The organism is Lacrimispora algidixylanolytica, assembly GCF_003609635.1.
Lineage (GTDB): Bacteria > Bacillota > Clostridia > Lachnospirales > Lachnospiraceae > Lacrimispora > Lacrimispora algidixylanolytica.
Genome location: NZ_MCIA01000001.1, coordinates 634,386 through 692,056, shown reverse-complemented (window position 1 = coordinate 692,056; position 57,671 = coordinate 634,386). Strand labels below are relative to the sequence as shown.

At 40.2% G+C, this 57,671-nt stretch carries 44 protein-coding genes and 1 tRNA gene (2 of these 45 cut by a window edge); 26 read left to right on the top strand and 19 right to left on the bottom strand.

What is annotated here, in order from left to right; translation table 11 throughout:
- The 5 genes from gyrB to dnaA all read right to left on the bottom strand — a co-directional run.
- Nucleotides 1–95, bottom strand: partial view of a DNA topoisomerase (ATP-hydrolyzing) subunit B gene (gyrB, locus tag BET01_RS03220; RefSeq protein ID WP_120195294.1) — the 5' portion only. The gene continues 1,819 nt to the left of window position 1, outside the view; 95 of the gene's 1,914 nt are visible here — the first part of the coding sequence; the start codon lies at nucleotides 93–95; its stop codon lies beyond the left edge, outside the window.
- A 24-nt stretch (nucleotides 96–119) separates the two neighbouring features.
- Nucleotides 120–1,205 (bottom strand): DNA replication/repair protein RecF, encoded by a 1,086-nt coding sequence (recF, locus tag BET01_RS03215; RefSeq protein WP_120195293.1) that lies wholly within the window; start codon nucleotides 1,203–1,205, stop codon nucleotides 120–122.
- Nucleotides 1,206–1,268: 63 nt separating this feature from the next.
- Nucleotides 1,269–1,475 carry an RNA-binding S4 domain-containing protein gene (locus tag BET01_RS03210; protein WP_120195292.1) on the bottom strand — a complete coding sequence of 69 codons (207 nt, stop codon included), beginning with the start codon at nucleotides 1,473–1,475 and terminating at the stop codon, nucleotides 1,269–1,271.
- Between the two features lie 43 nt (nucleotides 1,476–1,518).
- Nucleotides 1,519–2,640, bottom strand: coding sequence for a DNA polymerase III subunit beta (gene dnaN / locus BET01_RS03205; RefSeq protein WP_120195291.1), 1,122 nt, complete (start codon nucleotides 2,638–2,640; stop codon nucleotides 1,519–1,521).
- 258 nt (nucleotides 2,641–2,898) lie between these two features.
- Nucleotides 2,899–4,266 carry a chromosomal replication initiator protein DnaA gene (gene dnaA, locus BET01_RS03200; RefSeq protein ID WP_120195290.1) on the bottom strand — a complete coding sequence of 456 codons (1,368 nt, stop codon included), beginning with the start codon at nucleotides 4,264–4,266 and terminating at the stop codon, nucleotides 2,899–2,901.
- Between the two features lie 460 nt (nucleotides 4,267–4,726).
- On the opposite strand from dnaA, the gene BET01_RS03195 reads away from it, so the two are divergent.
- Nucleotides 4,727–5,356: an ECF transporter S component gene (locus BET01_RS03195; RefSeq protein WP_120195289.1), complete on the top strand. Its 630-nt coding sequence runs from the start codon at nucleotides 4,727–4,729 to the stop codon at nucleotides 5,354–5,356.
- A 52-nt stretch (nucleotides 5,357–5,408) separates the two neighbouring features.
- On the opposite strand, the gene BET01_RS03190 is transcribed toward BET01_RS03195, so the two are convergent.
- Nucleotides 5,409–6,332 (bottom strand): DUF2628 domain-containing protein, encoded by a 924-nt coding sequence (locus BET01_RS03190; RefSeq protein WP_120195288.1) that lies wholly within the window; start codon nucleotides 6,330–6,332, stop codon nucleotides 5,409–5,411.
- Between the two features lie 912 nt (nucleotides 6,333–7,244).
- On the opposite strand from BET01_RS03190, the gene BET01_RS21505 reads away from it, so the two are divergent.
- A complete protein-coding gene (locus BET01_RS21505) occupies nucleotides 7,245–7,382 on the top strand; it encodes a hypothetical protein (RefSeq protein ID WP_158584974.1) in 138 nt (45 codons plus the stop codon).
- A gap of 140 nt (nucleotides 7,383–7,522) precedes the next feature.
- On the opposite strand, the gene pta is transcribed toward BET01_RS21505, so the two are convergent.
- On the bottom strand, nucleotides 7,523–8,494 hold the full coding sequence (gene pta / locus BET01_RS03185) for a phosphate acetyltransferase (protein ID WP_120195287.1): 972 nt from the start codon (nucleotides 8,492–8,494) through the stop codon (nucleotides 7,523–7,525).
- Between the two features lie 539 nt (nucleotides 8,495–9,033).
- On the bottom strand, nucleotides 9,034–9,327 hold the full coding sequence (locus BET01_RS03180) for a PAAR-like protein (RefSeq protein WP_120195286.1): 294 nt from the start codon (nucleotides 9,325–9,327) through the stop codon (nucleotides 9,034–9,036).
- 324 nt (nucleotides 9,328–9,651) lie between these two features.
- Between BET01_RS03180 and rpmH the strand changes: the two genes are divergently transcribed.
- From rpmH to rsmG, 8 genes are all read left to right on the top strand, one after another.
- Complete coding sequence (gene rpmH, locus BET01_RS03175; RefSeq protein WP_013274848.1) at nucleotides 9,652–9,786, top strand: 50S ribosomal protein L34; 135 nt, start codon at nucleotides 9,652–9,654, stop codon at nucleotides 9,784–9,786.
- A gap of 72 nt (nucleotides 9,787–9,858) precedes the next feature.
- Nucleotides 9,859–10,206 (top strand): ribonuclease P protein component, encoded by a 348-nt coding sequence (gene rnpA, locus BET01_RS03170; protein WP_120195285.1) that lies wholly within the window; start codon nucleotides 9,859–9,861, stop codon nucleotides 10,204–10,206.
- 4 nt (nucleotides 10,207–10,210) lie between these two features.
- Entirely contained in the window at nucleotides 10,211–10,426 is a 216-nt protein-coding gene (gene yidD / locus BET01_RS03165) for a membrane protein insertion efficiency factor YidD (RefSeq protein WP_120195284.1), read from the top strand.
- A gap of 19 nt (nucleotides 10,427–10,445) precedes the next feature.
- Nucleotides 10,446–11,729 carry a YidC/Oxa1 family membrane protein insertase gene (locus BET01_RS03160; RefSeq protein WP_120195283.1) on the top strand — a complete coding sequence of 428 codons (1,284 nt, stop codon included), beginning with the start codon at nucleotides 10,446–10,448 and terminating at the stop codon, nucleotides 11,727–11,729.
- A 14-nt stretch (nucleotides 11,730–11,743) separates the two neighbouring features.
- A complete protein-coding gene (gene jag / locus BET01_RS03155) occupies nucleotides 11,744–12,409 on the top strand; it encodes an RNA-binding cell elongation regulator Jag/EloR (RefSeq protein ID WP_120195282.1) in 666 nt (221 codons plus the stop codon).
- A gap of 72 nt (nucleotides 12,410–12,481) precedes the next feature.
- Nucleotides 12,482–13,861: a tRNA uridine-5-carboxymethylaminomethyl(34) synthesis GTPase MnmE gene (gene mnmE / locus BET01_RS03150; RefSeq protein ID WP_120195281.1), complete on the top strand. Its 1,380-nt coding sequence runs from the start codon at nucleotides 12,482–12,484 to the stop codon at nucleotides 13,859–13,861.
- A 52-nt stretch (nucleotides 13,862–13,913) separates the two neighbouring features.
- A complete protein-coding gene (gene mnmG, locus BET01_RS03145) occupies nucleotides 13,914–15,842 on the top strand; it encodes a tRNA uridine-5-carboxymethylaminomethyl(34) synthesis enzyme MnmG (RefSeq protein ID WP_120195280.1) in 1,929 nt (642 codons plus the stop codon).
- Nucleotides 15,826–16,557, top strand: coding sequence for a 16S rRNA (guanine(527)-N(7))-methyltransferase RsmG (gene rsmG, locus BET01_RS03140; RefSeq protein ID WP_120195279.1), 732 nt, complete (start codon nucleotides 15,826–15,828; stop codon nucleotides 16,555–16,557). The genes mnmG and rsmG overlap by 17 nt, the downstream gene beginning before the upstream one ends.
- A gap of 99 nt (nucleotides 16,558–16,656) precedes the next feature.
- Here rsmG and BET01_RS03135 read toward each other — a convergent pair whose 3' ends face one another.
- Nucleotides 16,657–17,607 carry an alpha/beta fold hydrolase gene (locus BET01_RS03135; RefSeq protein WP_120195278.1) on the bottom strand — a complete coding sequence of 317 codons (951 nt, stop codon included), beginning with the start codon at nucleotides 17,605–17,607 and terminating at the stop codon, nucleotides 16,657–16,659.
- Nucleotides 17,608–17,835: 228 nt separating this feature from the next.
- Here BET01_RS03135 and BET01_RS03130 point away from each other — a divergent pair, with 228 nt between their 5' ends.
- The 4 genes from BET01_RS03130 to BET01_RS03115 all read left to right on the top strand — a co-directional run bounded on the left by BET01_RS03130 (nucleotide 17,836) and on the right by BET01_RS03115 (nucleotide 20,630).
- Nucleotides 17,836–18,606: a ParA family protein gene (locus tag BET01_RS03130; protein ID WP_120195277.1), complete on the top strand. Its 771-nt coding sequence runs from the start codon at nucleotides 17,836–17,838 to the stop codon at nucleotides 18,604–18,606.
- A gap of 2 nt (nucleotides 18,607–18,608) precedes the next feature.
- Nucleotides 18,609–19,553, top strand: coding sequence for a ParB/RepB/Spo0J family partition protein (locus BET01_RS03125; protein ID WP_120195276.1), 945 nt, complete (start codon nucleotides 18,609–18,611; stop codon nucleotides 19,551–19,553).
- A gap of 24 nt (nucleotides 19,554–19,577) precedes the next feature.
- Nucleotides 19,578–20,084 carry a DUF4446 family protein gene (locus BET01_RS03120; RefSeq protein ID WP_120195275.1) on the top strand — a complete coding sequence of 169 codons (507 nt, stop codon included), beginning with the start codon at nucleotides 19,578–19,580 and terminating at the stop codon, nucleotides 20,082–20,084.
- Nucleotides 20,085–20,234: 150 nt separating this feature from the next.
- On the top strand, nucleotides 20,235–20,630 hold the full coding sequence (locus BET01_RS03115; RefSeq protein ID WP_120195274.1) for a pyridoxamine 5'-phosphate oxidase family protein: 396 nt from the start codon (nucleotides 20,235–20,237) through the stop codon (nucleotides 20,628–20,630).
- Between the two features lie 7 nt (nucleotides 20,631–20,637).
- Here the strand turns inward: BET01_RS03115 and coaW are convergent, their stop codons facing one another.
- Complete coding sequence (gene coaW, locus BET01_RS03110; protein WP_120195273.1) at nucleotides 20,638–21,480, bottom strand: type II pantothenate kinase; 843 nt, start codon at nucleotides 21,478–21,480, stop codon at nucleotides 20,638–20,640.
- Nucleotides 21,481–21,955: 475 nt separating this feature from the next.
- On the opposite strand from coaW, the gene adhE reads away from it, so the two are divergent.
- Together adhE and BET01_RS03100 are read left to right on the top strand one after the other, a co-directional pair.
- Nucleotides 21,956–24,571 carry a bifunctional acetaldehyde-CoA/alcohol dehydrogenase gene (adhE, locus tag BET01_RS03105; RefSeq protein ID WP_120195272.1) on the top strand — a complete coding sequence of 872 codons (2,616 nt, stop codon included), beginning with the start codon at nucleotides 21,956–21,958 and terminating at the stop codon, nucleotides 24,569–24,571.
- 155 nt (nucleotides 24,572–24,726) lie between these two features.
- A complete protein-coding gene (locus tag BET01_RS03100) occupies nucleotides 24,727–25,350 on the top strand; it encodes a DUF3267 domain-containing protein (RefSeq protein ID WP_120195271.1) in 624 nt (207 codons plus the stop codon).
- 72 nt (nucleotides 25,351–25,422) lie between these two features.
- On the opposite strand, the gene nudC is transcribed toward BET01_RS03100, so the two are convergent.
- Both nudC and BET01_RS03090 read right to left on the bottom strand, forming a co-directional pair.
- Nucleotides 25,423–26,265: an NAD(+) diphosphatase gene (nudC, locus tag BET01_RS03095; RefSeq protein ID WP_120195270.1), complete on the bottom strand. Its 843-nt coding sequence runs from the start codon at nucleotides 26,263–26,265 to the stop codon at nucleotides 25,423–25,425.
- A 252-nt stretch (nucleotides 26,266–26,517) separates the two neighbouring features.
- Nucleotides 26,518–27,108 (bottom strand): biotin transporter BioY, encoded by a 591-nt coding sequence (locus BET01_RS03090; RefSeq protein ID WP_243117102.1) that lies wholly within the window; start codon nucleotides 27,106–27,108, stop codon nucleotides 26,518–26,520.
- Nucleotides 27,109–27,379: 271 nt separating this feature from the next.
- On the opposite strand from BET01_RS03090, the gene BET01_RS03085 reads away from it, so the two are divergent.
- The 4 genes from BET01_RS03085 to BET01_RS03070 all read left to right on the top strand — a co-directional run bounded on the left by BET01_RS03085 (nucleotide 27,380) and on the right by BET01_RS03070 (nucleotide 45,640).
- The gene (locus tag BET01_RS03085) at nucleotides 27,380–42,949 is read left to right on the top strand and encodes a doubled motif LPXTG anchor domain-containing protein (RefSeq protein ID WP_120195269.1); all 15,570 of its coding nucleotides are present in this window, start codon (nucleotides 27,380–27,382) and stop codon (nucleotides 42,947–42,949) included.
- Nucleotides 42,950–43,119: 170 nt separating this feature from the next.
- On the top strand, nucleotides 43,120–44,454 hold the full coding sequence (gene gdhA, locus BET01_RS03080) for an NADP-specific glutamate dehydrogenase (protein WP_120195344.1): 1,335 nt from the start codon (nucleotides 43,120–43,122) through the stop codon (nucleotides 44,452–44,454).
- A 141-nt stretch (nucleotides 44,455–44,595) separates the two neighbouring features.
- Nucleotides 44,596–45,480, top strand: coding sequence for a DUF3881 family protein (locus tag BET01_RS03075; RefSeq protein WP_120195268.1), 885 nt, complete (start codon nucleotides 44,596–44,598; stop codon nucleotides 45,478–45,480).
- An 86-nt stretch (nucleotides 45,481–45,566) separates the two neighbouring features.
- Nucleotides 45,567–45,640 (top strand) — tRNA-Arg (locus BET01_RS03070).
- Between the two features lie 106 nt (nucleotides 45,641–45,746).
- Here BET01_RS03070 and BET01_RS03065 read toward each other — a convergent pair.
- Entirely contained in the window at nucleotides 45,747–46,298 is a 552-nt protein-coding gene (locus tag BET01_RS03065) for a hypothetical protein (protein ID WP_120195267.1), read from the bottom strand.
- A 435-nt stretch (nucleotides 46,299–46,733) separates the two neighbouring features.
- Between BET01_RS03065 and BET01_RS03060 the strand changes: the two genes are divergently transcribed.
- Together BET01_RS03060 and BET01_RS03055 are read left to right on the top strand one after the other, a co-directional pair.
- Nucleotides 46,734–47,306 (top strand): hypothetical protein, encoded by a 573-nt coding sequence (locus BET01_RS03060; RefSeq protein ID WP_120195266.1) that lies wholly within the window; start codon nucleotides 46,734–46,736, stop codon nucleotides 47,304–47,306.
- Nucleotides 47,307–47,542: 236 nt separating this feature from the next.
- Complete coding sequence (locus tag BET01_RS03055; RefSeq protein ID WP_120195265.1) at nucleotides 47,543–48,361, top strand: alpha/beta fold hydrolase; 819 nt, start codon at nucleotides 47,543–47,545, stop codon at nucleotides 48,359–48,361.
- Between the two features lie 59 nt (nucleotides 48,362–48,420).
- On the opposite strand, the gene BET01_RS03050 is transcribed toward BET01_RS03055, so the two are convergent.
- Nucleotides 48,421–49,653 (bottom strand): hypothetical protein, encoded by a 1,233-nt coding sequence (locus BET01_RS03050; RefSeq protein ID WP_120195264.1) that lies wholly within the window; start codon nucleotides 49,651–49,653, stop codon nucleotides 48,421–48,423.
- Between the two features lie 417 nt (nucleotides 49,654–50,070).
- Here BET01_RS03050 and BET01_RS03045 point away from each other — a divergent pair, with 417 nt between their 5' ends.
- From BET01_RS03045 to BET01_RS03030, 4 genes are all read left to right on the top strand, one after another.
- Nucleotides 50,071–51,024 (top strand): cell wall-binding protein, encoded by a 954-nt coding sequence (locus BET01_RS03045; protein WP_120195263.1) that lies wholly within the window; start codon nucleotides 50,071–50,073, stop codon nucleotides 51,022–51,024.
- A gap of 145 nt (nucleotides 51,025–51,169) precedes the next feature.
- On the top strand, nucleotides 51,170–52,264 hold the full coding sequence (locus BET01_RS03040; protein WP_120195343.1) for a ComEC/Rec2 family competence protein: 1,095 nt from the start codon (nucleotides 51,170–51,172) through the stop codon (nucleotides 52,262–52,264).
- Nucleotides 52,265–52,292: 28 nt separating this feature from the next.
- The gene (locus BET01_RS03035) at nucleotides 52,293–52,505 is read left to right on the top strand and encodes a DUF3006 domain-containing protein (RefSeq protein ID WP_158584973.1); all 213 of its coding nucleotides are present in this window, start codon (nucleotides 52,293–52,295) and stop codon (nucleotides 52,503–52,505) included.
- A gap of 11 nt (nucleotides 52,506–52,516) precedes the next feature.
- Nucleotides 52,517–53,509, top strand: a complete 993-nt coding sequence (locus BET01_RS03030; RefSeq protein WP_120195261.1) for a 3'-5' exonuclease — start codon at nucleotides 52,517–52,519, stop codon at nucleotides 53,507–53,509.
- On the opposite strand, the gene BET01_RS03025 is transcribed toward BET01_RS03030, so the two are convergent.
- The 5 genes from BET01_RS03025 to BET01_RS03005 all read right to left on the bottom strand — a co-directional run.
- Nucleotides 53,506–54,216: a response regulator gene (locus BET01_RS03025; RefSeq protein WP_120195260.1), complete on the bottom strand. Its 711-nt coding sequence runs from the start codon at nucleotides 54,214–54,216 to the stop codon at nucleotides 53,506–53,508. The two genes, BET01_RS03030 and BET01_RS03025, sit on opposite strands and share 4 nt — an antisense overlap.
- On the bottom strand, nucleotides 54,209–55,300 hold the full coding sequence (locus BET01_RS03020; RefSeq protein ID WP_120195259.1) for a sensor histidine kinase: 1,092 nt from the start codon (nucleotides 55,298–55,300) through the stop codon (nucleotides 54,209–54,211). The genes BET01_RS03025 and BET01_RS03020 overlap by 8 nt, the downstream gene beginning before the upstream one ends.
- A gap of 17 nt (nucleotides 55,301–55,317) precedes the next feature.
- A complete protein-coding gene (locus BET01_RS03015) occupies nucleotides 55,318–56,850 on the bottom strand; it encodes a D-alanyl-D-alanine carboxypeptidase family protein (RefSeq protein ID WP_120195258.1) in 1,533 nt (510 codons plus the stop codon).
- 86 nt (nucleotides 56,851–56,936) lie between these two features.
- Complete coding sequence (locus BET01_RS03010; protein WP_120195257.1) at nucleotides 56,937–57,632, bottom strand: TIGR01906 family membrane protein; 696 nt, start codon at nucleotides 57,630–57,632, stop codon at nucleotides 56,937–56,939.
- A gap of 17 nt (nucleotides 57,633–57,649) precedes the next feature.
- Nucleotides 57,650–57,671 carry the 3' end of a trimeric intracellular cation channel family protein gene (locus BET01_RS03005; protein ID WP_120195256.1) on the bottom strand. Its footprint extends 629 nt past the window's final position, so 22 of the gene's 651 nt are visible here — the last part of the coding sequence; its start codon lies off the right edge, out of view; it ends in the stop codon at nucleotides 57,650–57,652.

Sequence of the window (57,671 nt, the reverse complement as noted above, 5' to 3'; positions counted from 1 at the left end):
ACGGACGTACTGCCTATATACATACCGGGCCTTTTTCTTACTGCTTCAAGCCCTTCTAATATCTGGATTTGATCTGCACCATATTCTTGACTCATTTTACCACACTACCTCCTGAATGGTTAATTTTCATTACCTACGGTACCGTTAATTACCCGGAATATCTTATCGATATGAAACCGGTTTTTTATAAAGTCTTCCAGTCCCGTACAGGTAATGATGGTTTGTATGTGATTAATCCCTGCAAGTAATTGATTCTGTCTGCTGCTATCAAGCTCAGACAGAACATCATCAAGCAAAAGAATGGGATAATCATGTACAATGTTTTCTACCAGTTCTATTTCTGCAAGCTTTAGGGATAACGCAGCGGTCCTCTGCTGTCCCTGAGAACCGAACCGACGAATGTCAATTCCGTTCACGATAAAACTAAGATCATCCCTGTGTGGACCTGATAAGGTTGTCTTCTGCCTTAGATCCTGCTGCCTGCTCCGCCTTAATGTATCTTCAAACGCATCCGCCTCTACATTTGGTTCGTAGAGAATGCGTAGAGATTCCTTGTTTCCGGAAAGGTTCTGGTGGATGGGTCCTATGATTCCATCCATACGCTCGATAAACTCTTTCCTGTAATAAATTATTTCTTTGCCATATTGGATTAGCTGCATATCCCATATATCCAGAGTTTCTTCATAATCAGGCCGAAAGGCCAGATCCTTTAATAACTTATTTCTCTGGGTAACGATCCGGTTATACTGAACCAGGGAATGGACATAGAGTTTGTTTAGTTGACATAACTCAAGATCGATGAACCGACGTCTTTCAGCCGGCCCATTTTTTATGAGATTTAAGTCTTCCGGAGAGAAAAATACTACGTTGACAATTCCAAACAACTCACTGGCTTTTCTTATGGGGACTCCATTCACCGCTACGCCTTTGGCTTTATTTTTCTTTAAATGCATATCAATCCGGTATGGAATATCATTTTTTCTGATGTTTAGCTTGATATGCGATTCATCCCTGTCAAATTGTATAATATCTTTATCCTTGCTGCCTCTGTGAGATTTTGTTGTGGCACAGACATAGATGGCTTCTAAGACATTTGTCTTCCCCTGGGCATTGTCCCCAAATAGTATGTTGGTCCCCTGGCTAAAATCCATATGTAATTCATCATAGTTGCGATAACTCTTAAGCTCTATCGACTCAATCCTCATGGATGGTTCTTCGTTCCTCTCTATTGTCCATGCTTTCGGACATAAAGGTATGCCTGTAGAATGCTACTCGATGGTTATGGTATTACCATCAAAGGTAACGACATCCCCGACCCTTAGCTTTTTTCCTCTTTGCATTTCAATCTGTCCGTTAACAGATACCAGACCATCCTCAATGATGTATTTGGCATCAACACCAGATCCCACTGTTCCTGCGGCTTTTAAGGCCTGTCCCAGCTTGATGTATTCGCCTTTCAGCTTGATTGTTTCCATGATCTCTCCATTCTGTGCCACCTAAGGGGCACTTAAACAATTCTTATACAGATGCTGCATTAAAGTTAACTGGCAGAATCAGATAAATATATTTCCCTTCGTTATCCCTCATAAAACAAGGTGACTTTGGATTTAACATAAAGAGTGTAACTTCTTCATCATCAATAATTCTTAAGGCATCCATTAAAAATTTAGGATTAAAGCCAATCATGATGTCGCTTCCAGTCTTATGCGTTGGCACCTGAGCATTCATGGAACCAAAGCTGGAATTCATCTTAAGCTGCATTTCCTGCTCTTCAATGTTGATGATAAGAGGTTTCTTATCGTTTTCACGTACGAGGATGGTTGATCGGTCAATCGAATCAAGAAGCTCTCTTCTGTTTACGGTGGCCTTTGTCTCGTAGTCGCTGGAAAGCATCTGGTCAATTCGGAAGTATTCACCTTCAATCAGGCGTGATACAACCATGGTATGATCAAACTCGAATAAGATATGGTTGGCTCCAAAGAAAATAAGAACTTCTTTTTCGTTGTCTCCACCAAGAATTTTGCTGACTTCGCTTAGAGTCTTGCCAGGAACAATGACTTTTATATCATGATAGCTGTCTTTTAATTCAATATTTCTTATGGAGATGCGGTGACCATCCAGAGAAACCACTTTTAATTGATTCCCTGTTACCTGGAAAAGCTCTCCAGTCATCATCTTATTGCTGTCATTTGGTGCAATGGAGAAAATGGTCTGACGGATTACTTCTTTTAGGGAAAATTGGGATAAACAAATGTAATGATCCCTTTCTATATATGGGAGATAGGCAAATTCTTCGCCATCCCGTCCCTGAATATGGAAAACTGAATTTTCACAGGAGATGGTAGTTGTAAATTTATCATCGCTTTCAATGGTTACCATCGAATCTCCTGCAGATGAAAGCTTTCTTACGATTTCAGAAAGAAGTTTTGCCTCAAGGGCGATTTTTCCTCGTTCCAGGATGGTTCCTTCCACCTTTGTTTCGATACCAAGTTCCATATCATTGGCTGTTAGCTTAATCTCAGATCCACTGGCATCGATAAAGATACATTCGAGGATAGACATGGTTGTCTTGCTGGGAACTGCTTTTAGTACAATATTAATACCGTTTAAAATTACATCTTGATGAAATGTCAGCTTCATATTTGTTGATAACTCCTTTGCTCTCGAAATTGCAATAAATAGATAAATAATATAGTTAAAATTCGTCGTAATAGTAGTAGGGGCTGTGGGTTTGTGTAAAAGCCCTTATAACCTTTATAAAGGCTCAGATTTCTGTGTATATAAAGATGTGAATAACGTCCACAGAATCTAAGGAAAACTATCAAGTTATCCACAAGATGATTAGAAACGTTTTGAGGGACTTAATTATCCACAGGATATTAACACCTAATACACACATTATTGTGGAGTAATCTTCTTCTTTAAAATATCAATGGTATTACCTAAAGTTTCATTCCTGCTTAACTCAGTGGTAATCTTATCAATACCGTGTATGATAGTGGTGTGATCCCTTCCTCCAAGGTATTTTCCAATCAACTGAAGGGGGGTTCCAACCATCTCTCGGCATAGATACATGACGATTTGACGTGGATAGACGATTTCCTTGTTACGCTTTTGGGAACAAATATCAAGGGGGGTTAAACCGTAATGGTCTGCGACTACTTGGATTACAAGTTCCGGCGTAACTTCTCTTTTATCATTAGGTGAAATAATGTCCTTTAATGCTTCCTCAGCCAGTTCCACAGTGATTTCTTTGTTATCGAGACGGGAGAGGGCGACGATTTTTGTTAACGCACCTTCCAGCTCTCTGATGTTGGATTTTACGTTGGTGGCTATATACTTGATTACTTCATTGTCAATGTTATAGCCTTCCATCTCTTCCTTTTTCCTTAAGATGGCCATTCGAGTCTCATAATTAGGAGACTGTATGTCCACTGTAAGACCCCATTCAAAACGGGAGCGAAGACGCTCTTCTAAGGTCTCAATTTCTTTCGGAGGTTTATCGGAGGAAATAATGATTTGCTTTTTTAATTCATAAAGGGCATTAAAGGTATGGAAAAATTCTTCCTGTGTACTTTCCTTGCCAATGATAAACTGGATGTCATCGATTAAAAGAACGTCGTTGTTGCGGTATTTTTCCCGAAATTCTGTAGGAGAGAAGTTGTTTTTATTACGAATCGCATCAATCAGCTCGTTGGTAAACTTTTCACTGGTTACATAAAGTACCTTTGCGTGGGGATTGTTCTTTAAAATAAAGTGCCCAATGGAATGCATCAGATGAGTTTTCCCAAGTCCAACACCTCCGTAAATGAAAAGAGGGTTGTAAATCTCTCCGGGCGATTCTGCCACTGCTAGAGATGCAGCATGGGCTAAGTTATTGTTGGCACCCACTACGAATGTATCAAATATGTATTTTGAATTTAAGTTCGCAGTGACGATTGCAGACTGGCTGACCGAGTTCACCGAATTTGTTATAAGTGTATTTCCAGAGGAAGAATCTTTTTGAATCTGATTTTCTACAACAAAATCAACGTCACATTCAAAGCCAGTCACTTCTTCTATTGTAATCTTCAAAAGAAACCCGTATTTTTTGCGGATGTATCCTAAAAATTCCACATCCGGTACTGTAACGATGACTTTTTCGCCATTTACAGCATTCATTTTTAGCGGGAGAAGCCAGGTTTTGAAAGACACGTCTGTGATTTCGTGCTCTTCTTTTAAATTCAATAAGATTTCGTCCCATTTTTCCTTTAACTTTTCTAACATTGTAAGTCTCCTACATCTAAAAAATGCAAATATGCGCATTTGCCCAATCTAAACTTCATTTTATACCATTTTGAATTAATTTTCAATGAGAATAGTAAAAAATTGTGGATAAGTGTGTGTAGAGGGTGTGTATTGCTTGTGAATGATGTGTTGATAATCATCCAGAGAGACGATTTTCCACAAAAACAAAGGTTTTTACAACTTGAGTTATTCACATCCTGGAAAACTTGTATTTTTCTGGAATGTTTGGACAGGCTTGTGAACAAACAGGGGGTTATCAAGATAATATCATAGGATTATCCACAAGTTATCCCCACTTTGTTGATAACTTTATGTAAATTAACAAATTTCGTGATTTTAATAACATGGATTGACGAATGTAATGGAAAGTAGGTATAATGCTGGAGTAACTAGTTGCATTGTATCTTTATTTAAGAACAGTAGCACAGGAGGTCGAAAGATGAACATTGAGAACAAAACACGTAACTTGGTATTGGCAGCCGTTTTTGCTGCTATTATCGTAATTCTGGCATTTACACCTTTAGGGTATATTCCCCTTGGATTTATGAATGCCACCATTATTCAAGTTCCAGTCATAATTGGAGCCATTATTCTTGGACCAAAATATGGAGGATTTCTTGGAATGATGTTTGGACTTACCAGTTTATGGAAAAACACTTACATGCCTAATCCAACGTCGTTTGTATTTTCACCATTTATAAAGGTGGGAGAGTACGGAGGCAATTTTGGAAGCCTCATTATTTGTATGGTTCCTAGAATTTTAGTGGGAATCGTATCGTATTATGTGTTTCGGGCAGTGTTAAAGGCACTGGGGAATAAGAGTGGGAAGCGTACCATTGCACTTGCAACCGCAGGAGTAGTAGGATCATTAACCAATACACTTTTGGTAATGAATCTAATCTATTTTCTTTTCGGTAAAGAGTATGGACAGGTTGCTAAGGGTCTTAGCGATGGGATTTATTCTGTGATTATAGGTATTATATGCATCAATGGAATTCCTGAGGCAATCGTTGCTGGAATTTTAACCGTGGCGGTTACTCAGGCATTGCTTAAAGTGATGAATAGATAGGAATGATGAAAGTGGGCACCTCTTTTAGAAATTTAAGAGGTGCCCATTTTTTTTATAAGGTATCGTTTGGTCTGACACTAGATATGGCATCCGTGATTTCTTCTCTGACACGATTCCAATCGCTTGGTCTTATGGTAAATGTGGTTAGAACATAATACTTGTCAAACTTTTCGCAGGTAAAGTAGAAATATAAAACATTTGTACCAATAGTGGCTGTATATAACGTTTGAGGGGCTTGGTGGTCTAGCGTTAACATTTCTTTGTTGTTGACTGGACTCAGGGAATACTTTGAATTAAAATACTCTTTAATTAGGTCCATAAAATACTGTTCATTAACGGTATCCTGATAATCATCTTTATAATATACGTTAAATATTAATTCGGAATTTTTAATATCATCATATAAATATAAATCATTTGTATCGTCTTTTTCCTGTTCATAACTATTTGGTGCTGTGACTATAATTTCCTTATTTACTGATGTTGCGTCATAGGTATTTTGGTTTGATACTGAGGATGTATCTGAATCATATGCAAATAATATTATTCCTAAAAAGACCATGCCTGTAACTACTAATATGGAGACTATGGTGAGGATAACTCCCAGGAGGTTTGATCCACCCTTCTTTTTTATGTATGCAATGGCGTTTTCGTTGCTATACTGTGAGGCTGTTCTTATGGTATTGTTGCAGGTTTTAAAATATAAATAATTCCCATAAACTCCTACCAAGCAGTGGAAGATTAATCCTATTGGTAAGATAGATCCAACTATACTTGCAATAAAAAATAAGAAAGAATATAAATACATTTTACGATAGATCATCCAGTAAAAGGGAAAGAAAAAGGCGGCCCAGTTCCAGCTTGTAAAGGATCTGTCTGGAATTTGATATTCCCATTTTTTTTTGTAATAGTAATAATTGCTTCCTACAAAGGTTTCGGTTGCCCAGTCCTCCCAGGATCTTTGTTGATTTTCCATTAATAATCTCCTTGCTCTTATGTATATATAATATATTATATCAGCAAAAATCGACAAAATATTTTATTGAGTAAAAAATAGCGGATTACATGTATTTATTAGTTGATAAATAAGCGTTTTTGATATTTTTTTGATATTTGTTATAATGCGATGTTATAAATTATATCTGGAGTTGTTATGTTTTATCTGGTATTTTTCTATTATAAATTAACTGGTTAACATAGTCTAACTATTGAAATGGCAGTGTCTAATCAGGGATGAGCCATTTCTTGTTGGGGATCTCAATACTAGATCTAGTATTGAGAAAGTATAATTGGAACTTGTAGATCTAAGTTTTACGAATGAGAATCTTTTCTTATTATATATGGTTTCAGATAAAAGGGAAATTGTTTCTTTTATAATACAAAAAAGATATTGGTTAATTATTATGTAGATATATAATATTCAGATATATATTAGAATTTATTTCAGATGTTATAATTATAATGTTTTTTATATTTTGATTTCTGAGGATGGTTAGGAATTGAGAGACCGGATGGATTTATAAAAGAAAGGATAGTAATTTAAAACAGGAGACTACTTGAGGATTGTAAAAAAATCTAGTTTCTTCTATATATAGTGTTTTATATTATTTGATAAATTTAAAAGGAAGGAATGAATTTTTAGATCGGCTTTCATTTAAGTTAGGAATTTCTAAAAAGTCCGTAGCCGTCTCTCAGTTGGCAAAACGGTATTTTGCTTTTTTTAAATTCCAGGCCTATATTTATTAAGTGTATACGATAGATCACTTTATATTGATGCGGACAAGATCTGTTTTTAAGAAATGATTGATGAAGATCATAAATGGAGTCCTAGTATTGTTGTCTTAGAAAGTCTGTTATTAGATAAGATCAAGGGGAGCGACCGAAGTCTTTGGTATATGAATTAGTTGGAGCAATTATTTATGAAGCATCTAACTCCCTTATGGAGGATGGGGAGAGGAAAGATGAGGATTTTTATGAAGATAAATTTCTGATAGATGTATTTCTTGTTTTTATAACAGTAATTTGATTATTATTTCTGATATAATTAGTAAATAGGGTATTGGGAGTTTTTATTATAATTATAAAATATGGGAAGAGTGGTGACTGTGTGGCTACCATTCTTCCCAATTCCTTTTTATGTTATTTAATATTGGATAGTTATATGATTTATATTAGAGAAGCAGTGATAATTGACATTTTATATACTTCATCGGCATTGCATCCTCTTGATAGGTCATTGATGGGAGCATTAAGTCCCTGTAAGATTGGACCAAAGGCTTCAAAGTTACCTAAACGCTGGGCAATTTTATATCCAATGTTTCCTGAGTTGATATCTGGGAAAATAAAGACATTGGCTTTTCCTGCTACGGCTGATTGCGGAGCTTTCGTTTTGGCTACGGTTGGTGAGAATGCAGCATCAAATTGAAGTTCTCCATCGATTGGGAAATCTAGATTCATGGATTTTAATTTGTTGGCAGCATTTTGAACTTTATCTACGGATTCTCCTTTTCCGGAACCAAGGGTACTATAGGAAAGTAAGGCAACCTTTGGGTCAATGGAGAAGGTTTTTGCAGTTCTAGCTGTCTCGTATGCAATCTCAACTAGTTCATCTTCATTGGGATTAAGATTGATAGCACAATCTGCCATAGCGTACATCTCTGTTTCTTTTTCAGTCTGGCGGTAAAGGATAAAGCAACTGGATACGATTTTGCTACCTGGTTTTGTTTTGATAAGTTGTAAGGCAGGTCTTACGGTATCAGCAGTGGAATAGGTGGCTCCGCCTAACAGACAGTCGGCGATACCCATTTTAACTAACATGGTACCGAAGTAATTGGATTTTTGGAGGGCTGTACGGCAAGTGGCCTCATCCATTTTCCCTTTTCTTAATTCTACCATCTTGGATATCATTTCATCTATTTTTTCATAATGATTGGGGTCTATTATTTCAATGCCATCGATGGACCATCCAGAATTTTTGGCGGCTTCGTTGATTTCATTTGGGGCGCCTAAGAGGATTGGGGTTAGAATTCCTTCGGTTTGTAGACGGCTGGCAGCTTCTAGAATTCTTGGATCCGTGCCTTCGGTGAATACGATTTTTCTGTTTTGTGTTTTTAGGGTGGTGATCATTTGATCAAACATGATGGGGTCCTCCTTGGGATGATGTTTTGGGGCTATATTGGTTTGTTGGTTTATATGAATTATTAAACTTCCTAAAGGATCATGTTTGAGGAAGTCTTAATTTAGTTGTTCAAATTGAAAAGGATAGATTTGATTTTTTGTAAAATCTTTATTTATCATGAGTGATCGTGGCAGATACTCCTCTTATAATGTTACACCTTTAATCTAATTACTCAACTTTCCCAGCTTAATTATCTAGCTGAACAATTGAATATTCTACATTTGCGGCCTATAAAAATAACATATTGATGTAAAAATGCACCTAACATCTGATATAATGAATGTGCGAATTACCATAATCAGACAAGAAAGGTGGATACCACTATGATAAACCATAATGACTCATCTGAAAAGACCCAAATTGCTTTTTTACAGGCTTTTAAATCCTTAAAACTTGCGGAGCTCCTTCATAAATCTGGAAACTGAATTTCAGGGTTGTAGTTATGATATGATGCTTAGAAGGAACGAAAACTGCCAGAAAACCTTTGGCGAATTATTCTTTATGTTCTGTGAAGACATTCAGATATGGAACTAACATCAGCATTGCAAAGCCTTATGGGCTTATTTGTAAAACAATTTAAGGAAACCGATGGGTTACAGGGGCGGGGAGGATCCTTTTTGGTACATTGGCCAAAGGGCATAATAGTAACGTTTCCTACGTGGTCTGCAATCGTTGCCTTGTTTTTTCCTTGTAGGATGGGTCCATGACTAACAGGTACTTTTAGTTCACTTTCAGAGGTTCCAAACGAGCATGATAAAACAGCACCTTCCATGACGTGATACGTTTGCGACATGATGCAGTTCTCCTTTTCTTTCTTCTTATTTATAAGAACAATACATAAAGCAACAAAATTTTATTGATGTACAAAATAACCCCCTGTAAGTAAGAATTTGCAACCCATCCAGAGGAAAAAATGGATGACAGTGGAAACCCAAAGGCAGGGACAGAGGTGTTTGTCGAAAAAATCCGCATGAATACAAGGAAAATTGCATATTTCCCTTGACGAACCTTGCAATGTTCTATATAATTGAAACGATGTTTAACTAAAATAGTCTCAATATGTTTCATCATATTGCCTATGATAAGCTATTGTAACAAGAGGAGGTGTCCGTACATTATGAAAATGACGTTTCAGCCAAAAAAGAGACAGAGATCCAAGGTTCATGGCTTCAGAGCCAGAATGAGCACTCCGGGCGGAAGAAAAGTTTTAGCTGCCAGAAGAGCAAAAGGAAGAGCAAAATTATCAGCTTAATGGACCAGGCCGCAAGTAATTGTGGCCTTTTCTTTTCTCAAATTCCAGACAGACGGAAAAGGAAAGATTTTTATGAAGCATTTTAATTCGATCAAGAAAAACAAGGATTTTCAAGCTGTTTATCAGAATGGGAAATCCTATGCCAACAGACTTCTTGTTATGTATGTGAAGAAATCGGACATGCCCAGATCAAGGATTGGGATATCCGTAAGCAAGAAGGTTGGAAACAGCGTTGTAAGGCATCATTTAACCAGATTAATCAGAGAAAGCTTCAGGCTTCATGAAGACGTGGTAGAGGCCGGGTTAGACATCGTGGTAGTTGCCAGAGTATCGGCAAAGGAAGAAAATTACAAAACAATCGAAAGTGCATATTTGCACCTGTGCGGACTTCATAACATTTTAAAAAAAGAATCGAAGTGATCTTATGGTGAAAAAAGTCATGATTTTATTGATCAGAGGATATCAGAAATTTCTCTCTCCCTTAAAAATAAGAACTCACTGCATATACACACCAACGTGCTCTCAATACGCCATTGAAGCATTGAATAAACATGGTGTGTTTAAAGGTACGTTTTTGGCTTGCTATCGGATTATTCGCTGTAATCCGTTTGCAAAAGGCGGTTATGATCCAGTTCCGTAACAGATGAGGAGGTAGTTCATTGGAATTCTTAGTACTGACTAAGGTAGGGGGTATTTTGGGCCCGTTTGCAACCGTTCTGGGTGTTATCATGGATTGGCTGTTTCAGCTGACCAGTACATTTGGAATTCAGAATATCGGTTTATGTATTATCTTATTTACTCTTGTAACAAAGCTTCTTATGTTTCCTTTGACATTAAAACAGCAAAAATCTTCCAAGCTGATGAGTGTTATGCAGCCGGAAATTCAAGCCGTTCAGGCAAAGTATAAAGGAAAGACTGACCAGGAATCCATGCGGAAACAAAACGTAGAGGTTCAGGCTGTCTATGAAAAATATGGAACTTCCATGACAGGCGGATGCCTTCAGTTAGTAATCCAGATGCCAATCCTGTTTGCTCTTTATCAGGTAATTTATCAAATCCCTGCATACGTACCAAGCGTAAAGCGGTTATTTGAAAATGTAGTTAATGCCATTGGTTCTTTAAATGTAAATCATGTAGAACAGTTAAAGCAGTTTGCTACTGACAATAAAGTAAACATTACTAGAGTTCATGACATGTCTACGAACAATGGTATGGTAGACTTTTTGTATCAGTTAAATCCAATGCAATGGGGACAACTACAGAATTTATTCCCTTCTGTGAAAGATGTTATCGCATCCAATGCAGATAAAATTGCTCAAATGAATTCCTTTTTAGGAATTAATCTTGCTTCTACTCCATCTAGCGTTATTTTCCCAGCTGGAGGCGGTTTTCATTTCAGCTTAGCTCTCTTAATTCCTGTTATGGCCGGTGCCAGCCAGTGGTTCAGTGCTAGACTTATGACCGTAAATCAGACTCAGACCCAGAAACCAGGGGATGAAGGAAACGCTATGGCTCAGTCCATGAAGATGATGAATACGGTTATGCCACTAATGTCTGTATTTTTCTGTTTTACCTTTCCTGCCGGTATTGGTATCTACTGGATTGCATCCAGTGTATTCCAGATCTTACAGCAGCTTGCAGTAAACCGTTATCTAAATCGCATCGATATGGATGAGATGATCAAGAAGAATGTAGATAAGGCAAATAAAAAACGTGCGAAAAAAGGCCTACCGCCTCAGCGTGTTTCCCAAAATGCGACCGCTAACTTAAAAAATCTCCAGGCCGCGAATGAAGTTGAAGAAGCTGATATGGATGCAAAGAAGGAAAAAATTAAGGAACAGGTTAAGGCTTCCAATGATTTTTACAATAAAGATTCTTCTAATCCAAGCAGTATTTCATCAAAAGCAAGGATGGTTTCGAAGTATAACGATAAGCAAAAATAGCGGGAGGGTGACCTATGGATATGATTACAGTTTCAGCAAAAAACGTTGATGAAGCGATTACAAAGGCATTAATCGAATTAGAGACAACCAGTGATAAGCTGGAGTATGAAATTGTTGAGAAAGGCAGTAATGGTATTCTGGGATTTATCGGCCAAAAACCTGCTGTCATCCGTGCAAAGAAAAAGGAGACTTTAGAGGACAAAGCAGAAGCATTTCTTTCTGATGTGTTTGGAGCTATGAACCTTTTAGTCAAACTTGAGATTTCCTTCCATGCAGATGATAGAGAACTTTCCATCGTTATGTCAGGTGATGATATGGGCATATTGATCGGTAAGAGAGGACAGACCTTAGATTCCTTACAGTATCTGGTTAGCCTTGTAGTAAATAAAGAAAGCGATGATTACATTCGGGTAAAACTGGATACAGAAAATTACAGGGAGCGCAGAAAAGAAACCTTGGAAACGCTTTCAAAGAACATTGCTTATAAGGTAAAACGCACCAAACGTTCCGTTTCTTTGGAGCCGATGAACCCTTATGAGAGAAGAATCATTCACTCCGCACTTCAAAACGACAAGTTCGTTGTTACTAGAAGTGAAGGAGAGGAACCATTTAGACATGTGGTAATATCTCTGAAAAGAGAATTCCCCAAAAAAGATAGGTATCAGGAAAAAGATAAATAGTCAATTAACAATGAGGGGTTGGGGCTGTCGGAAGGCACCTCGCCCCTTTTCCTTATTAATAGGTGAGAAAATATGAAGATGAATACAATTGCGGCCATCGCTACTGCTATGTCAAATTCCGGAATCGGAATTGTGAGAATTAGCGGCGAGGAGTCATTTCAAATTATAGATAGAATTTTTAAGGCGAAGGGAAGCGGGGATAAGAAGCTTTCTGGGGAGCCTTCCCACACCATTCATTACGGTCACATCTTTGATGGAGAAGAGATGGTTGATGAGGTCCTGGTCATGATCATGAGAGGGCCAAAGAGCTTTACAGCAGAGGATACCATTGAGATTGACTGTCATGGTGGGGTTCTGGTAACGAAACGAATTTTAGAGACAGTATTAAAGTATGGTGCGAGACCTGCGGAACCAGGTGAATTTACAAAGAGGGCATTTTTAAATGGTCGAGTGGATTTATCCCAGGCAGAGGCTGTTATTGATGTGATCAATGCGAAAAATCAATACGCATTAAAATCTTCTGTGAGCCAGTTAGAAGGTTCTGTATCCAGGAGAATTAAGGATATGAGAGATAAGATCTTGTACCACATTGCATTTATTGAATCCGCTCTTGATGATCCGGAACATATCTCTTTGGATGGTTACAGAGATACTCTTATGGAAACTTTACTGCCGTTAAAGGAAGAACTTCAAAGCCTGATCAGTTCATCGGATAACGGAAGAGTTCTTTCTGAAGGCATTGAAACGGTTATTTTAGGAAAGCCAAATGCAGGGAAATCTTCTCTTTTAAATGTTCTCTTAGGAGAAGATAGAGCCATTGTAACAGACATTGCTGGGACCACCAGAGATACTCTAAGAGAGCAGATCCGTTTGGATGAGCTAAGTCTTAACATCATTGATACGGCTGGAATCCGGGATACGGAAGATGTGGTGGAGAAGATCGGAGTGGAAAAGGCCAGGTCTGCGGCAGAAGGTGCGGATCTTATTATCTATGTGGTGGATGGTTCCTGTTCTCTCGATGAAAATGATGAGGAGATATTAAACTTCATCAAAGATAGGAAGGCCCTTACCATCTTAAATAAAACAGACCTTAAACCAGTGGTGACTAAGGATCAGTTATGTGTTTTAACAAACCATCCAGTGATCTCAATCTCTACCAAAGAAAGAACTGGTATCCGGGAGCTGGAAGAAGAAATAACAGCGATGTTCTATGAAGGAAAACTGGATTTTAATGATGAGGTTTACATTACCAATGTAAGACATAAAAATGCTCTTTTGGAAGCCTTAAAAAGCCTTAGTATGGTAGAGCAAAGCGTCCAAAATGAGATGCCAGAGGACTTTTATTCCATAGACTTAATGGATGCTTATGAACTGCTTGGAACCATTCTGGGAGAGTCTGTAGAGGATGACCTAGTCAATGAAATATTTAAAAAGTTCTGTACGGGGAAATAGTGTCAGAATACCTTTAGCCCCAGTCAGGGCATGAAGAAAGAGGGAAAATCAAATGCAGCATTTAGAAGAATCATATGACGTTGTGGTTGTTGGTGCCGGCCATGCCGGTTGTGAAGCAGCGCTAGCCTGTGCCCGTCTAGGACTTGAGACCATCGTCTTTACCGTCAGTGTCGATAGCATTGCCTTAATGCCTTGCAATCCAAATATTGGAGGAAGCTCTAAGGGACATCTGGTCCGCGAGCTTGACGCCCTAGGCGGACAGATGGGAAAGAATACAGATAAGACCTTTATTCAGTCAAAGATGTTAAATCAGTCTAAGGGACCTGCGGTCCATTCTCTTAGAGCTCAGGCGGATAAGCAGAATTATTCAAGAGAGATGAGAATGACATTAGAACGTACCGATCATCTAACCATACGGCAGGCAGAGGTGACGGAAATCATCACAGAAGATGGAGCCATTACAGGGGTGAAGACTTTTTCTGGAGCCACTTACCGGTGTAAGGCGGTTGTCCTGGCTACTGGAACCTACTTAAAGGCCAGATGCATCTACGGCGACGTAAGCGAGTATACAGGCCCTAATGGACTTAAGTCTGCCAATTACTTAACGGATTCATTAAAAGCCCATGGAATTGAAATGCTGCGCTTTAAAACAGGGACACCAGCTAGAGTGGATAGTAGGAGCGTGGATTTTTCTAAGATGGAAGAGCAGTTTGGAGATAAGAGGGTTGTACCATTTTCTTTCTCCACGGATCCAGAAACCATCCAGAAGGAGCAGATTTCCTGCTGGCTTACTTATACCAATGAGAAAACACATAACATTATCAGAGAGAATTTAGATCGTTCCCCTCTTTATTCCGGAGCTATTGAAGGAACCGGACCAAGATACTGCCCATCTGTGGAGGATAAGGTGGTGAAGTTTCCTGATAAGGAGCGTCATCAGGTTTTTGTAGAGCCGGAGGGGATTCATACCAATGAAATGTACTTGGGAGGTATGTCAAGTTCTCTGCCAGAAGATGTCCAGTACGCCATGTATCGCTCCGTACCTGGTCTTGAGAATGTTAAAATCGTGCGAAACGCCTATGCAATCGAATACGACTGTATCAATTCCAGACAGTTAAAGCCGACGCTGGAGTTTAAGGGAGTGGACGGACTGTTTAGTGGTGGTCAGTTTAACGGAAGCTCAGGTTATGAGGAAGCGGCTGTTCAGGGCTTTATGGCAGGAGTAAACGCAGCTATGAAGGTTCTTGGAAGGGAGCCAAAGATTCTTGACCGTTCCCAGGCATATATTGGGGTACTCATTGATGACCTTGTTACAAAGGAAAATAATGAGCCATACCGTATGATGACTTCAAGAGCAGAATACCGCTTGCTTCTCCGTCAAGATAATGCAGATTTGCGCTTGATGAAGATTGGTCATGAGATTGGCCTCATTTCAGAAGAACAGTATGAAGCCCTTCTTCAAAAAGAACAGTCCATAGAAGCAGAGATAAAACGTTTGGAATCCACTAATGTGGGGGCATCTAAGGAGGTTCAGGAGTTTTTAGAGGCGAATGCGAGCACACCTTTGAAAACAGGAACAACCTTGGCAGAGTTGGTAAGAAGACCAGAACTCAATTATGTTATGTTAACCACAATTGATAAAAACAGAATTGAGCTTCCATGGGATGTGGCCCAGCAGGTGGATATTAACATTAAGTACGATGGTTATATTCGCAGGCAAAAGCAGCAAGTTTCCCAGTATAAAAAGCTAGAGAATAAAAAGCTGGATGTAACTTTTGAGTATGAAACCGTTAAGGGACTTAGACGCGAGGCGATACAGAAATTAAATCTATATAAACCAATGTCAATTGGACAAGCATCCAGAATCTCGGGTGTGTCACCGGCAGATATATCGGTACTGCTAGTGCATTTAGAACAGCTTCGGGTTCAGAGGAGTTTGGAGAAGAAAGGGCAGGAAGACAGCCATGAGAGAGATATTTAAGAAGCAGTTTCAGGAAGAATTAGATTTATTGGAAATAAAATTAGAAGATAATCAAATAGACCAATTTTACGATTATTTTGAAATATTGGTTGAATGGAATAAAGTCATGAACCTCACGACTATTATTGAAATGGAAGAAGTGATTACAAAGCATTTTGCAGATAGTCTTTCTCTTGTAAAAGCAGTAAAGGATTTAAGTGAGAAAGAGTATAAAATTATAGACGTTGGCACAGGAGCAGGATTCCCAGGAATTCCTCTTAAAATAGTATTCCCACAGTTAAATATTACACTTATGGATTCTCTCAATAAGAAAGTCAAATTTTTGAATGAAGTGATTGATAAGCTTGGGTTAGACGGAATTCAAGCGATACATGGAAGAGCTGAGGACATGGGAAGAGATGTGAAGTATAGAGGACAATACGATCTCTGTTTATCAAGAGCAGTGGCAAATCTCAGCACCTTATCTGAATACTGTGTACCGTTTGTAAAAGTAGGGGGATCCTTTATCCCATATAAGTCTGGGAAGATAGAAGAGGAGCTTGGAGCAGCCAAGCATGCAGTTTTCTTACTTGGAGGAAAAGTGGAAGGGTTAGAGACTTTTTTACTCCCAGGTACAGATGCGGAGCGATCATTGGTATTGATTCGTAAGAATAGTGAGACTTCTGGGAAGTATCCTAGAAAAGCGGGCTTGCCTTCCAAAGAACCATTAAAATAAAATGTTTCACGTGAAACATCCGGGAGCATGTGCTCCGCTGCTAAGCAGGGATGTTTCACGTGAAACATTTTTATATCCATTTCTTTCTTTATTAATTGCTTAGACAAAATACATCTGGATGGTTCGAAGTAGTTCGGTAGGATTTTCCAATTGTGGTAAGAACTTGGAATTTCCAATCAATGAAGTTTCTATAGCCGGATTGTATCTCTGATATTCTCGAATCATATCATCAATGTTTTCCATATCTTCTCCACCTACAATATAGATACTATTATCTATTTTCTTTAATGAATTCACTATATTACATCTCGCGTAATTGCAAGTAACACTGGCATATAATGACTTAGGAGATTCACCTAAATGAGCAGACTCATAATAGATATCGATCAAAGAGTTTTTAACGGAATAAGGATTGGAAAAATAATGAGTGGAGAACTCTTCCTTAATAGCCTGTTTGCTAGTAGCAATATGATAAAGTAATGTCCCTATGATAGGTAAATCCAAAATAAATTTATAGACCTTACTATGTTTGTTTGGTATCTGGCTACACAGCAGAAGGCTATCCGGATTGATCAACATAATTTGGTCAAACAATTCAGGAGCATTGTTACATGCCATAACAGCAAGAGAGGAGGAGGAACCAGAAGCGATTACGTTGGTTCGATGTCCAATCTCAGATTTAATAAAATCAGAAATCATCTGTACATACAGATAATTGGTATAAGTGAGATCAGGTTTTTCTGAACGTCCACAGCCTAATAGATCAACGGTATATACCGTGTACTGATCTTTGAGATTGTTGATCATCTGATTCCATTCGTATCCACTTCCATGTTCAGATAGATGATGAATTAATAAAAGTGGTTTTCCAGATCCGGTTTTCGTATAATGTATATTGCCGAAGCGCCATTTATAGCAGTGTGCTTTTGTGTCAGATAATAAATTCTTGGAGGTTGCTGATAGTTTGATACATTTATTAATGACAGCAGTAGCAGCGGCAGCGCTAGCAGACAAAACGAGAAGAGTCAGTAATTTATTCTTTGTTTTCATTATTTCCCTCCTAAAGTAGAATGATCTCTTCCTATTATAATATAATCAATATGGACTTACAACGTCAAACATATTAATTTATTCTTAAGCTTGGAAAAATGTTTCACGTGAAACATTTTTTATTAAATCTGTATTTATTTTACAGGAAACCATAGGAAAAAAAAATAAAATATGCTATACTCTAATTTGAACTGCAATTTCCGGATGTAATACAGGAGAATACAAATAATGGGAAGAATCATCGCAATAGCAAACCAAAAAGGCGGAGTCGGTAAAACGACTACTGCAATTAATTTGTCCGCATGTCTCGCAGAGGCAGGGCAACGGGTATTAGCTGTGGATTTTGATCCACAGGGTAATGAAACCAGCGGACTTGGGATAGAAAAAAGTACCGTAGAAAAAACCATCTATGATTTACTGGTAGGAGAGTGTGAAATTGATGAATGTCTAATTTCTAATGTTCAGGATAATCTAGATTTGCTTCCCTCTAATGTAGAATTGGCAGGAGCTGAAATCGAGTTATTGGAAATAGAAAACAAAGAAAATCTCCTTAAAACATATCTTGAAAAAGTCAAGAATAACTATGATTTTATTATCATAGATTGCCCCCCCTCACTGAATTTATTGACAATCAATGCCTTAACCGCTGCAAATACTGTATTAGTGCCCATTCAATGTGAATACTATGCACTGGAAGGACTAAGCCAGGTTCTAAAAACCGTAGGATTAGTGAAAAAGAAATTGAATCCATCCTTGGAAATGGAAGGCGTTGTTTTCACCATGTACGATGCAAGAACAAACCTTTCACTGGAAGTTGTAGAAAGTGTAAAGAACAATTTAAATCAGAATATCTATAAGACTATTATACCCAGAAATGTCAGACTGGCAGAAGCACCAAGTCATGGAATTCCCATCAATTTATATGATTCCAGATCAGCAGGAGCAGAAAGCTACCGGTTACTGGCGGCCGAAGTAATAAGCAGAGGAGAAGATATCTAGATATGGCAAAGAGAACAGGTTTAGGAAAAGGGCTTGGAGCAATTTTTGGAGATGAAGTAATGGAATCTGCAGCCGAGGAACAAGAGATAAAGAATCATCAAAAACAAGAAGCGGCCGAAGCCAAGGCAAAAAAGGAAGAGAAAAATTCTGAATTAGGAAAAGAGATGTTTCTAAAAATCACCTCCATTGAGCCAAACCGTAGTCAGCCAAGAGTTGATTTTAGAGAAGAATCCCTTTTAGAGTTGGCAGAATCCATGAAGGAATACGGTGTTTTACAGCCACTTTTGGTACAGAAAAAAGGAGATTTCTACGAAATCATCGCTGGCGAGCGTAGATGGAGAGCCGCGAAACTAGCTGGCCTTAAAGAAGTTCCGGTGGTTATTCGAGAATATACCAAGCAGCAATCCATGGAGATAGCCCTAATTGAGAATGTTCAGAGAGAGGATTTAAATCCAATTGAAGAGGCTAAGGCTTACCAAAGACTGATGCAGGAATTTAGCTTAAAACAGGAAGAGATTGCAGCGCGTGTTGCTAAAAACAGAGTTACTATCACCAATAGCATGCGCCTGTTAAAGCTGGATGAGAGAGTTCAGGAGATGCTCATTCACAACCAAATCACAGGTGGTCACGCCAGAGCACTTCTTTCTGTGGAGGATCAGGAGCTTCAATTTCAATTGGCTGGAAAGATTGTGGCGGAAAGCTTAAGTGTCCGTGAGGTTGAAAAGCTAGTAAAATCCTTATCAAAGAAGAAAGATCCAAAGGAAAAAGCGGAAGAGGATGTAGGAATTTCCCTCATTTTTCGTGAATTAGAAGATCGGATGAAATCTGCTATGGGTACGAAAGTCAGTATCAACCGGAAGGATAAGAATAAAGGAAGAGTTGAAATCGAGTATTATTCCGAGGTTGAATTGGAAAGAATCGTAGAATTAATAGAATCCATAAGGTAAGATCTTAAAAGTGAGGACGAAAGAATGGATAACAGTGTGTTAAATCAGCTGCCAGTTGATCCAGCTTATTTAATTATCGGTCTAGCAGTAATTACCATATTATTGATGATTATTGTAATTATATGTATGATTCAAATGAGAAAGCTGTACCGCAGATATGATTATTTCATGAGGGGAAAAGATGCGGAGACACTAGAAGATATCATCATGGAACAGATGGAAGTGATATCAGAATTAAAGGCAGAAGACCGTGCCAATAAAGATTCCCTACGTAATACAAATAAAAACTATAGAAGCGCCTTTCAGAAATTTGGGCTTGTGAAATACAATGCATTTAAAGGCATGGGAGGTAATTTAAGCTTTGTTATGGCAATGCTTGATTACACCAACACTGGCTTTGTTTTAAACTCCGTTCATAGTCGGGAAGGGTGTTATGTATACATTAAAGAAGTCGACAGAGGAGAGACAGACGTACTCCTTGGAAGCGAAGAAAAAGATGCTTTAGAGCAGGCGTTGGGATACCATTCATAAATGCAATGAGAAAGCAGGTGCAAAAATGGCAGCACCTGCTTTTTCTATTATTATGGAAAGGATTCTCAACTGTTTATACTTGCAAATTCTGAAGACAGGGATATAATAAGTATATTCAAAAAATATGGTTTTACGAAAGGAATCACTTATATGGAAGAGGTATTAAAATATTTAAAGGAATGCGGCACATTCTATCTTGCAACCATGGATGGGGATCAGCCTAGAGTCCGTCCCTTTGGAGCTGTTTGTGCCTACGAAGGAAAAATCTACACGATGACCGGTAATAGAAAACCAGTGTATCAGCAGATGTTAAAGAATCCAAAGATTGAAATCAGTGGTATGAATAAGGGAACATTTATCCGATTGGAATGTGAAGTTGTACCAGATGATAGAAGAGAAGTAAGAGTCGCCATGATGGAAGAGTATCCTGGTTCTTTAAGTAAAATGTATTCGGTTGACGATAAAATAATGGAAGTACTATACTTAAAGAATGTAAAAGCCACCATAAATACTCTTACCGGCGAAAGTAAAGTGATTGAATTTTAATTAAATTTTATAAAATCTGTTTCATATCCATACCCCGTTCTTCTGTCAGAGCCGCTCCGATGGCAGTGCTATATTCTGCCTGTTCCGGGATGATGAAATGAACGTCAAACATGGTCTCCAGGGATTGGAAAATCTCCTTACACTGAGGGAATTTAACCAAATTTCCTGTCATCACAAAGTCATGAATGTTGCTGTTTAAAGATGATAAGATGGCAGATTTCCCAATGACCTGGAGTACCATATGAATGATTCCAATTGCAATGTCTTCCTCAGAAACCAGATTTCTCACTTTGCCAAAATTAGAGGCAGTGGCGGTTAATGGTAGCCCTGGTAGAGCGTCTTTGGAGATATCTTGTATCTGCAGATCAATATTTCTTAAGTTCCCTTTGCTGGCTAAATCCATAATTTGAGAGATATCCTGAGTCTTTAATAAAAGGCTGGAAAGTCCTAATATGGTTCCGCCTCCGATACCAATGCCACCGGTATGTGAAATTTTATCTCCATTTACCTGGACGAGAGACGTCCCGGTACCCATACTTACTACAATCAAATCTTTTAATCCAGTAAAATACTGCCCACCTAATCCATTCGAGATGAATTCATTTACCTTATAAGTAGGAATACCGTAAAGAGGCTGTTCCACATAAGCGCTTCCTACCCCTGTGAGCATAATTTTCTCTATATCAGTCAATTGAATGTTATTATCATAAATGAATTTTCCCAAGGCACCAAAAAGGGAGGCAATGGGGTTATCTGCCTTAACAACGGTAGGTATTTTTAATTTATGGTCTTGAAATCCTACGATTTTCGTAGTACTTCCTCCAATATCAATTCCGATAGTTATTTTCATAGTTCTAAAATCCCCTTATATCTATTCTGTAACCAGAGCCAGACAAGCTTTAAAAAAGTGAGAAAAAGACCTTCTGACTTATAGTATGGTTCCAGGGCTAACTATAACATACATGACATGCCTTGCCAAGTTTTTAAATCCGTCCACTTGCATTGTACTTCAATAAAGGCAAGAAAAGGTAATTGAGAGAAACTGGAAAAGAATGATAGGTTCCAAGGCATTTTAGTGTGCTAAAATATCTATAAGCAACATTTTCCCTTATAATTAAGGGAAGATCTTATTAATAAGCTTTCTTAATAAGTACAAAAGTATTGATATACAGTTAGTAACAAAAAAGTGCAAGCTTGAATAAAATGATAAAAAACATATTGACAAAAAAATAACAATGATTTATAATGAACACATGAAACATCGTTAAAAAAATATCTAACTTAAACAACCCGTTATGCTCATATAAAATTGGAGGAAATTCAAGATGGCAAAGAAAGAAGAACAGGTAAGAATTCCTGAGATTATTGATAGTGTGGAATCCCTCATTGCAAAGATGGAAGCCATGAGAGAGGCTCAGAAAGTATTTGCTACCTTTACACAGGAACAAGTAGATAAGATCTTTTATGAGGCAGCTAGTGCAGCTAACAAATTAAGGATCCCACTTGCTAAGATGGCAGTGGAAGAGACTGGTATGGGTATTGTTGAAGATAAAGTCATTAAGAATAACTATGCAGCTGAATACATCTACAATGCTTATAAAGATACAAAGACCTGTGGCGTGATTGAAGAGGATAAAGCTTATGGTATTAAAAAGATTGCAGAGCCAATTGGTTTAATTGCTGCTGTTATTCCTACCACAAACCCAACTTCAACTGCTATCTTCAAAACACTTATTTGCTTAAAGACAAGAAATGCCATCATCATTTCCCCACACCCAAGAGCAAAGAACTCTACCATTGCGGCAGCAAAAGTAGTTCTTGATGCGGCAGTTAAGGCTGGAGCACCAGAAGGCATTATTAGCTGGATCGACGTTCCTTCTTTAGAGCTGACCAATGAAGTAATGAAGGGTGCAGATACCATATTAGCTACTGGTGGCCCTGGAATGGTTAAGGCAGCTTATTCTTCCGGTAAACCAGCATTAGGCGTAGGTGCAGGCAATACACCTGTTGTCATTGATGATACCGCTGATATTAAAATGGCAGTAAACTCCATCATTCTTTCTAAGACCTTTGACAATGGTATGATCTGTGCTTCCGAACAGTCTGTAACCGTTCTTGAAAAAGTTTATGAAGAGACGAAAAAAGAATTTACAAAACGGGGCTGTTACTTCCTTAAAGGCGATGAGATTGAAAAGGTTCGTAAAACCATTGTTATCAACGGCGCATTAAATGCAAAGATTGTAGGCCAGACAGCCCACACCATCGCTAAGCTTGCAGGAGTTGATGTTCCTGTATCCACAAAGATCCTGATTGGTGAAGTTGAAAGCGTTCATATTGAAGAAGAATTTGCTCATGAGAAGCTTTCTCCAGTTCTTGCAATGTACAAAGCAAAAACCTTTGACGAGGCCATTGAGAAGGCAGAGCAGTTGGTTGCTGACGGCGGCTATGGCCATACAGCTTCCCTGTATATTAACGTAAATGAAAAAGAGAAAATGGATAAACATGCGGCTGCTATGAAGACCTGTCGTATCTTAGTAAATACACCTTCTTCCCACGGCGGTATCGGTGATCTTTATAACTTTAAGCTGATGCCATCTTTAACCTTAGGCTGCGGTTCCTGGGGCGGAAACTCTGTTTCTGAGAATGTTGGAGTGAAACATCTGCTCAATATTAAGACCGTTGCTGAGAGGAGAGAAAACATGCTGTGGTTTAGAAGTCCGGAAAAGGTTTACTTTAAAAAAGGCTGTATGCCAGTAGCGCTTAGCGAATTAAAGGATGTTTACAACAAAAAGAGAGCTTTCGTTGTTACCGATTCCTTCCTATATAGCAATGGATACACCAAGGCAATCACAGATAAATTAGATGAAATGGGAATTGTCTATACGGTATTCTCAGATGTTCAACCAGACCCAACATTAGCAAATGCTCAGTCAGGCGCTGCAGCGATGAGAGCATTCCAGCCTGACACCATCATCGCACTGGGTGGCGGATCCGCTATGGATGCTGCCAAGATCATGTGGGTAATGTATGAGCACCCAGAAGTTGATTTCCAGGATATGGCAATGCGCTTTATGGATATCAGAAAGAGAGTCTACACCTTCCCGAAAATGGGAGAGAAAGCTTATTTTATCGCCATTCCAACCTCTTCTGGTACTGGTTCTGAGGTTACCTCCTTCGCTGTTATTACAGATCAGGAGACCGGCGTGAAATATCCTCTTGCAGACTATGAGTTAATGCCTAACATGGCTATTGTTGATGCAGATAACATGATGAGTCAGCCAAAAGGCTTAACAAGCGCCTCTGGTGTCGACGTTCTGACTCATGCATTAGAAGCGTATGCTTCCGTAATGGCTTCAGACTACACCGATGGTCTGGCATTAAAATCAATGAAGAATGTATTTAATTATCTTCCTACCGCTTACAATGATGGTGCGAATGTAGAAGCAAGATGCAAGATGGCTGATGCTTCCTGTATGGCTGGTTTAGCCTTTAACAACGCATTCCTCGGAGTTTGTCATTCCATGGCTCATAAATTAGGCGCTTATCACCACATTCCTCACGGTGTGGCAAATGCCCTTCTCATTACACTTGTAATGGAATTTAACTCATCAGAGGCACCTGCAAAGATGGGAACCTTCTCTCAGTATCAGTATCCTCATACACTGGAACGGTATGCGGAATGTGCTCGTTTCTGTGGGGTTGAAGGAAAAGATGATGCAGACGTATTCAAAAAATTCCTTGTTAAGGTAGAGGAACTTAAGAAAACCGTTGGTATTAAGGCAACCATTAAGGATTACGGCGTAGATGAGAAATTCTTCTTAGAGACTCTTGATGAAATGGTTGAGAACGCTTTTGATGACCAGTGTACAGGAGCAAACCCAAGATATCCTCTCTTTGCTGAGATTAAGGAAATGTATTTAAAAGCTTACTACGGTAAATAATTTAAGTTAGACAATATAGAAGTCTGATTGTAAACGGCATAGTCATATTTGGCTATGCCGTTTTGTTGTTTTAATGCGTTAGGGTGGATAGAAGACTTGTTTCGTGTTACTATATAGATAGGAATTATGATTAAAATGAAATTGAGGTTTGTTAGATGAAATATGTAAATAAAATACCTTCTGAGGATGGTCAGAGAACGGATGAACTGGTGCAACTGGGGTATAAAAGGCTAAAGGAGCCAAAGTCTGTTGGTGCTGCCATAGGTTTTTCCCTGCCACTGTCTATTTTGCTCATGTTGATAGCTGTTTTCTGGTGTTATTTATTAGACCCGTCTCTTTTTGACTTTATGAACAAAGATGGAATATCGGTGGAAATGACCATTGATTTAACCTTTATCTTCTATGTTGCAGGAACGATTTTGTGCCTTCTCATCCATGAGCTTTTTCATGCGACATTTATTCCAGGGGCCTTTCGTTCAAAGAAGACCTACTGGGGGTTCAATGGAGTGTTTGGCTTTGTATATACGGAGGAGGAGATCACTAGAGGTCGATTTCTATTGATATCGATTATGCCTCTTCTCTTGATATCATTTGTTATTCCAGTAATTCTCTCGTCTGTGGGAATTTGGAGCCACTACTTGATTTTTTTAAGTGTGTTCAATGCAGGTGGTGCTTGTGTGGATCTTTTAAATATGGTACTTGTAATTGTTCAGGTACCCCCCCGAGGGATTGTGGTTTCTAACGGGTATTCAACATTTTATAAAAGTGCATCTGAATAGAAACTATAAAAGAGGTGTCTGGAACGGTCAGTAATGACGTACTAGACACCTCTTATTTTTGTTCTATTTTTACTATTGGATCTTACCCTCTTTAAATAAGAGTATCATCTCGTGGGTAAGACTTAAATTGGTGAAATCATTGGGGATATCTTCCGGAGCCATCCAGACAGCTGTGGACAACTCTGTTTCATCCAGATGAATATCTGGAGAACCATCCAATTCGGCCCAGTAACCAACTAAGATGGAATCGCTAAATCCCCATGGCTGATTTTTATAGTATCGAATATTTTTTACTCGGATTCCTACTTCTTCCATAGTTTCGCGTTTTACTGTTTCTTCCAGCGTTTCGCCAAACTCCGTAAATCCTGCAATCAGTGCATACCGGGTGTATTCTCTGCCTGCATATTTGGTTAAAAGCAGTTTTCCATTATGAGTCACGCCTACGATGACTGCAGGTGATATCTTGGGGTAAATGGTATTGCCACAGGAGGTACAGACGGCAGCTCTTTCTTTTTTACTTTTCATGGTAGAAGAACCGCAGCATCCACAGAAACGATTCGAGGTATAAAATCGGTGAAGATGTTGGGCAGAGACTGCCGCGAATGAGACCCAAAGGGGTGTCAGTTCTCTTATAATGTCTGCCTTATAAAGTTTTAAATGGTCAGTCTCTTTAATGGAAACTTCTGATTCATCTACCACATAGAAATCCATTTGATCGATGGAAAAAAGATAGTCACAGTGGTCCATGGCATCTTCCATACTCCCTAAAAGAGATTCAAACTTGGGGATTTCTTTGGAACCATCATCGGAAAGCATGATTCGTCCATCCAGAAAATATAAGAAGTAACTGTTAGGGTCAGCCGTTTTTATTAAAAAATCATTACAAAATATATGAGGAAAAATATCCTGTATCATGGTGAATACCTTCTTTGTCATTTGATTTTTAATGCATTAAAAACTATTTTAAGATCTATCCCCATTCCTGTCAAGCGACCACGGTAAAAAAGAAAGAATAAAAGAGGGTGTGGCATAATAAATTTAATATGCTATTTTAATAAAAATCTTATGGATCACTTAAAAAACAGCTTGATACGGCTTATATAAGCCGACCAAGCCGTTTTTCTATGCATTAATTTCTATCGGACCTATTTACAATAGCCTCTCTTGCTATATTAATTTATGAATCGCTTTTCTGACCGGAATTCCAATGATAACAGCCAGGATGGTTAGGAATATGTCTTTTGGAACAAATGCCACTATGGAATAAGTAAATACGCCGTATATGGACATATCTCCAGATAATGCGGCCCATTGGAGTCCACCAATGATTTCGTCAACGATGGTACCTAAAACCGGAAGCAGAAACATAAAAAGTGTGTTAAGTGGCTTACTTCCTGTCTTCGGCCTTAAACCACATAAGAAAACCATGATAGCCCATCCCCAGATATATCCTCCTGTTAGGCTAAGTAATATATTGATCCCGCCTCTGAAGTTAGAAAAGATGGGAAGGCCAACTGCTCCGAGAAGAATGTACACCACAGTGGCTAAAACTCCAAGCCTCCAACCAAGAATGATTCCTACTAGGGCAACTCCAAAGATTTGAATGGTAATTGGTACCCCTGTTGGCATTGGAATGGCTATCTGAGAAATAACAGCAAGGACTGCAGCAAACATACCGGCAATGGCAAGTTCCTTTGTGGTAAAAGGTTGTCTGGCCCGGCTTTTTATATTGTTTTTTAAAGATTGATCTGCTTTCATGAATGGCTTATCCTCCGATTAAGTATAAATTTCTATTGGAATGTTAACATAGGCATAATAAATTGTCAACTTAAAATGACTTTATGGTTTACAATGCGAAAAATGGGTTAAGAAAGTTTTAAGAAAATTTAAGTTCAAAATGGAAAATTCGGAAAAAATAACCATCATGTAACCAGGATTATATATAATTTAAAAATAAATGTGAAATTAGCTATTTGATTGATAAATAAGACCGTTTTTTTTGAGAAAGGCGGAGAAGTGGAGGTATGAAATGAAAAGTATTAGAAGAAGAGCGAGCCGCTTAAAACGAGCGGTTGCCTGGCTGCTTACGGCCGCAATTATTACGGGTAATGTATCTCAGCTTGGGGCAATGACTTCATTTGGGGCAGAAAACACAGTACATAAGGCGGCTTCGCCATCCAGTGCAGATTTGGCGACCCCGTCAGAAGCAACACCCTCCGAGGCCAGAAGGGTAATTGATGTGAAAGTCACCCAGTCAGCCATTTTAAAAGTACTTAAGAAAGATTCCGATCGCAGGCCGGAATTTAATGAGGATCAGGTTCCCTTTGAAGGAGAACAAAAAGATCTGGTCATACAAAAGATATATGAAGAACTAGAAGGAAAAACTTTGGTTTTACAGAAAAAAGTGGGGAAGGCCATGTATCTGGTTGTCGTGTCTGACACGCTGGGGGGAGATCCATTTTCTGACTTTGATCCTTCTGACAGGATCAGCCAGGAAGCCGCTTTAAAAAGCGTCCAGATCATTGGTATTAACGGCTATAAGGACAGAGAATGTCAGTTCAGGCTTAACATTACTGGAGATGATATAGCTATTACAGACGCTTCTATCAGTGAGTTCGCAGTGGTGGGTGAGAATGAGCCGGTTGAAGCCGGCTTAGAACCAACAATCTCTGGAGGCGGTGCTAATTCCTCTGGATCTGGTGGAGCAAATGGTACTCAGACGGTTACAGTAGAAAATGATCAGGTACAAAATGGTGAAACTAAAAGTAATGAGACAACAGGAAATGAGACAACAGGAAATGAGACAACAGGAAATGAGACAACAGGTAACGAAGCAATAGGTAATGAAACAACAGGCAATGAAACAATAGATAACGAGACTATAAGCAATGAGTCATCAAACAATGGAACATCAAACAATAATACATCAAGCAACGAGACATCAAACAATGGAACATCAACCAATGGAACATCAAACAATGGAACATCAAACAATGGAACATCAAACAATAATACATCAAGCAACGAGACATCAAACAATGATACATCAAGCAATGATACAAAAAGTAACGAGACGAAAAGTAATGAAATAAAAGGTGTCAATACAAAAGGTGCAGAAACAGATAGCAATAAAACCTCAAATGGGGGAGCCGGAATCAAGGAAGAGTCCGGTAATAAAGATACACCGAATTCAGATGACAAAAGCAACGTTAATCATGATAGTAAGAGCGAGCAGGGGGCGGATTCTGAAAAAGCTCTTTCTATTTCAATATCAAAGCATAAGGTTCCTATTCTTTTTGAGGCAGAACCTAAAATCGCTACAGCGTCTCAGGCTGAGGCAGATCCGTTGGTTTTTGATGCAGCGGATATTATCTCACTGGGTGAGCGGTCCTTATCAGATGAGGAGCGGGAATCGCTTATGGGGGTTAAGGAAGATACTTCCCTTTTTTCATTTTTAAATCAAACCTCTTTTGACTTAGTGGTCAGGAGCTTTGGTATTAGTACCTTAAGTTCAGCCATTAACAGTGAGGTTAAGTTATCACCATATGAAACGGCACTTACCTACTATGGTCCAGATGCGAAAGATAAAAAGGACGTGGTAGAACTTCATCTCACTCAGAGTCAGACAGGGCCAATTAAGGCAGGGATTCTTTATAGTTATACCTTGACCTATGCCATGCAGACTTCACCTCTTTATGAGTACGCGGCAGGGGGGAAGCTTTCCTTATTTGATCTTTATGAAGATGCCAGAATAGAATTTACAGTTCCAGAAGGCATCCATTTAGAAGAAAAAGCGGGTAAGGTGAAGTTCATTTCCACGGGAAATGGTCAAAACGTTTATGAGATTCACGTTGGAAATGAGAACAATGAAATTCTGCCTGGTAAGCTTGACAGCATTACGGTTAACGCCTGGATTGATGGAAACGGAGAGCGGGCAGTAGGCGAGCAATTTACATTGCCAGATGATAGTGTGGCATTTTACGCCAAGGTAAAGGTGGCAGACAAGACAAATAAGGACGATGTGACCTATCCAGGTAGCATTGAAACTATGACCTATGGAGAACAGCCAAGTGACACCGCCCTTAAGCTGGTTTCTGATGATAGCTGGCATATTAAAAAAAGGGTTACTCCTAACGATAATTCCTATGTTGTCTCTAGAGATGATAAAGGGGTTCCACAGTATGTGGACATTACCTATCTCATTGAAGTGGGGATGAAGGGTAGCTCTGGAGATATCTCAAGGCAGCCAGCAGGAACTATTTATCAGACCTACGGTCGTACGGGATTTGAAAAGGATTCTTTTAAGATAACAGACTCTTTAACTGTAAAGACAGCGGGAGCATCTGGAGAAATGAAGCCCATTTCCGTAACAGCAGTTTGGGCGGATGGTTCCAATCTTGAGACAAAGAAGAATGAAGATGGATCAGTTTCATTTCGTGAATATAAGACCCAGGGGCAAAACAGCGGAGATCATATTTATGTATCGGATCAGGCACCTACTTACAGTTCTTACTTGGTGACAGCTCGCTATCCCTATGAGCCATTTCTCTTAAAGTACAACGATTCACGTGTTTCGGACGCTTCCGTGTTTACCATAAGCAACAATGCCCATCTGGAGTATGCAAAGCTTGGGACTGAAACGCTGGTAAGCGAGGATTCTTTTGCAGACGTTAAGATTCACGAAGTAAACCGCCCGGCAGTGATTCGGATTAAAAAGCAGATTGATGAGGGTGTGGGAACCATAAAGGACTACGGTCTTTCTATGGAAAAGGAGTACCCTGGAATGGCAGGTTTTCAGATCTTTTCTCTGGATGGGTCTGGGAAGGAAACGCCTTATGAAAACTACACGGTCATTGATCAGAATGGGAAAAAGATAGATTCCAAAATCATTGCAGTAAACCCATCGAAAGAATCAGGAGAAGATGGCAGCTACGCAACCGCAGACCGAGGATATATTGAAATTCAGGTTGATCCTGGTACTTATGTCATCCGAGAGGAAAAAACACCGGCAGGCACTGCATTTGCTTCGGCAAAAGTAGGATCAAAATCAGCAACAACGGAAAACAACATAAAAGTACTTCTTACAGAAGGGGAATCGGAAACGGTTACCGTGATCAATGGAGTGATTGGAAAAGGCACTGTTGAATTTTATAAGAAGGCTCAACTTTGGAATAATGGTTATATGGGTCAGCCCCTATTAGCCGTACTGGAAGGGGCGGAATTCTCTCTTTTAGAAAATAAGTCAGACGGTTCCCTATCCGAGGTTAAAACAGTTAAGTCAGGTAGTGACGGATTAGTACAGTTTAAGCCGGTATCCCCTGGAGATTATGTTGTCCGGGAAAAAAGCGCCAATGGATATATTCTGGATACTAAGGATTATCCGGTGACCGTAAAGGCAGGAGAGATCTCACATCTTGCACAGGGAGACAATACGGTAATCAATACCTTAAACGAAGGTCGATTAAACGTTACAAAGTTAGTTCAGGGGAATAGCGGTGAATACATCCCGGTTCCATCCAGTCTTAAAGGGGATTTTAATGATAGATTCTGGATCGAACAATCGTCAAATGGCAGTAGCTGGACAAAAGTATCAGTAGGAACGAAAACATCTTATTCACTGGATGGAAACAGTCAGTTTAATGTCCTTCTCCCTGTTATGGGTAAGGATGGGATTAAGATTAATTACCGATTGGTGGAATACGTTCCGGATGGTTATTCGGACGGAAACCGTCCAGAGGATGGGTTCAAGCAAGAGATTATATCCAACAAGACGTATCTCTATAAGGAATTTACACTTTCTCCCCTTAAGACCAATGAGCTGGAAGTTAAGAACAATAAGGGTGGAACCTTAAAGCTGAATAAAACCGTATGGGCAATCAATTCCAACGGAACCTTAAATAAGAGTGCCTCCAAGCAAAATTACAATTTTAAGCTTTACTCCTCGGATAAAAATGGAGGAGCCCTGACTGAGGTAAACAATGGTCTCGTTTATAAGACAGACTCAAATGGAGCCATTACCGTTAAGGGTCTTGATGTTACAAAGAGATATTACTGGTATGAAGTAAACACAGATGCTCGTCTGGAATCGGAAGATCCAGAGAAAATGATGGAAGCTAATATGAATGGCGTAAGTCAGCCTGTGATAGGACCATATGAAGTGAAACGGGAGCAGGAGAATAGCGTCAATGCTTATAATGTTCCTCAAAAGGTTCCTTACTGGTTTTATAAGTATGACATCACAAATACTAAGACCAGCATCAGTGCAAAATTTAAAATAACAAGACAGGATAATGGTCAGCAAGTATATGCAGGTGCAATCACTCAAAGTGGGAAATTCATTTCACTTGATCCTGGAACCACTTATGTGGTGGAGGAGACAGAAGCACCTAAAAACTTCGTAAAGGAAGAAACCAGCACCATAACAACACCAAACGGACCGGTGACGAGAAAAATGCTGGAAGAGTGGTTTTCTAGCTCAAAACCCTTAAAAAAGATAGTTTCTAATAAACCGTTTAAGGAAGTTACCTTAAAGAAGATTCTTCATCAGGCAGATGGAACTGACACAAGCAATATTTCTGTTCCCTTTGAGGTGTATACAAGGGATGGTAGTGGCTTCCACCAGGTAGCGCTCCCAAGCGGAAGCAATACATTGGTGTCAAATCAGAGTCAACCCATTGCGCCTGGAACGTATTACTTTAAGGAAAACGTACCGAGTAACATTATTAATCCTAAATTTCTGCTTACAGAACAAAGGGATGGTGTTTATCCAGGATATGAGATTAGGGGATCCCAGGTCTACTACGGACCATTTACAATTACAGCGGCAATTACTAGTGGCGAAAAGAAAATGGATCTTAATTTCAATCAAGGAAGCAAGCCTTTTGAAAACTACCAGAACTTTGGAAGGGTAAAGGTAACCAAAAAGAATGCCCTTAAGGATACTTCGGTCCAGGGTGCAGTTCTTGGTATTTTCAACAAGAAGGATTTCAATGAAAATGACTGGGAAAACAGCATGAAAAAAGCCATTCAGCAAAAGACCAGTGATTCGAACGGTCAGGTGGTTTTTGATAACAGTTCGTTAAAGATATTTGATGATAATGGCAACCGGATTTCTTATGTCATTGCAGAAATCACACCGCCATCCGGCTATCTGCAGTCATATGAGGTACTTACAACGTTTCTAAAGGAAGGCACAATCATAACCACAGAAAACGGTGCCGCCGGAGGAAAAAATCTTATCATCAAAAACGAACCAAAGCTTACCATTAGAACCCAGAAATACTGGCAGGATGGCTGGAATGATCAGTTTTATCAAATCAACCGGGTGCTGGGAAATGTTAAGTTGGCTCTATATAAGGTGAATGCAGCAAACCCAGAACAAGCGGATTATGTGAAGACAGAAACTACCAATTCCTATGATGGAGTGGCGACGTTCCAGGACATCAACCGAAATGATACGTATTTTGTTGCAGAGGTAAGAGTTCCGGACAGACAGGAAACAGGTCTTTCCTTTGATCTAAATATGGGGAAGAAAAATCCTCTTCCACTAGAAAATGGAGAACCTTTAAAGACGCTACCTGTTAAGGATTTAGAATCAATATACAATGCTATAAAGTATACGGGAAAAAACCTGAATCAGACAGCAGATTCCCTGGTTCAGAACACAAATCCTCTCTATAATTACAGGTCATGGGTTCAGTTTAATGTGTTAAAGATATGTGCAGGAGTTCTGCCAAATGGAACGCCCCATGGACCAGAAAAGGTAAATGGAGCAAAATTCACCCTATTTAAAATGCTTGATGACAACAAGTCTCTCTCTTCCATTCAATTAAAGGATCTGGAAGATAAAAACAGGTTTGAAGCTGTTGATCATTATGAGAGTGGAACTCGCATAGATCCAAAAACGGGAGCTAGAGCAGACGGAGAATTTGATACCTCCATCCTGGAAGCTGGAAAGGTATACTGGCTGGTAGAAAATGAACCTGCAGTAGGATATGTTTTACCAAACGGCCCTCAGATCGTTGCGGTATTTGTACCAAAGGTTGGGGATTATAAAGGTTGGGAAAGCATCCGTCACCCATATGAGAACGGAAGAAATAACCGGATTGCGGAGATCAAAAACACTCACGGAGAAGGTCCGGAAGGGCTAGCCCGGTATCATTTCCAGATTGCCCTTAATAAATGGTTAAAGGATGAAACTTCAGGAGCAGCACCCACCTTACTCGGCGGGGTGAAGTTCCAGATTTGGCTTCTTGATCCGGTTACGAAAGAAAAGTTGATTGCTGTTGATGTCATTGAGACTGGTCTGGAATCTGACGGAACGTATAAAACCGGTTACGGACTTTCGAAGATTATAAACTTTGATGATTTGAAGCAGAAGCTGGAAGAAAAGAATCTATACCGTGAAGATTTATTTAAGCTCAATGAAGAAAAACATCAACTTCAGGCAGAATTTGCCCTGGAAGAAATCTATGCTCCTTCCAAGGTTCGTCTGGATCCTACCCTGCATCAGCTCTCTGTTACGGTAGAAAAGGATAAGGATACTATTGATACCCAGTATTTCTGGGATAAGACAAAGGATGCAGCGCATCGCCTTATGAACATTTTATCCTCAGAATATCCTGTAACACTGGTGAAATACGGGTATGTGCCAGATTTAAATACCTTTGGAAAAACCGATGATGCCCTTGACGGGTTGAACATAACAAGAACCCCTCTAAGCGGGGTAACAATGGAATTATGGAAGTATCAGTGGAAGGATACGGGATATGAGTACGTTAAGGTCCAAACTTATGATACGAAAAGTGATGGGCGTGTTGTCATACCAGGAGGGCTTTCCTCAGGACATTACCGCATAAGAGAAATTCTGCCTTATAATTTGGCAAAAACTTATCTTACCATGTACAATGGCCAGGTTGGCCTTTACCGCTATTTCACCGTGGGAAGTTCACCCCTTACGGTTAATGTATATAACCCGGAACGGCCTAACCTTGAAATTGAGAAGACGACTTGGAATGGTGAAAAACCGGATGGACTTAATGGAATAGGATTCACCATAAAAAGAGATAACGGTTCCACAGTAAATGCCACGGTTGTAAAGACGGAAGATGGCAGATACGTTGCTAGGTTCGCAGGGCTTGAGAGTGGACCATACACCTTGTTAAAGGAAGATTTAAGTACTGATGCCACAAAGCTGGTTACGGATCGTTATTTTGAGTCTCAGAGATTTACTGTGGGCTATTCTCCAAAGGCAGATGGGGAGCAGGTAGCTCTATGGCCCGAGGTTGCAAGTGTGACTGGAAATCTCTCCACACTGACCGTTAAAAACCCAAGGCTTTCTGAACTCTTAATCTATAAAAAAGACGGGGAGACGAATCAAAGTGATTCAAGCTTAAAGGGAGCATCGTTTCAGGTTGAGTATATGAAGTTCCGTGCAGGCGTTGATTATTCTCAGGGTCAACTTGCGAACGTAGAAGATCCTGGGTATCCAAAGCCGGAGCAGGGATTTGCACTGACAAATGGAAAACTTCTAGACCAGGGGGATGGATCCTACGCGTTAAAAGATTCCCCTCCAGGTTGGTATCGAATCACAGAGGAAAAGGCACCGGAAGGTTATACCAAGGATATAAGACCTATGATTGTTGCAGTAACTGGAGATATGGGGCCTGTTTATAAAGACACAACGATCTCCATTGATAACAGGAAAAAGGTAGAGCTTACCATAACAAAGAATCTGGAGTTCGGGGAAGGTTTTCAAAAAGATGATAAGTTAGAAGAGAAGCTGCCGGCTCAGATTGTATTTGATGTTTATACTTATGTAAATAACGCTTACCATCCAGTTCTTGATGAAAACGGAACGCAAGTTCAGATTACTATTAATCAGTTCATAGCAAAAGACGGTCATTATACTGGAAGCAAAAGCGTATTACTGCCTCAAAATCCAGAAGGCGGAGCCTACTACTTAAAGGAACAGGAGCAGGCAGATTGGGTACTTTCATCAGATAACGGAGTGGAGAATGGAACTCTTTTTGCAGATGGATATTTCCAGGCAGGAGGAGCATCAGATTTTACTTCCAAAGTTCCCGTATCAGTAACGGTTAAGAACCGATTTGCAAAAGCAAAGGTAGTGTTAACAAAGGTGAAGGCAGAAGATTCGACTAAGAAGTTATCTGGCGGAGTTTTCCAGCTTTATGGGGATCCCGAGTTTAACAATAAGGTAGGAGATTTCAACGAAATAGGTCAGAGCGGCAGTTATGAAATTGTCTTCTCTACAAAGCAACACCACGACGGCCAGTATTACATTAAGGAAGTAAGTGCTCCAGCCGGTTATATTAGTATTAAGACTGCATTCCCAGAAGGAGGGCTCCTAGCTGAAACTGGAAAGACCACAGAAGTCACCATGCCAAACAAGAGCGGAGTGGACTTATGGGTTACCAAGTACAGCGGAAATGGAAACGGCGAAGCACTAAAACCAGGCATGACCTTTGAGCTTTATAAAAAATCCTCTTCTGGAACATGGACCTATGTATCACAGGGCCTTACAGATAGCAATGGAAAAGTATCCTTCCTAGGACTTTCCATAGAACCTTTAGAAGCTTACGCAGTGAAAGAGGTAGAGGAGAAGGATCAAGGATTCTTAAAGTACCAAATGGATTCCTTTGGTGGAGAAAAAGGGACTATAAAACCAGTGATCACAGATGTGAGTAAGGACGGGGAGATCATTAGCAATCAGGAACTTTATGTGCTGGCTGATGAGAATACAGTCTTACCAGGGGTATATAAATTCAAAGCTCATAATCAGGAGGCGCTGCCACTTAAGATATTTAAAAATGATATCAACAGGCAGGATAACCCAGATGCATCCATCAAAGCAACCATAAAGGTAACGGATAAAAAGACCGGAAACCAGGTGGGAGATGTGATTCCTGTGGCATACGGCGAAACCGGAACGACCATACTGCTTCTTCCTGGAACGTATGAGATGGAAGAAACACAGGTTCTGGAGAATCAAAATGGCTATATTATTAACCGGGATGATGAGAGAACGGTCTATAAAAAAGAGGTGACAATCGAGAAAGGAATAATTCCTGGATCCCTTGAATTTACCAATGTGAAACAGAAAACATATGTTACCTTGGAAAAGACATCTCTTACCACCTCCTTAAAGGATCTATGGTGGAATGACGGCCAGACAGCAACCTATACTCTGACTCCCCATGTGACCAACACAATTCCTTTGGATGGATTTGTGATAAGGGACCTGGGACTTACCATGCTTGATAGTGGTAAGAGCGTTCTTCCGGAAGCTGAGTACACCAATGAAAAGTACACCATAACCTCTATAAAACCCGGAAAATCAACGGAACAAAACAGAATACGTGGAGGGAAGACCGGAACCATTATGGCAGATGTGACCTTCTATGACTTTAAGGGAACTCAAGTGGGAGGTGTACAGAGTCTTAAGGTATCCGGTGACGGAGAGATCGGTCTGATCCGCCCAATTAGCGGAAAGAATGTTAAGTCGTTCCAGATCAGCTACCGGGATGATACCTTGAAAAACTCAGCGGAGCACAAATACATTCTGGGTCAGGACTTCACGCCAGGAAGTGTAGAGGTTGGCGTAAAGCTGTTCCGCCAGGATGCAAAGCTCTTCAACGGAAGCTATAAAGAAGAGATTAAATACATCAATAACCAGGCAGATGCCACCATTAGCTACCGGGAATGGGACAGCAAAGGAACATTAAGCCAGGAAATAAAGACAAAAATGCAGGCTTCTTTTGTTAACATTCCTATCGTCCAGAGCAAGGCGCCTGTGATTACAGCAGAGAAAAATGTGACTCCAATGAAAGAAGTTCAGGCAAATGATATTTTAAATTATACCTTAACGGTGAAAAATGTGACTAAAAGCAATGATCCAGACATCGTCCCAATGAGAAAACCTGTACTCATTGACCACATACCAGAAGGGGTGACAGTCTCTGGAGAGGTGGATGGAGAAGATCGGATCTTGAAAGCCGTTTCCATTGTCAAAGGGCCTCAGGGAGTAGGGATTGAAAAAACCGTGAAAAAGGTGGATGCTCTTACGGGTCAGGAAACCTTGTTCATCGTATTAAGTGGAGAGTTAAAACAAAATGAACAGGTCACCGTAGGGGTTCAGGCAAAGGTAGCAGGTAACATTGTAAGCTATGGCAAAAACATTTTAAATAAGCTTTATGTCACCAGTGACGTTCTTCAGCCAGCTTTCTCACTCAATAAAACGGGTGCCTCCTTTATGGTAGAAACCAATTCAGGAGACCAGTGGCCAAGTGCTGACCTGCCAAGTGGAGTGCTCCTTCCAGAGGAGAAATACCGCTCTTACGGATACGTTTCTGATTCCGCGGAAAATTTCATGAGCACGGGAACAGGTCTTAGACTTTTTAAAGAAGTGAAAGGTAATTTAGACACCAGATTCGTATCTGGTACAACGGCAGGAAGAACAGCTAAGACCATTGACGGAGACGGAGATACGTCCTACGATGGATCTGTCTTATACCGACTAACCATTAACAACGATTCTAAAACCAATTATGTTTCCAATCTTCAGCTTATGGATATTCTTCCTACAAAAGGAGATTTCAATGCTGACAGCAACGAACGATTAAGTGATTACCGGCTGCGGTTTGAAACCATTGAGTCCATTTCCGTTGAAAATAAGAAAGATGACAGCGATCCAGGGCGAAAGGTTGAAGACTTTAATTACCAGATGTCTTATTCCAATCAGGCATTTGACAATAAAAATACAGTAAAAGCTGCAAAAAGCGGAGTATTAAGCGACAATGGCAATGGCTTCTGGTCCGGCGGCGGCAACGACCCTAGCGCCTTCCGGTTAAAAATCACTGACAAGGACTTCTACCTGGCACCAGGAGAGAATCTGGTAATCGTTTACAAAACCACAGTGCCATATACGATGGCAAAGGAGCTTGAAGAAGTTGCCTATGGATATGCGGTCAATGACTTCGCACTTACCTACAGCTATAGAGAAGGTGGAAAGAACGGAAACGAAAAAGCCACTGGACAGATGCAAAACAGCAATTCAACTCAGGTCCTTTTAGTGCCAGGTGATGTAAAAGTGTCCGGACGCATCTTTATTGATGAAATCAACCGAGGGATGCAACATACAGAACCATCCAGAGACCACCTTCTTACCGATCTTTTACCAGTACTTACATCCGACTATTTTAATGTCAGCCTGATTAAGTATGGAAAGAGCGGAGACGATGAGATGGTGGGGGCAGCAGGTCCAGATGCCAGATTCACCTTTGGTGGATTGACTCCTGCCAAACCTTTTGGAATCACTGGAACACAATTTACCCAGGATGAGGAGAATAGCTGGTATATGAACCAGGCATTAAATGTATCAAAGCTTAAGGGAGATGACCCAGCTCACTACCGAATTCGTGTGACCACTGGACAGATGCCTATTGGCTATGAAGATCTGATCTTAAAACTTACAAAGCCATTTATGACGGCTGATGGAGAGAATAAAGAGGCAGGACGATCCAGAACGCCAGCAACCTTAAGGGAGGGCGGAAGGAACCAAACGGAGAGTGTTGACAGTAACTTTAAGGGAGGAAAAACGGGATACGTATCCGAAGACTTCTTCTTATGGTCCACCTCCGGCGAGTATGATACCACAAAGGATATTGGATTTGTACCTTACCGTAACGTGAAGGTGAAGAAGACCGATTCTCTTGGTAATCCGGTAAAAGGAGTCCATTTTAGTATTTATGGACCTTATACCAATGAAGAGATGGAGACACTTCAAAAAGCTACTATCACAGATACCAAGGTGTTAGGTGCTCCCGCAGCAGAAGGAAGCACGACTTTGGAGGACCAAGAGGCAGTCTTTCATGCAGGAGATTTATTCTATTACCGGAATTACATCGTTGTAGAAGATCAGTCGCCTGAAGGATATGAGATGGATAATGCCCAGTCCACTGAGATGGATCAAATGAAATCCTTTAAGGTGAAGGCGCAAAAAGCCTGGGTACTTAAGAGCAAGGAGTTTAAGACAGAAGAAGATCCAATTCCAAGTATTGTTACGGTTAAGAATGCTTACAAAATGGGATCCCTTACATTTGAAAAGGTGGATGAAGCAACTGAAAAAGGTTTACCAGGGGCAGCCTTTTTACTAAAGGCCCAGTCTGACGTGCCGGAATTTGCATGGAAGGCATTTACCGCAGAAGTCATAGGGAATCAAAAATCAATGGGAGTTGCAAAAGCAGAAGAAACGGATCAGGGACTTGAATTTGAAACTTTGACCGGAGACGTTACGCTTACAGGAATTCCTTATGGTTCCTATACTTTAGCAGAAATTCGGGTACCAGAAGGGTATGACATCACAAAGAAACAAGGAGATCTGGACTTTAAGGTTTCCGATGATGGGCAACAGGTGACATTGCCAGGAACTCCAGGTAATAGAATCACCAATACAAGAGCTGGTTACCTTCTCTCATTACGGAAAACAGATAGCTCAGGCAACAAACAGGTAAAAGGCATTTCCTTTGCAATTGAAGGGCCAGGAACCTATGAAGGCAAATCCTGGGTACCATTTTCTAAGGAACGTCTTGTATTAAGAGATGCAGACAATACAGGATATGAAGTGAAAGAAACCGATGCTGAGGGTCTGATCACCTGGAACCTGCCTTATGGCGACTACCAGATCAAAGAACTTTCTTCAGACGGCTACCAATCCATAGAACCCTTCTTTGTAAGAGTGGCAGCAGGCGGAAACGTATCGTTACTTGGCTCGGATAAGAGAAAAGAACTTACCTTAGTAAGCCCGCAGCAGAAGGAAATTAACATCTCAGTAGAAAATACAGTTAAGACAGCACCAATTTCCATTGAGAAACGGGATGGGGAAAGCCACACGCCGATCACAGTCGCAGAATTTGAGCTTAGTGGAACTTCCTTAATTGAAGGAGCGTTTAAGGCCTACCAGAAGCATATTGAAGGTCTGGGAGTGTCTGGCGTGACGTCAGGAGAGGAAGATGGAAAACTCTTTATCCGGTTTAAAGTAACAGGAACTGAGACGAATAAAATCGGAACCCTGACTCAGATTCCATATGGCAGTTATACGTTAAAAGAAATAAAAGCACCGGATGGTTATATCTTAGAACCTGGGAAGGAGTGGAGAAAAGAATTTAAGGTTGAAAGCCCAGAAGGCCTTATCCTCACCGGGGATCAGGGAGTAGATAATGAACCTCATGTATTAAACATTGAAAAGCAGGATGAGGTTACGAAAAAGCTTCTTGCTGGGGCTGAATTTACCCTGGTTACTCAGGACGGAAGCTATGTAAGTCTGAATGAAACGCTCTCTTATCTTGGAGTGAAGAATCAGGAGGACGAAACCACCCGGTTTGCAATTGGACCAGATGGAAAAGCATCCATAAAACGTCTGCCTGCCGGAGAGTACATCTTAAAAGAAATCAAGGCGCCTCAGAATTATTCTCTCACCGGGGATACGAAGATCACCGTACTTTCTTCCGGAAACAGAGACGTTGTGGTGGTATACGATGTAAGGAGTGAGGCGAAGATCAGGCTTATCAAAACTTCAGCTCATGACCATGAAAGGAAGCTAGCTGGAGCTGAGTTCGAAATCTATTCTGACCAGGAATTAACAACAAAAAAAGGAACCATAATCACCGGTACAGACGGAGTGGGCGAATCAGAAATGCTGCTACTTGGCACCTATTATATAAAAGAGACAAAAGCCCCCGCCGGATTTGAACGAAGTGATAACGTCTATCCAGTAACCTTAAAGAACGATAGTGACGTTGAGACGGTTCTGGCAGAAGGAAATGATTTCATAACCAACCGTTACGGGACCGGAGCTCTGATCTTTGATAAGACAGACAAAGAAACGGGAGAAAAGCTAAAGGAAGCCAGATTCTCTGTCACAGAAAAGAAATCCCAAGTAGAGGGAGCATGGAATGACTTTAGTTCTAATCTAAAGAACATGAGCCAGGATGATCTACAAAATATGGGAATTGCTAACCTGGCAATAGAGGAAGGTAAAATCTTGTTTACGGCAATAAATGGCCACATTTCCTTAAAGGGAATTCCTTATGGAACTTATACCCTGAAAGAAGAGATGGCACCAACCGGATATTTAAGCCTGAGCGGAAAAACCGTAATTGATTTTACCCTGACAGAAGAACAAAAAGAAGCGGATCTTTTAAATAACAACGTCATTGTAAATGAACGTGCTCAATTTGAGATTCAGCTTCGTAAAACAGACAATTTAGGCCGAAGCATAAGCGGAATGCAATTTCGTATTCTGGGACCGGGCAAGTATGAAGACGGGGGACTATTATCCCTATTTGGATCGGAACGGTTCCACGCAGAGGAGGATTCCAGTACCGGATTATTTACCACCGGAGAAGATGGAATCATAAAGCTAGGCCTAAAGCACGGGGATTATCAGTTAAAAGAGATTGCGACGGACCGGTACGATTCCTTGGAGCCTTTCTACATCAGGGTGAATAAGGATGGAACCATTACAGTATTAAAAAATCCCGATGGAAAGGTCTCTGTACCAGGTGACCAGCCAACGGAGCTGCTTGTAACCAATCAAATCAGTACAGGAAGAATCGAGCTTGAAAAGGTAGATAGCGAGGAAAAAGGCATCAGGCTGAATGGGGCAGAATTTACCCTTACAAACCTGGAAACCTTAGTACCTGGCGCTTGGGATAACTACCGCAGTTTAGCGGCGGCTCAGGGAGCCTCCTGGAATTTGAATCAGGTAAAGGGAACTACCATAACCTTTGCACTCCAGGGAAAGGGGGCAATAGAAAACCTTCCTTATGGAACGTACCGGCTGACAGAAACAAAAGCCCCAGACGGCTATATCTTGGGCACTCAGCCATGGACCAGAGAATTTACCATTGAAAGTACAAAGAAAGAAGTTCTCTATACCACCTCCGGCCTGTTTACAAAGACAGAGGGGCCAGTGGAAAATATGCCATCAGCCATTACGGTCCTGAAGACTAATCAAATATTTGCAGACTTAAGACTGAAAGGGGCAGAGTTTTTATTGAAAGCCTCTGATGGCAGGTATGTAATGTTGTATCAGGGATCCTTTGCCGGGTATACGCCGGATAAATCCGTTGCGGGAACCAGTTTAACTGGAGATGATGGGCAGTTTATCATCAAGCGGTTGCCAAAGGATACTTATACCTTTATCGAAACAAAAGCTCCTGCTGGTTACTACATTAACAACAACATACCGCCAGTCACCTTGGACGGTGTCAACCGATTCACCATCTCCATTCAGGATGCCAAAATTAGTACAGGAGGAGATCGAGGTGACAGTGGCGGTGGAAGACCAACCAGTCCAACGGTCACCATAGTGCCTGATCCAGTACCCCTAGCAAGTCTTCCCTCAGACCAGTCGGTTGAGCTTTTGCAGGTGGATGATGGAAATGTACCTCTTGCAAGGCTTCCAAAGACAGGGGAGCGTAAGAATAACGCAGGAAAAGTGATGGTTACGTTATCTGGATTTATGCTGGCTCTTTATGCAGCACTTACAAAAAAGAACAAAGAGAAGGAGAATAATTAGACCAAACCTGTTCTTGACTTTATTAAATTAACTTGTTATAATTTCTTTCAAGAAGTGAACAGGCAAAGGGGCCGGAACTATGAGAGTTCTGGCCTCTTTTTGCCATTTTTTGGAAACTTAATTTTATAAAGTAGTTGAAGTGATTAATAATCCAAGGAGGAAATAAAATGTTGTCGTACGTGGATGAAGTCTATGAAAGAGTCGTGAATCAGAACCCAGGGGAGGTAGAATTCCATCAGGCGGTAAAAGAGGTATTGGACTCTCTAAAGCTGGTGATTAGTGCCAATGAAGAGAATTACCGCAAGATGGGATTACTGGAGCGTATCGTTGAACCGGAGAGAATCATTTCCTTCCGTGTGCCATGGGTTGATGATAATGGCAATGTACAGGTAAACAAAGGTTTCCGTGTACAGTTTAACAGCGCCATTGGTCCTTATAAGGGAGGTCTGCGCCTTCATCCATCTGTAAATCAGGGCATCTTAAAATTCTTGGGATTTGAACAGACATTTAAAAATTCTCTGACTGGTCTTCCAATCGGTGGCGGTAAAGGTGGATCTAACTTTGATCCCAAGGGAAAATCCGACCGTGAAGTTATGGCATTTTGCCAGAGCTTTATGACCGAATTATCCAAATACATCGGAGCAGATCAAGATGTTCCAGCAGGAGATATTGGCGTAGGAGCAAGAGAGATCGGATTCCTCTATGGACAGTATAAGAGAATGACTGGATTGTATGAGGGCGTTCTAACTGGTAAGGGACTTAACTACGGCGGCTCTCTAGTACGTACTCAGGCAACTGGATACGGCCTAGTCTATATTCTTGATGAGATGCTAAAACATAACGGTAAGGATCTAAATGGCAAGAAGGTAGTGATCTCTGGTTCTGGAAACGTAGCGATCTACGCAGCAGAGAAAGCGCAGCAGCTTGGAGCAATCGTTATTTCATTAAGCGATTCTGCTGGTTATATCTATGATGAGTCAGGGATCCAGCTTGATCTAGTTAAGGAAATAAAGGAAGTTCGCAGAGGACGTATTAAGGAATATGCAGATGTTGTTAAAACGGCTGTATTTACAGAAGGCAAAGGAATCTGGTCTATCCCATGTGACATTGCTCTTCCTTGTGCGACTCAGAATGAGTTAGATATAGACGATGCGAAAGAATTAAAGAAAAATGGATGCTTCGCAGTAGCGGAGGGTGCTAATATGCCTTCTACCAGAGGGGCTACGGATTACTTCCTGGAGAATGGTATTTACTTTATGCCTGGAAAGGCAGCCAATGCAGGCGGCGTTGCAACTTCAGCTCTTGAGATGTCTCAGAACAGTCAGAGACTTTCCTGGACCTTTGAAGAGGTGGATGAAAAGCTTCATGATATTATGGTCAACATCTACGCAAAAGCAGCGGATGCAGCAGATCGTTACGGCGTGAGCGGTAATTATGTGGCTGGAGCTAACATCGCAGGCTTTGAAAAAGTAGTGGATGCCATGATGGCTCAGGGAATCGTATAATCCTGATATCATCCAGAAAATTTTACTGGCATTGTGAATGGTTTTGGTATATAATAATCGATAAGACTTGAGGCGGAGTGTTCTTCGCCTTATTGTTTTTTTGAAAAATATGCGATTAAACAGAAAGCAGGTGATGATTCTATGCACAAATTCCTAAGAACCATTGGTTTTAGCCTTTATGAGAAAGACCGGGACATAGAGAAACTATTGGACCAGCTCTGTGAAGATCTTTCCGGTTTAAAGCGGATCCAGATTGATGAAGATTCCAATCTTTGTGAGCTTCGTAAGGAAGTGGCTCCAGGAATGGGGATTGTAATGTATGGAGAGGTGGACCAGGAAGGGAATTTCCAAAGAAGCTACTACTATCCTTATTTGAAAACCAGTGATATGACATCAAATGTGCCCTGTTCCGTTCAGCGACATACGGAGCGGGAGACATATGCCGGTCTTTTAGATGAATATAAAGTGGGTATATCCCTCATATTTTATATAGACAATTCCCTTGAATGCCGTGAGCGTTTGGTTGAAAATAAAACCATGGACACAAAAGATGTTTGCCTTTCCGGTCTGTCTGTCAGTGGTAAGGTACTTCTTCCTATTCAGAAAACAGAAACTCAGAGAGCAAAAGCCAGAGTTGAAGCCAAAGACCGCAACACTCTTTTAGAGGCTGCGAAAAATGGAGATGAGGATGCCATGGAAACCCTCACCATTGAAGATATTGATTTATATTCTCAGGCTTCCAGAAGAGCGATGAAGGAAGATCTTTATTCTATCATTGATTCTTGCTTTATGCCTTGTGGCATAGAATGCGACCAGTATTCGATTATTGGTGAGATCATTAAGATTGATGAGAAGAAAAACAAGATCACGGAAGAAGAGGTCTATGATTTTACCTTAGAGTGTAGCGATTTGATCTTCCATGTTGGTATCGCCAAAAAAGATTTGGTGGGAACCCCTGAGGTAGGACGCAGGTTCAAAGGACAGATTTGGATGCAGGGAGACTTAAATTTTAAAGTGAAATTATAATAATGGAAGTTATGTCTTGACGAAAAGGACAATTATGAATATAATAATTAGTGCACTGTGAAGTAGCATTTGCTGCTAGCAGAAATGTTTCCGTAGCTCAGCTGGATAGAGCGACCGCCTCCTAAGCGGTAGGCCGGGTGTTCAAATCACCTCGGGAACGTAATTAGAAAGCCGAAAACCTGAAATTTACTGGTTTTCGGCTTTTCTTTTCATCGATCATTTGTAGTGGTGAAAGGAAGATAAAAGAGAGGTTATGAAACCATGTTTTAATTTTCCCCATTCTCAGGGTTCACACTTTCTATCATATCGTTAATCACTTCTTCTTTAAAACCTCCATTACCATTGTTAACCGTGATCGAAAAAGTAAATTTCCCGTCTTGCCATGTGGCTTTCTTCACATTACTTGCATCACCTTCTAGAATAATTTGTATGTGGTTTAATTCTTCTATATTTTTTTCTGTATACTCATTGAAATCACCGCTTATATCTGCGTTTCCCTTTCCCTGGCGGTAGATGATTTCATCTTCCCCATTCGTGTAGATAATTTGTACAATGCCATTTTCGATTGCCTGGATGCTAGTTTGAGTATATCCCTCTGGAAGAATATGGGGTGTGGAGATTTCAAAACCTACGATTTTCTCAGCCTCGTCAATGGTAGCGCAATCAATAAAGGGGTTAGGCAAACTTATATTATTGCTGAGTGCTGGTTTTCCCTCATCGGAGAGAGTGGATGCTTCATTCTTTGTAGAAAAGTTCTTGCAGGCGGCTAAAGATAGAATAAGAGTAGTGCTTAATAAGATTACAATTAATTTTTTCATATTATAGAGTCCTTTCCGTATGTTTGATTAAACTTCACATATGATCCCCTCTGCATCTAAGTTGTATACAAATAAGAGACGGCAAGTGCTATTGATTAAAATGTTAGTTATAAGATTTTCACAATTATCTTACGACCATTATGATTGAAAATAATTATAGTATGCACTTATTTCATAAAATATAGAGATGTGAAAAAGAAAAAACTCTCTGTTTGATCTAAATGATTATAGCATGCTTTTAAGCTTTCATAATTCACATATAAGAACGTTTAATATAAGAGATCCTTTGATCTTAGAACACTGTTCTATAATACAAATTAATGCAAAAGTTACATAAAATCAATTTGAATAAAGTAGTTGTGATGTTATAATTGATAAAGTGAATACACTTCATATCTTTGTGTCAATAGTATGGAAACAGGCAGGTGAAATTTGATGAATAGTTCTCAAAGTGCAATCATTAAAAGTGAGGTTTTGGAAGTCATCCAATTAACAATTGGTATATTTAATCTATTTATATTTGGTTTAGGAACATTGGCATATATTATAAATCCCAATCTCAAAGATGAAAGAACTGAACTTTTAGTTTTCATTGGTTTAGATATACTCTGGATTATAATTATCATGTTTGGAATGAAACGAAACAGAATCGCTCGCCGTTTTAAACAGTACGCATCTATTATACTGAATAGTGATTCCTTTTCTATCAGCCATCTTTCCATTCTATCAGGTGAACCAGAGGGGGTGGTTTTAAAGAACTTAAATCAAATGATAAAATGGAAATTCATCAAAAATGCTTTTATAAACTATGAAACAAATAGTATTATTCTAAATTCAGTAAATAAAAAACCCAAACCAGTGAGTACCGTCTCTCCTGCTAGAAAAGAAAAAAATAACATTGTGATTACTTGTAAAAATTGTGGTGGAAATAATAAAATGGAAAAAGGATCTATTAAGGAATGTGATTATTGTAAATCTTTCATAGAAGGAGCAAGCAATGGAAGATAAGAGGAAAAAATGTCGTCTTAAAAGGCACCACGGCAGAATGCGATTATTGCGGATCCCCAATATCATATACATAATGAATACATGAAAAAAGACCGTCAAAAAAATGCCGGTCTTTTTTTTATACATCCGTTAACAACAAGTTGTCTGTAGAAAATAATTAAAAATCCTTAGAAATAATCGAACCATGGCATGGAAAAGAGAATAATATAAACCAAAAGCAGTAGAGAAAAGAAAATATGGGATATTATGTAACGGTACAAGACAATGTGAACATTTACGTAGAAGATCTAAACCCGGACTGCAAGGATACCATTCTTTTCCTTCACGGTTGGCCAGGAAGCCATAAGCTGTTTGAATATCAGTTTAATGTTCTTCCCAGTTTGGGATTTCGATGCATAGGAATCGATACCAGGGGATTTGGTGATTCTGACAAACCGTTTTGCGGGTACGACTATGCCCGTCTTGCAGACGATGTGAGAGGGGTTATTGATGCCCTGGGACTTAAGGATATTACATTGGTCGGACACTCCACAGGAGGTTCCATTGCTGTCAAGTACATGGGAAGACATCATCAATATGGTGTATCCAAATTGGTATTGGTTGCAGCAGCAGCTCCCAGCCTAATCAAGCGCCCTGACTTTCCATATGGGGCCGATAAGGATGCGATCTTAAATATGATTAAGGCAACCTATGAAGACCGACCCAATATGCTTACTAATTTTGGGAATTCATTCTTTTTTAAACTAATTACCTATCCCTTCTCCCAGTGGTTTCTCCAAATTGGTCTTCAGGCGGCTGGCTGGGCAACAGCAGCGGTCGAAAAAACCTGGATTGAAGAAGTCTTATTTCAGGAGCTGTCTGAGATTACAGTTCCAACCTTAATTATCCACGGGATTCATGATAAGGTAGTGCCTTTTGAATTAGGTGAGATTCAACATCAGTATATTAAAAGTTCCACACTAATGCCTTTTGAGTTCAGCGGTCATGCGTCTTTTTATGATCAAATGGAGGAATTTAATAAGGTGCTTTCAGATTTTGCAAAAGGAAACTGCTAGTAAAAAATGGATGAAAGAAAGCAAAGAAGCTGTGAGTGCTTCTTTGCTTTCTTTGTATATTATGAATGGCTTTTTAAAATCTCATAATCTTCAGAATTTATGGTCAACCAGCGTCGAATCAGCGTTATGCCATTTTCTTCATTGGCATCGGCTGAAATAATGTGAAAGCAGTTTTCTTCAATATAGAATCGAAATGTCTGATCAGGAATCTCTGCGATTAAGGCTTCTTGTTCTGCTTCTCTCCAGATTCGGCTGAATGGTTTTTCCATAGTGAGTCTGTATATCATGTCTTCGTGTTCTAGGATTCTTATCTGACAGCCGTATTCTGACTGTTTGTCTTTTAAGAGGGTGAGAATATCCTGGTTCATATATATATATTCGTCTCGGCGTGAATGACGCCCTTTTTTATTTGAAGAAATATGAGAACCACCGGCAAAAACTCCACCGGAAATCAATGGGAATAGCAGACGGAACGTTCTGGAGGCTTCCTTATGAGGCAATGAGGTAATTAAAAACAGGGGAGTTGACTCCTTTAGATCCTTTAGCTTTATAAGTAAATCAGATTCGTCTTGTTCCAGTTCTAAACGTGGGATCTCATCCCCACATATGAAATAGGCTCTTATTCTTTGTGGAATATGAAACAAGGGGTATCGTCCAAATACTGCAGTATTTGCATCATCAACTGGAATACATTCTTCGTAAAAAAGCTGTTCATAGCTTTTGGAATGATCCACAGAGAAATACGGGTCAATAGAACGAAATGCATTCTCGTCCTCCTGAGAATAAGAGAAACACGTATTCGCAATGGATTCAATCCAGATATGGATGTCTGGAGATAAACGGTTTCTTAGCTGGCGGATGACTTCCATGCGGTGTGGAAATCCAGGTGTGCCTATAGAGAAAGAAATGTTTTCTTTTATCAACCTCTGGCATTGCTGTATAAATTTTGTCAGGGTTATTCTCTCTGGATGGAACATGACACAGAGTCTTAGTTTTTCTCTGCGCCCTCCAGAGGCATCGAATATTTTTAAGCCTTTGTTAATAGAACAGGTCAGATCGGTACACGTGCCAATGGCCTCAATGGTTTCTTGGCGGCTGATGTGCCCCATGCCAGTCCAATAATATGGCTTTAAAAGAGCAGTGTAGTCTGGTAGAATCAAAAGAGCTTTAGAATGATCCTCCTCTGCCTTATGGATGAAGCGGACAACAAATTCAAGGAATTGTTTCTCATCCTCCTCCAAACCAACGTTAGAGACAGTGGCTCCTTTGTAAAAAATCGTATCAGTTTTCATTTATGCTTGCACCTCCTTCCGTATCCTTCCCTAAACAGGAATCATTCCCTTGAACGGAGATAGGCTTAGAATCTGCTTTTAATGTGGATTGATTCATGATGCTTTGTGGATAAACGTTTATTATCTTAGTATAACAGTGCATAACTTAAAAAACTCCTTGTCTTACATAATGTGTTAATAAAACTAGCATAAAGAGCTGGGAGAGTTCCAGTAACCTTAGGTGAAAAATTGGTAAATACAAAAATCTAATTCTTAATATTTTATAAAATTATGATAGCATATTAAGAAATGGATTCCTATAGAAAAACACAAACATGATAAGCTTTTGTATAAATTATCCCATTTCGTTTCCAAATAATAGATAATACGCTATAATAAGGGCAGGATCATTACGTTATAAGAAAGAAGAGGGTATTTATGAACGGTAAAAAGTTGTTATCAGCAGTGCTTGCTGCTGTTTTGGCGTCAGGCCTATGTTCCATGCCTGCTATGGCAGCTTCCAGAAAAAAGATCATGGAAGTAAAAATGACGGTAACAGCCCAGATCATGCCAGGGGATTCTATTTCCCAGCAACAGGTGGAGGTCACCGTAAACAACAGCCGGGTAGGCGTAGGTGACAGTGAATTTATCAACGACGGGTTTCAGTGGTATGAAGGTGATGTTCCAAAGATGGAAGTAAAACTTTATGCAGATGAAGATTATTACTTTGCCACCGATGAAAAAGGAATTATCATTACTGGAGGCACTTATGTAAAGCAAAAACGAGAAGATTTAAGCCGCACCCTAACCGTTACCATCGACCTTCCTAAGGTGGGAGAATACACCCAGTCCATTACCCGTGCAGGATGGGGAAATGGAAATCTTGCCTCTTGGGAAAAGGCGGAAGGAACCGGAAGTTATGAAGTGATTCTCTACCGGGATGGAAAAAGCATTAGTGATACAGTAACCACCCAAGGGACGACCATTGATTTTACCAATCAAATGAGAAGTCCTGGAAGCTATTCTTATCAGGTGCGTCCGGTCAATGACAGAAATCCAGAGCAAAAGGGACAATGGCTAGAGTCTTCCTCTAAATATATCGACACAGCAGCCGCAGAAAAAAACCGTTCTACAGGAGAAACATTGGGAGAATGGAAAAAGAATGAAAACGGCTGGTGGTTTTCCTATCAAGATGGTGGTTATCCGGTCAATCGGTGGGAAAGTATCGGAGGGAAGTGGTATTTTTTCAATGACAAGGGATATATGGCAACGGGCTGGATTTCTTCCAGTGGAAAGTTATATTACTGTAATCCATCCGACGGAGCCATGATGGTCGATACGAAGACGCCAGACGGCTTTCTAGTGGGAGCAGACGGAGCGAGAATCTCATAAGATATCATAGGAAAAGATAAGGACTGCATTTTATGCAGTCCGTCTTTTTGGTTAGACGGAACTGGTGTTCCTATGAAAAATACTTGTAGGATGAATGATTCTATCATATAATAGCACGAAGGAGCAGATGGGAATGACAGAAAAGATGACAGGAAATTTTTATAAGCGTGTGCTTCTGGCTGCGGTAATTATTTTCACCTTAATGATAGCAGGATGTGCTGGCATGGAGGTTTCAACCGGACCAGATAAAAGTGTTTCCTCTAGGCAGCAAAGTGACTCTGATTTAAAGGTACATTTTATTGATGTGGGTCAAGGAGACAGTACTCTGATTGAAAAAGATGGACATTTTATGCTCATCGATGCAGGAGAACGGGATCAGGGACCTACTGTGGTATCCTACCTAAAGGAGCAAGGGGTTAAAAAACTGGATTATGTAATTGGAACTCATCCCCATTCGGACCATATTGGAGGACTAGAGGCAGTCATTAAGGCATTTGACGTAGATAAGATCATAATGCCGCAAAAAGCCCATACCACTAAATTATACGAACGACTTCTCAATACCATTGATGAAAAGAAATTAAAGATCACTCCACCAAAGATAGGTGAGGTTTATGAATTAGGAGATTCCACCTTTCAAATTCTTGGGCCCAACCGGGATTATGGAGATAATTTAAATAACTGGTCTGTGGGAATTCGTCTTGATTATGGAAAAACCAGTTTTGCATTTTTTGGTGACGCAGAAAAAGGCGCCGAAGATGATATGTTAGCAAATGGATTTTCCTTAAAAGCTGACGTATTAAAGGTATCCCATCATGGTAGTTCCACCTCATCATCAGGACCGTTTCTCGACCAAGTGAGCCCGGAATATGCGGTAATTTCCTGTGGAAAGGATAATGATTACGGACATCCTCATAAAGAGACCATGGATGCCTTACAGAAACGAAACATCACAGTTTTTCGAACCGACCAGTTAGGCAGTATTTTAGCAGTTAGCGATGGGTCAAAGGTTACATTTCCTGGGCAGAATAAAGGTAGTACCAATGATTCTAAGACAAAAACTGAAGAAAGCAAATCTCTCACCAGAGAGTATGTATTAAATACCAATACCAAGAAGTTTCATCTTCCAGACTGTAAGTTAGCAACTTCCATAAAGAAGGAGAACAAAGAAACGCTTAAAGGAACCAGGGATGAAGTGATAAAAATGGGGTATGAGCCTTGCAAAAGCTGCAAGCCTTAGCTTATTTTAAGTAGAAGGGGGAATGGGTATGAGATATACCATAGACCGCATCACGGGCAATATAGCCGTTTGTGAGGACGAAAAGGGGAATATGGTGAAGCTTGCGGCATCAGAACTTCCTAAGGGGGCAGACGAAGGAGACATTTTGTTTGATCAGGACGGAACCTGGTATAAGGATGAAAAAGAAAGCAGTGAACGAAGACGGGTCATGGAAGAGAAGCTAAACAGACTGATAGAATAAAGGATTAAAATATGAAGAATTATATTGTGCTGGATCTGGAATGGAACCAGAGTGCCGGGGGAAAGGAAGATACGGTAGAGCATTTCCCCTTTGAAATTATAGAAATCGGAGCGGTAAAGTTAAGTGAATCCCGTGAGGAAATTGGAGAATTTAGAAGATTAATAAAGCCCGAGGTCTATACCGAGCTTCATGAGAAGATACTAGAAGTGACCCATATGGATGAAAAGCTTTTGATGGAAGAGGGAATGGACTTTAAGAAGGTATTTGAGGAATTCTCTAGTTGGTGCGGCGAGGATGCTGTATTTTGTACCTGGGGCTCTATGGATCTTACTGAGCTGCAAAGGAACCTTTCCTATCATGGACTTATCAATCCATATCAGAAGCCATTTCTCTATTATGATGTACAAAAGCTCTACAGCTTACTTTATGGGGATGGAAAAGACCGTCAATCACTTGATATCGCAGTCACAGAGATGGGAATTATGGAGTCGAGACCATTTCACCGTGCACTTGACGATGCCCATTACACAGGGCGTATCATGCAGCACATGGACTTTGAAAAGGTAAAGGCGTATTTGTCTATCGACTATTACCGCCTTCCAGAAAACCAGGAAGAAGAGGTTTATCTTGTATTCCCAGAGTATTCCAAATACATCTCAAGACCCTTTGATACAAAGCAGGATGCCATAGCAGATAAAATCGTAACTGACTTGATTTGCTGTAAATGCAACCGGATGCTTCGGAAGAAGATTCGTTGGTTTTCCGTGAATCAAAAATATTATTCGGCTCTGGGATGCTGCCCCGCACATGGAAATGTAAAAGGGAAAATCCGTATGAGACGCAGCGATGACGGTAAAGTGTATGTGGTAAAAACCATGAAGTTAGTAAGAGAAGAAGATATTCTTGATATATATGGAAAAAAAGAAGAAGCCAGAAAAAAACGGGTGGAGAAAACAAAAGTCAGGAAACTAAATAAAAAGAAGGGGGCATTGCCCCTCTCTTAAATTTCACTTTCTTTCATCCGGTAGCCAACCCCGATTTCAGTAAATATGTATTTGGGTTCTGCCGGATTGGTCTCAATTTTTCGTCTTATATGGGCCATATTCACCCGAAGAATCTGATTATTATTATCCGCATAAGGTCCCCAGATATGACTTATGATATAGTCGTAGGTCAATACCTTTCCAGAGTTTTCTGCTAGTAAAGATACTAACTTATATTCAATCTGGGTCAAATGGATCTTGTGATCGCAAAGTGTCACAAGACGCTTTGCAAAGTCAATATACAAGCCCTCGCACCGGTATGGTGTCTGAATGATACAGCCGTCGACTGCCTTTACGGTAGGCTTTCCATGGCGCAAAGCGGTACGGATTCTGGCTAATAGCTCACTGGTGCCAAAAGGCTTTGTTATGTAATCGTCAGCACCGAAGTCAAGAGCTGCCACTTTTTCCTGTTCTTGTGTCCTTGCTGATATTACGATGATAGGAATTGTGGTCCAGCTTCGTACACTTTTTATAATGTCAATGCCATCAAGATCTGGAAGTCCAAGATCTAGAAGTATCACATCCGGACAAAGGGAATTAATAAGAGCCAGTCCATCTCGTCCGTTAAAAGCAGTATTAACCTTGTAATCCTGCCTCTCCAGCGCACTCTCTATAAAGTTGCAAATATTCTTTTCATCTTCGATCATGACGATTGTAAACTTACTCATAAAAATCCTCCCCTAGTGGTAATGTAAACGTAAAAACTGCCCCATGTTCTTTATTGGAAACGAAAATGGTTCCATTATGAGCGACTACAATGGTTTTGCATATAGATAAACCAATTCCCATCCCCTTGTGGGAGTCATAGCTGCTGTTAGGCAAAGAGGTATAGCCGTCAAATAAAGTGGAAATCCGATCTGCAGGAAGTCCGACTCCCTGGTCGCTTACCTCAAAGGACGCATACCCATCCTCCACGGAAACGATGAGGTTTATGGATTCCGTTGAATTGGAGTGATAAACCGCATTTTCCAAAAGGTTGATGATAACCTGCTCAATTAAGGTGGCATCCATGGGCACCATGATAAGCTCATCTGGAACACTTACATGGACCGTAGCATTGGGAAGCCTTTTACGAAAACGCTGTAACGCCTCTGAAACCACTTCTTCCAAAGGTTCTAGATGCTTGGTCACATGAGCACCGGTATCCCGAATTCTGGTAACGCTAAGCAGATTCTCCACCATGTTTAATAGCCAGTTGGCATCCTCCCTTATGTTAGAGACAAGGTGAGACCTTTCTTCTTCTGCCATGGTGTTCTCATTATCCAGATAAGCGCCGCTTGCACCGATGATTCCAGTAAGCGGAGTTCTTAGATCGTGGGATATGGCTCTTAAAAGATTGGCACGCATGGTTTCCTTTTCCGCCTCCATTAAAAGCTTATCCCTTTCACTTAGGATTTGGCTCTGTTGCTTTAAATGGGTGGTGGTTGCGCTTGTAATGGTGGAAATCACCAGTAACGTGATAAAGGTAATGGAATACCCAATTCCGGAAAGTTTAAATTCCATATAAGGGTACGTAAACAAATAATTCACACAGATGATACTGATAAATGATCCCGCTAAACCAGGAATGTATCCATTGGAAAAGCGAGAAATTAAAACCACTGCCATGATGTAAACCATGCCAATATTATTGGTGAACCCACCGAAAAACATAATCAGATAGGAGATAACAGTGGCTGTTAATAAGAAACCCACCGTTATCAGCATATTGCGAATCAAATCTATTTTTGCAGGTCTCTTTAGCTGTCCCATGTCCCCCTCCGATCAAGCTAGCGGAATTTAAAACGGCCGCCCCGCCGGCCCTTACGTTTCGATGTATAAGAACTGCGTCTCTGCTCTAAGATACTGTTAAATTCATCGGCAGAGATGCCCGATTCCTTAAGGCGTTTCAAGCGTTCTGCCTTTCGAAGAAGAGAATACTCATCGTTTTGGCGCCTTTTGTATACGATAAAAAAGATTAGAACTCCAGTCAAAGCAAGGACTCCTACGCCTCCTAAGATCAACCATACAACAAGAGGAATCTGGAACGGCTTTAATGCCTTTTGACGGTATTCTTCTGACACTCCTGCACTGGTCTTACTGGACTCAGAAAGCTTATCCGGTGTCTTATCCTTTGGTGCTTTTGCAGTATTTTCAGGTGTAACCGCCTTTGTTTCCGGAGTTTTAAAAAGCTCTTTGTTAATCTCTAAAAATGTACTTCCAACCACTCGGTCACTATATCGGTATAAGATCTTTGCGATGGCACCATCAGGATCTCCCTGTGAGATATCGTAGCTGAGTTCCGCTTTTGCATCGGAAAAGTTAGCTGTCTTAGGAAGTATGATTCGACTGTCAGGATCTAGGATCAGCGCCTCCGGCCGTTTGATGGACAAACCACTAAAGCTTAAGTCGCTGGTAATGGAGCTATAAGTCTTTTCATAATCAGCGGCCTTTAGAGATACGAAGTTTCCAAAGCCAAAATCCAAAAGGTTTTTGGTGTCGGTCCAATAAAGCGGGGTAGAACCTTTTAAAATTACAGTAATCAACCTCATGCCATTTTTCTCTGCGCAAGTAACCAAAGTATTGCCAGCAATGGTGGTATAACCTGTTTTGCCTCCTACGACTCCTGGATAATAATAAGGACTGGATTTTCTCAACATTCGATGCCCAGGTGAGATTCCAAGTCCCTCCTTGTTGATGGAGTTAGGCGGAAGCTTATAAAAGGTGGTGGAATCAATCTCTTCAAAGACTGGATTATTAAATGCAGCTTTTACAATGAGGGCCATGTCATAAGGGGAGGTATAATGCTCCTGGTTATTTAACCCGCTTGGATTGGCAAAGTGGGTATTGGTGCAGCCAAGTTCCTTTGCTCTGGCGGTCATCATTTCTGCAAATGCTTCTGTGCTTCCTGCCACATGCTCTGCAAGGGCGTTGGCAGATTCATTGGCGGACTTTAACAAAAGAGCATAAAGGCAATCCTTTACAGATAGCTTGTCTCCTTCATTGATTCCGGCATTGCTGCTTCCTGATTCCACATTAAACACTGCGTTATGGGAAAAGGTAACAATTTCGTCCATTTCACAGTTTTCAATGACAAGAAGAGCGGTCATGACTTTCGTAATACTGGCCGGGTAATATTGGTTGTGTATGTTCTGTCCCCATAGAACGGTTCCAGTGTCTGCATCCATAAGAATAGCGCCCTGTGCATTCACAGATACGTTAGTCGGCCACTCAGCCGCAGCCATAGCTGTCCCATGAAACGAGAATACAAACAAAAGCAGACAGAGGAAACATACAGATAACCTTTTTATAATTTGAGTCATATAGGGTAATCTCTCCATAAATTCAGATTCAGTTTCAAACAATTCTCCACCATACAGTATAGGTTATTTAGGGTGACAAGTAAAGATTAATCGGCATTTTTCCCGTATTTGTGTACCAAAAACAGACAAAAAGTGACAACGAAGAGGACAAAAATGAAGAAGATAGTACCAATCAAAAAGACAGTATCGCTAAAAAATCCTTCTGGGACGATATTGATCAGCATATCTGTGGAAGGGTCCAGCATCCATAAATCATTCTTAAAAAACATTTCATGGAACTGGATAAAATACCGGTTAAAATCCGTTGATATGAGAAGGGCGGTGGCTGCAGATGCCAAAAAGAAGAATCCGCTTCCAGCGCAAACTGCCTTTGGAAATGTACTTTTAAATTTGGTTTTTAACAGAGCCATTAATATAAGACTAAGAGCCATGATCATAAGACAGCCTCTGCGCATGGAGATGCCTCCCAAAAACAGACCTCTCACATCCTCCATATGGGCAATTTCTCTGGCATTAAAAAACTCTCGTTCTACGCCTCCCATGGTGGTAGGTACGTGAAGGTTGTCCCTTTTTCCTTTTAAGTAAGCCATCATCTGATCCGTAACATCTAAAAGATCATCCATGTTCATGGAAACCGCTTCTGTCACGTTATATTTGGCGTATTCCTTTTGAAAGTATCCGGGAATCCAGTAAACAGCAGCCTCCACAGAGGTAAATAAAAGAACGATCATAAGGCAGATGGAAAAAATAACTCCAAGGGTATATTGTAAAATCCGATTCATGAGTTTCTCCTTTCCTTTCATTTTTTTGTTGCAGTTGGC

What these genes read in the sequence shown, in the direction of transcription:
- BET01_RS03195 (WP_120195289.1), top strand. Translation starts at nt 4,727, where the DNA reads ATGAACATTGAGAACAAAACACGTAACTTGGTATTGGCAGCCGTTTTT.
- BET01_RS03115 (WP_120195274.1), top strand. Translation starts at nt 20,235, where the DNA reads ATGGAAGAGGTATTAAAATATTTAAAGGAATGCGGCACATTCTATCTT.
- BET01_RS03035 (WP_158584973.1), top strand. Translation starts at nt 52,293, where the DNA reads ATGAGATATACCATAGACCGCATCACGGGCAATATAGCCGTTTGTGAG.
- BET01_RS03190 (WP_120195288.1), bottom strand. Translation starts at nt 6,332, where the DNA reads ATGGAAAATCAACAAAGATCCTGGGAGGACTGGGCAACCGAAACCTTT.
- BET01_RS03125 (WP_120195276.1), top strand. Translation starts at nt 18,609, where the DNA reads ATGGCAAAGAGAACAGGTTTAGGAAAAGGGCTTGGAGCAATTTTTGGA.
- BET01_RS03130 (WP_120195277.1), top strand. Translation starts at nt 17,836, where the DNA reads ATGGGAAGAATCATCGCAATAGCAAACCAAAAAGGCGGAGTCGGTAAA.
- adhE (WP_120195272.1), top strand. Translation starts at nt 21,956, where the DNA reads ATGGCAAAGAAAGAAGAACAGGTAAGAATTCCTGAGATTATTGATAGT.
- BET01_RS03100 (WP_120195271.1), top strand. Translation starts at nt 24,727, where the DNA reads ATGAAATATGTAAATAAAATACCTTCTGAGGATGGTCAGAGAACGGAT.
- rsmG (WP_120195279.1), top strand. Translation starts at nt 15,826, where the DNA reads ATGAGAGAGATATTTAAGAAGCAGTTTCAGGAAGAATTAGATTTATTG.
- BET01_RS03055 (WP_120195265.1), top strand. Translation starts at nt 47,543, where the DNA reads ATGGGATATTATGTAACGGTACAAGACAATGTGAACATTTACGTAGAA.
- coaW (WP_120195273.1), bottom strand. Translation starts at nt 21,480, where the DNA reads ATGAAAATAACTATCGGAATTGATATTGGAGGAAGTACTACGAAAATC.
- yidD (WP_120195284.1), top strand. Translation starts at nt 10,211, where the DNA reads ATGGTGAAAAAAGTCATGATTTTATTGATCAGAGGATATCAGAAATTT.
- BET01_RS03085 (WP_120195269.1), top strand. Translation starts at nt 27,380, where the DNA reads ATGAAAAGTATTAGAAGAAGAGCGAGCCGCTTAAAACGAGCGGTTGCC.
- rnpA (WP_120195285.1), top strand. Translation starts at nt 9,859, where the DNA reads ATGAAGCATTTTAATTCGATCAAGAAAAACAAGGATTTTCAAGCTGTT.
- BET01_RS03020 (WP_120195259.1), bottom strand. Translation starts at nt 55,300, where the DNA reads ATGGGACAGCTAAAGAGACCTGCAAAAATAGATTTGATTCGCAATATG.
- mnmE (WP_120195281.1), top strand. Translation starts at nt 12,482, where the DNA reads ATGAAGATGAATACAATTGCGGCCATCGCTACTGCTATGTCAAATTCC.
- dnaN (WP_120195291.1), bottom strand. Translation starts at nt 2,640, where the DNA reads ATGAAGCTGACATTTCATCAAGATGTAATTTTAAACGGTATTAATATT.
- BET01_RS03030 (WP_120195261.1), top strand. Translation starts at nt 52,517, where the DNA reads ATGAAGAATTATATTGTGCTGGATCTGGAATGGAACCAGAGTGCCGGG.
- BET01_RS03065 (WP_120195267.1), bottom strand. Translation starts at nt 46,298, where the DNA reads ATGAAAAAATTAATTGTAATCTTATTAAGCACTACTCTTATTCTATCT.
- pta (WP_120195287.1), bottom strand. Translation starts at nt 8,494, where the DNA reads ATGTTTGATCAAATGATCACCACCCTAAAAACACAAAACAGAAAAATC.
- BET01_RS03075 (WP_120195268.1), top strand. Translation starts at nt 44,596, where the DNA reads ATGCACAAATTCCTAAGAACCATTGGTTTTAGCCTTTATGAGAAAGAC.
- BET01_RS03180 (WP_120195286.1), bottom strand. Translation starts at nt 9,327, where the DNA reads ATGTCGCAAACGTATCACGTCATGGAAGGTGCTGTTTTATCATGCTCG.
- BET01_RS03015 (WP_120195258.1), bottom strand. Translation starts at nt 56,850, where the DNA reads ATGACTCAAATTATAAAAAGGTTATCTGTATGTTTCCTCTGTCTGCTT.
- recF (WP_120195293.1), bottom strand. Translation starts at nt 1,205, where the DNA reads ATGAGGATTGAGTCGATAGAGCTTAAGAGTTATCGCAACTATGATGAA.
- dnaA (WP_120195290.1), bottom strand. Translation starts at nt 4,266, where the DNA reads ATGTTAGAAAAGTTAAAGGAAAAATGGGACGAAATCTTATTGAATTTA.
- BET01_RS03050 (WP_120195264.1), bottom strand. Translation starts at nt 49,653, where the DNA reads ATGAAAACTGATACGATTTTTTACAAAGGAGCCACTGTCTCTAACGTT.
- BET01_RS03010 (WP_120195257.1), bottom strand. Translation starts at nt 57,632, where the DNA reads ATGAATCGGATTTTACAATATACCCTTGGAGTTATTTTTTCCATCTGC.
- BET01_RS03060 (WP_120195266.1), top strand. Translation starts at nt 46,734, where the DNA reads ATGAATAGTTCTCAAAGTGCAATCATTAAAAGTGAGGTTTTGGAAGTC.
- rpmH (WP_013274848.1), top strand. Translation starts at nt 9,652, where the DNA reads ATGAAAATGACGTTTCAGCCAAAAAAGAGACAGAGATCCAAGGTTCAT.
- BET01_RS03135 (WP_120195278.1), bottom strand. Translation starts at nt 17,607, where the DNA reads ATGAAAACAAAGAATAAATTACTGACTCTTCTCGTTTTGTCTGCTAGC.
- jag (WP_120195282.1), top strand. Translation starts at nt 11,744, where the DNA reads ATGGATATGATTACAGTTTCAGCAAAAAACGTTGATGAAGCGATTACA.
- BET01_RS03040 (WP_120195343.1), top strand. Translation starts at nt 51,170, where the DNA reads ATGACAGGAAATTTTTATAAGCGTGTGCTTCTGGCTGCGGTAATTATT.
- BET01_RS03025 (WP_120195260.1), bottom strand. Translation starts at nt 54,216, where the DNA reads ATGAGTAAGTTTACAATCGTCATGATCGAAGATGAAAAGAATATTTGC.
- BET01_RS03045 (WP_120195263.1), top strand. Translation starts at nt 50,071, where the DNA reads ATGAACGGTAAAAAGTTGTTATCAGCAGTGCTTGCTGCTGTTTTGGCG.
- BET01_RS03090 (WP_243117102.1), bottom strand. Translation starts at nt 27,108, where the DNA reads ATGAAAGCAGATCAATCTTTAAAAAACAATATAAAAAGCCGGGCCAGA.
- BET01_RS03210 (WP_120195292.1), bottom strand. Translation starts at nt 1,475, where the DNA reads ATGGAAACAATCAAGCTGAAAGGCGAATACATCAAGCTGGGACAGGCC.
- mnmG (WP_120195280.1), top strand. Translation starts at nt 13,914, where the DNA reads ATGCAGCATTTAGAAGAATCATATGACGTTGTGGTTGTTGGTGCCGGC.
- BET01_RS03120 (WP_120195275.1), top strand. Translation starts at nt 19,578, where the DNA reads ATGGATAACAGTGTGTTAAATCAGCTGCCAGTTGATCCAGCTTATTTA.
- nudC (WP_120195270.1), bottom strand. Translation starts at nt 26,265, where the DNA reads ATGATACAGGATATTTTTCCTCATATATTTTGTAATGATTTTTTAATA.